Source organism: Brucella pseudogrignonensis (genome assembly GCF_002252525.1).
GTDB lineage: Bacteria > Pseudomonadota > Alphaproteobacteria > Rhizobiales > Rhizobiaceae > Brucella > Brucella pseudogrignonensis.
This window is the reverse complement of sequence record NZ_NNRM01000052.1, coordinates 1-57,240: the sequence shown is the minus strand read 5'-3', so window position 1 is coordinate 57,240 and position 57,240 is coordinate 1. Positions and strand designations below refer to the sequence as shown.

Here is a 57,240-nt window from a genome sequence, read left to right as displayed (position 1 = left end):
GTCTCGCTGACCGTTGCGTTCATGATACGATGAGGATCTTCAAGCACAACATCGGCGACCTTGCGGTCTGATTTGCGCAATTCAGGTCGCATGGTGCGAATGACTTCAATAATATTGCGGCTGTTGAGGCCACGTGTCTCGCTGCGCCCTTCAATATCCATTCAAAAATCCCTCTCGCGGCCGCGTGTTTCGGCCGCATTCTCAATATGTTACAGCATCAATTCGCAAACCGGAATCGGTTTTTGACAAATATTCAATAGGTTAGGGCGCGACTTACAAAAGCTAGGTTTGTGCGCGCTCTATGAATAGCGACGTCATTCGTTGCCTTAACTGCAGAGTCAATGTTTTCCGGTGCTTCGGTGTTGAAGTCAAACATACCGTAATGATGGGCGATCATGTCTGTGCATTGAAGTGTTCGTGCTAGCATAATCGCTTCTACAAGCGTGAAGTTGCCCGGAACGCCATTGTTCGAGAGTTCGGGTTTGCGGCCATTTACCGGTAACAATGCTACATCGGGATTGTAAGCGGCAACTTCGGCTTCCAAGCCTTCATAGGGAATACAGTCGCCAGAGTGCCAGATGCGTAAAGCACCGCAATCAAATACATAGCCTAGAAATTTGTGGTCGCCGTTTGTGTCGGTTTCTAGTGTTTCGTGGGCGGCGCGAGTTGCTGTGATTTTGATCGATCCGAGTTCGTATGCTTCTCCCGCATCAATCAAAGTCATACGGTCTTCTGATACGTCTGAGCGGATAAGGGCCTGTTCTTTCATCGCGCGAGGGCTAAGCAAAATTGCATTTGGATTTTGCTTGAGAAGTGTCGGCAAAGTGCCGGGGTCCATATGGTCCGTGTGCGCATGCGTACATGCCACCAGATGGACATAATGAATGCCATCGGGTGAAACCGGCGGCGGCATCATGCGTATATGTGGGCGCGGTGTGCCTTTGTATTTTTCGGCCAAACTATTAGACAGATAAGGGTCAATGACGATGCGCTTTTCGTGTGCTTCGAGCGCAAAACCCGCTTGCCCCAGCCAGAAAAGGCGAATGCCGGGTTGCGGCGGTTTACGCAGATATTCTTCCAGTGGAAGGGTCTCAGCGATTTCCTGCAAACATCCCGGCATATCGAAGTCCTTAATTCTTTAACGCAGCGACTAGATTGTCAGCAGCAATTTTGGTGGCTCTGTCAACGCTTTCCGCAGTGAACCCGCCAATATGGCTTGTTGCAATAACGGCTGGGTGCGAGGCAAGGTCCAGTGACAAAGGCGGCTCTTGCTCGAACACATCTGTTGCGTAATTTGACAGTTGCCCGCTGTTGAGAGCGTCGATAATCGCTTGATCATCTACCAGCTTCGCGCGGGCAGTGTTGACGAGGATAAGCCCTGGCTTTGCAGTCGCAAGTCGTTCACGCGAAATTAATGTCGAGCCATCACGCGGTGCCGGACAATGTAGCGTCACAATATCGGCCTGAGCGATGATGTCGTCAATTTCGGCAAAGCTGAACTTGTCAGCCGGAAGAGCAAGGTCAGGCTTGAGCGGGTCATAGCCCAGCACCTTCGCACCAACTGCCACCAACATACGCGCAACTTCGCGGCCGATCGCGCCGCAGCCGATAACGCCAACGGTGCGACCACGAATTTCGATGCCACGCTGACGGGGCCAGCCACCGGCCTTGATGCCCGTATCAGCTTGTGGAATGGAGCGTAGTGCGCTGAAGATTAGGCCTATGGCCAGTTCTGCAACGCCGAGCGAATTCGCACCTTCTGCAATCAGCACCTTGATACCGCGTTCGGTTAGAAGTTCGACCGGCAAATTATCGGTCCCAACTCCATTGCGGCTGATGGCTTTGAGCGAACGTGCCGCTTCGATGACGCGCGGCGAGACGGGCTCCACACCCGCCAGCCAACCCGAAACATCGCTTACAAGACGCACAAGTTCGTCCTCGTCGGGCGTTTTTCCCGGCGTGGAATAGACGATTTCGAAGCCTGAATTGCGCAGGCTTTCGATGTGTGGATGCGGCTCGGCAGTAAGCGAGCGCGGCGTAACGAGAATACGCTGTGCCATCATTACCGTCCTGCCGCCTCAATAGCGATTTCCGAAATGCGGTCGAAAGCAGGACCGCTTGTTGGAATGTCGATATGGAAGACTTCCGCGATCACCTGCGTCCAGCCGTGGATGAAGTAGGTCCAGCCATCCACAACTTGCAGCGACTTTTCCTGTTCTTGCGCGCGCGCCTGAGCAAGGAAAACGAGATTGCCACGATAGTTGAGATCCCAGACGACTGACTTTTCCGGGAAAATGGCCGCATCAGACAAAGGCGAGCCGGGCGCATCTTTGCCGAGGCCTGTCGCATTGATGATGAATGAACCGGGCTTGAGGCTGTTAAGCACAGCGTCATTGTCTTCCGGGCGTGGAGCCAGAATATATTCAACTGGAACGTCGCTGGCGACTTCTGAGTGAATACGCTTGATTTCATCAAGGCGATGCTGACTGCGGTTAGACACAATAATGCGACCCGGCACATTTTTACCACGCGACTGACGCATCAGGTGCCATGTGATTGCAATGGTTGAGCCACCTGCACCCATCGAGAAAAGATCGGCGTCGGTACGTTCGAAATAATCTGCACCAAGGAAACCGTCGATAGAAAGACCTGAAGAAATCGGGTCTTTAGCATGACAGATAAGCTTGCCGTCTTTTTTGGAAATGCAGCTTGTTTCGTCCATAAGTAGCGCGTGCGGATCGATCACATCGAACATATCGCGGCAAGCATGGAAGAGATCAATCTTGTGCGTGGTGACAAGCGCGCCCATCGAAAGCGGGTCGTTGCGAATGAATTCAACCGCTTCACGATAGGCTTCCGGGTCATCATGCAGCTTGAAATCGATGCCCTTGATCACAGCGTCTTTAAGGCCAAGATATTCAGCCCAAGCCGGAAAAACCTTCATGATCGAGCTTTTGCCGGTGGTGACGCCGATGAAATAGAGTGTCGGCTGGGTGGCTGGCTGATACTTGCTCATGCGCGCTTCTCCAGAGCTTCGCGCGCCACTTTCACGGCGCTGGCGGCATTCTTCTTGATTTCGTCAAAGCGGCCTTCGCGAATGTCTTCGGTCTTGGCGATCCATGTGCCGCCAACGGCCACGACTTGTTTGATCGCAAGCCAGTCGCCGATTGTGCCTTCTGTAACGCCACCGGTCGGGATGAAACGCACGCCAAGATGAGCGAATGGTGCTGCAATGCCGGAAAGTGCTTTCGGTCCGCCTGCAACACCCGCCGGGAAGAATTTTGCCAAACGCACACCCTGCGCGGTCGCAAGTGTCAGGTCGGTTGGTGTCATGATGCCGGGGCAGAATGGCAGATTGGCCTTGGATGCAGCATCAACGACGCGCGGGTCGTAGCCCGGTGCCAAACCAAAACGTGCGCCGCTTTCGATTGCTTTATCAAGATTGGCTGTGTCAAGAATCGTGCCCGCGCCAATGCAAAGTTCAGGACGTGCATCGCGGATTGCCGCCAGAACATCTGCCGCGGCTTCGGTACGGAACGTGATTTCAGCAACCGGCAAGCCGCCTTCGAGCAGTGCATCGGCCAGAGGAACGGCATCTTCGACGCGCTCAATCGCGATCACAGGGACGACGCCAAGGCTGGCGATTAGGTCAATAGGATTGCTCATGGCAATATCCTTCAAGTTGAATTTTCAGGCGTATTCGCGCATCAGCGCATCGACGGTCGCTGCATCGCGCGACTTGTAATTCGGGTTTTCGATCAGCTCCCAGCCGCCGTCTGCCTTGGCGATCACGCGATGGCGCATCCCGTTCGACTTCTCGATGATTCCATAGTCCTGCCCGCTGTCGGACGGATAGGCGAAGACCATAACGAGGTCGGTATCGCCTATATTGATCGAGCGATGGATCCAGAATGGCGGCACGTAGCAGATTGTCTGTGCCTTGATCTCAACGATGCGGGTTTCGCCTGCGGGCGATTCGAGCTGCATCAGTCCGTGTCCGCTCTGTCCGTAGTAAATTTCCGGACGATCAGCCTTGGCATGAATATGACCGCGGGTAAGAAAGAACTCGTTTCCAACGCGGCCCGGATTCATGCGGGTAACACCATAGATCAGGTCACCGCTATGGCTGCCGGGCTTGAAGTCCTCGACATCGTAAACAACCGTATTTCCATGCGTTTCGCGCAAGACTTTAAAAGCTTGTTCGTCACCATAGAGACCAACAAGGTCATTCAGGCGTTTTTCGTAGCGGCCAGTATTGCCGCTCATGCCGCCAGATTTCGGATCGACCACGCTCGCTACAGGTTCGCGTAACATTTATTCCTCCATTTAGTAGTGAAATTACATAAAATATGATATGAACACAATCAAGTGGGTAATTTCGGTTATATATTGGTAAAAACGTTACGAAATTGCTGTTAATTTTGTTGACGTAGAATTTTTGTGTAATTATGCTACCCAAATACGACATAAGATCGGTAGGAGCCGATCCATATCCAGGAGGAGAAGCCCGTATGCATTCTTTGAAGTCCGTCACGCTGAAATTATCGCTGGCCGTTGCCACGTCTTTTGTCGCGCTTGCCGCCGCGCAGGCTGCTGATTGCAAGATTGGTATCTCGATGAAGACGCTCGATGCGCCTTATTTTGCAGCGCAGGAAGTTTCGGCGAAGAAACGCGCGGAAGAGCTGGGTTGTGAAGTATTGACCGCCGACGGTCAGAATGATCTCAACAAGCAGGTTTCGGACGTTGAAGATATGGTTGCGCAGGGCATCAATGCGCTCATCATCAATCCACGCGACAGCAAGGGCCTTGTTCCAGCTGTTAACGCTGCGACTGCTGCTGGCGTAAAAGTTTTCGTGGTTGATTCCACGCTTGATCCATCGGCCAATTTCGTAACGCTGGTTCAGTCTTCTAATGCCAATAACGGTCAGCTCGTTGGTCAATGGCTTGCAAACCAGACCAAGGGCAAAGATCTCAAGATTGCTCTGATTTCCGGCGACAAGGGCAATGAAGTTGGTCAAGAGCGTCGTCTTGGTGTGCTTGCAGGTCTCGTTGAAGGCCAGTTGCGCAACGAAGGCCGCGTCCGTTTTGAAGTTGTCGGTCAGGGCTGGGGCATGTGGAACAACGAAGGTGGCCTGAAGGCTATGGAAGACCTTCTGACCGCAAATCCGGACATTAATGTTGTCTTGGGTGAAAACGATTCAATGGTACTTGGTGCACGCAAAGCATTGGAGCAGTCCAATCAGCTCGACGGCGTTGTTCTCGTTGCCGCAGCCGATGGCCAGAAAGAAGCCATGGCGATGATCAAAGAAGGCAATTACGGCGCGACCGGCCTTAATGATCCAGCACTTGTAGCTGCAACCGCAGTTGATCTAGCGAAGAAGGCAATCGATGGCGCGCTGCCAGCCGATACCTCAAAGATCACCTATACAACACCAGTCGCCATCACCAAGGATAATGTGGACAAGTATTACAAGCCAGACGCTGTATTCTAAGAATGCCCGCCTTCATAATGCAGCCGGTCTGGTACTTAAGCATCGGCTGCATTATGGGAATGCCTGAGGAGGCCGGCGAGACTGATGTTATGTGTCAGTTGTGTTCGTGAAAGCGGTCGTATTGAGATCATTTCTTCCGGGCTAAAATGAAATACGGGTGGAGCGTCCTGGATCTTGACGATCTGGAATGATTGAAATGGAAAATCTTGTAGAGCTGACGGGCATAGCGAAGTCGTTTGGCGGCGTTCATGCACTTCGTGGTGTCGATTTTTCGCTCCGCGCTGGTGAGGTTCATGCCTTGCTGGGTGAAAATGGTGCTGGTAAATCGACGCTGATGCGCGTTCTCGGCGGTGAATTTATCCCGACCCGGGGCACGGTCAAGGTTGGCGATGAAGAGCAGCATTTTCGCGGGCCGATGGATGCTATGTCCAAGGGCATTGCCGTTATCCATCAGGAAATGGCGCTGGCAACGGACCTGACCGTTGCTGAAAACATCTTCATGTGGATGTTGCCTTCGGTCATCTCATGGCCGGAACTCAACAAACGCGCAAAAGAGCTGATTACCAGTCTGGGTTTTTCCATTTCACCAAGTGCTATTGTTGGCGATCTCCCGATCGCACATCAACAGGTCGTTGAAATCGCCAAAGCTTTGTCGCGCAATGCGCAAGTGATGGTGTTTGACGAGCCGACCGCAGTCTTGTCTGCACGCGATGCAAATCGTCTGCTTGATATCATCCGTACACTGCGCGAACGCGGCGTTGGAATTATCTATATCTCGCATCGCCTTGATGAAGTGTTCAGCATTGCTGATCGTATCACGATCATGAAGGACGGCGCTTCTGTCACCACCACAGAATGTGCATCCGTGACCGTTGACGATGTAATTCGTCTTATGGTTGGGCGTCCGCTAAAGGCGCTTTTCGGCGAAGACGTTGAACGCAAGGTTGGTAATGAAGTTCTGCGCCTTGAAGAACTCTCCGATGGCTCACGCATCAAGGGCGTGTCGCTGACGGTCAAAGCTGGTGAGATCATCGGACTTGGCGGTCTGGTCGGGGCAGGGCGCACGGAATTGATGCGACTGGTCTTTGGTGCAGAACGCGCGAAATCCGGGCGTATTTTCATTCATGGCAAAGAAAAGACCATTCGCAATCCGCGTGATGGTGTGAAGGCTGGTATCGGTCTTGTGCCGGAAAGCCGCAAGGATCAGGGCTTGATCCTTGATTTCCCGATCCGCGTTAATTCCACCATGGCAAAGCTTTCGCCTTTGGTGAACTTGTTTGGTTTCGTGAAGGCGCGCGCCGAACGCTCTACGGTCGAAACGCTTTCAAAGCGTCTGCGTCTTAAAGCTGGCAGCATCGAAGATCCGGCATCAAGCTTGTCTGGTGGCAACCAGCAGAAAGTCGTTCTCGCAAAGTGGTTTCATGCCGATGGCGATGTGTTGATTTTCGACGAGCCGACCCGCGGCGTCGATGTTGGTGCAAAGACAGAAATCTACTCGCTGATCAAATCGCTCGCGGCTGAGGGCCGGGCGGTTGTGGTGATCTCCTCCGAGCATCTTGAGCTTTTCGGTCTGTGCGACCGGATTTTGGTCATGCGTGAAGGCGCGGTGACAGGCTCGTTGCACCCAGAGGAATATTCCGAAGAAAATTTGCTGAAGCTTGCCATGGTCAATACGGCCAGCACTGAGCCTTCTGCATTAGCTAATTGATTGGGTAAAACCGTGACCGAAGTTGTTGAAACGCCGAAGAAAACTTTCAATGCCGGAGCTCTTCTTAATCGTTATGGCACCGTGGCCATTCTGATTGCAGTTCTGATCGTGGCTACTTCCTTGTCTAATGTCTTCCTGACAGAACGCAACATCATGAACGTGTTGCGTCAGGTGGCAGGTCCAAGCCTCATGGCAGTTGGTATGTTGTTTGTTATTCTGACACGCGGTATTGATTTGTCGGTTGGTTCTGTGGCTGCACTTGGCAGCGTGTTGTCCGCAATCCTCATTCAGCAATATGGAACCGGAATGGCTATCGGCGGTGTGCTGTTGGCCGGTGCTGCCTGTGGTCTGGTTTCTGGTATTCTGGTTGCCTATCTCAAGCTGCCGCCTTTCGTGACGACGCTTGCCGTTATGACCATTGCACGCGGTCTTGCGTTCATCTTCTCGTCCGGTCAGCCGATCATGATGGGCGATGCTGGTTCTGCCGTAACCGCGTTTGGTTCGGGTACACTTGGCAGTGTGCCGTATCCGGTCATTCTTATGATCGTTGTGTTCCTGATTGCCGGTGCGGTTCTGACCTTCACCCGTTTTGGTCGTCTGGTTAAGGCAATTGGTTCTAACTCCGAAGCTGTTCGCCTGTCGGGCATTTCGGTCTCTTATTATACGCTTTCGGTTTACGTGATTTCGGGCGTGCTTGCCGCCGCTGCGGGTATCATTTCGACCAGTCGTACTGGTATTGGTTCGGCCAATATCAGCGTCGGTGCAGAGCTTGATGCAATCGCGGCGGTTGTTATTGGTGGCGCAAGCCTGATGGGTGGTCGCGGCGGTGCGTTCAACACTTTCATCGGCGTTATCATTCTTGGCATTATCGCCAATATGATGAACCTTGCCCGCGTCCCGGGTTATCATCAGCAGGTCTTCATGGGCTGCATTATTATCGGCGCGATGCTTCTGCAATATGCATCAACCTGGCTGCGTAAGAACTAAGCCGATTATATCCTCCTCCAAACCCGATGACGTGTTCCATGCCAAATGAACTCTCACTTGCAATCGACGTCGGAACGGGCAGCGTGCGCGCTGCCCTCATGGATGGTCGTGGCAATGTCGTTGCAGTAGCTGCCCGTGAACACGAGCAGATCGTGCCGCAATTTGGCTGGTCGGAACAGCGTCCGGCGGATTGGTGGCAGGGCGTGGCCGCTTCTATCCGCGATGTGTTGGATAAGGTTCCAGACGCTCGTGATCGGATCATAGCCGTTGCTGCATGTGGGCAGATGCATGGCACAGTTCTCGTTGGTGATAAGGGCGAATTGGTTCGAGATACCGCGCCTTTGTGGAATGACAAGCGCACCGTTGATTATGTAACGGCCTTTGAGGCAAAACACCGCCCGGCAGATTATCTTGCGCACAGCGCCAATCCAGCGGCACCTTCATGGCCGGGTTTCAAGCTGCAATGGCTGAGGGATCATGATGCGCAGGCCTTTGCTCGGACTGCGGCCGTTTTGATGCCGAAGGATTATATCAATCTGAAGTTCACTGGTGAAATTGCGATGGATCGCAATGATGGCGGCGCGAGCTTCCTCATGGACCCGCGTACCGGCGACTGGTCGCAGCATATGGTTGATCTGCTTGGGCTTGAGCGCAAGCAACTGGCACCATTGCGCAATCCCACGGAAATCCTTGGTACTATCACGGCAGAAGCCGCACGCGAGACAGGTCTTCGCGAGGGTACGCCAGTTTTGGTTGGCGGTGCGGATTATCCTGTTGCCTTGCTCGGCTCCGGTGTATGCCGTCCGGGTGTCGGCTCCGAAGTTATGGGGACTTCTGCAATCATCACCGCGATTACTGAAAAGCCTTTGCTTGATCCATCCGTTTGCAATGTCGGCACGGTGGAAGGCAATTGGGGCGCGTTCATGCTGCTGGAATCAGGCGGCGATGCTATGCGCTGGGCGCGCCGCGCTTTTCATGACAAGCAGGTTTCCTATGAGGAAATCGTCGCAAAAGCCGCAGAAGCGCCTGCCGGTTCCGAGCGTCTATTCTTCATGCCATATCTTGCCGGCGAACGCCTTGGCGAACATCGTAATGCGCGGGCACAGTATTTTGGTATCGGCGCTGCACATGGCATTGAGCATCTTCACCGTTCGGTGCTGGAAGGCGTAGCCTTCGCCGTCAAACGGCATATCAATATTCTCGACAGCATTTCCGGTTCCAAGCTTGAGCGCGTGATTGCCTCCGGCGGTGGTGCGAAGACGGAGTTGTGGCTGAAAATCAAAGCCAGCGTCTATGGCATTCCGATTCTTGTGCCGAAGGAAGCGGAATGCGGTCTAGTTGGTTGCGCGATCATGACGGCGGCAGCAACCGGACGTTATTCAAGCGTTGAAGATGCTGCCGATGCGCTTGTACAATATTCGACCGAGATCAAGCCCGCCCCGCAATGGTCAGAGATCTATGCGCCGATGCAGGCCTTCTTTGAGAAGCTCTATATGCATAGCCAGTCGCTCTATGACGATCTCGACAGGTTGCCGCAATGAGTGCACGCGCAGTTCTTTTCGATATGGATGGCACGCTCGTTGATAGCGAGCCATTTCATTATGAAACGCTTTTAGAAGCTATAGCGGCCTTTTCGGGTGTGGTTCCGGATAATTTCGAAAACCGCGTAACCGGCACAACCATTGCCGATTGCCACGCCCTGCTGCGGAACGAGACCGGCTTTACGGCTGATCTCGATGCGTTCGTCACAGCGAAATATGCAGCTTATGTCAGTGGGGCAATCCGGTTGAAACTGCGCCCCGGTGCGGCGGAAGTACTGGCCTATCTCGATAAGGCCGGCATTCCTTACGCCATTGTTTCCAATTCGGACCGTATGCTCATGGATGCAAATCTGCGTGCAGTCGGGTTGCAGCGTCCTGATTTCATAAGTGTATCACGCAATGATGTGCGCGAGGGCAAACCTTCGGCGGAACCCTATTTGCGTGGGGCCTATCTGCTTGGTGTCGAGTCTTCGCAATGCATCGTTGTTGAAGATAGCGTGCCGGGTGCTCATTCAGGTCTTGCGGCAGGCATGACCGTTATCGGATGGCCAGAGCCGCATCGCACCGATCTTATTTTTCCAAATGGTGTTCTAATCGCCGATCCTGAAAACCTTCTTTCCAGTTTACAGCCGCTTTTAAGCGCGGTTGTCCAATAGCAAGTCAGACAAGGATAGCATTTCCATGTTTCTCGAAAAGTTCAGAATTGACGGCAAGATTGCAGTCGTCACAGGTGCCGCGCGCGGCATCGGCCTTTCTGCCTCTGAGGCGCTGGCAGAAGCTGGCGCGAAGGTTGTGCTCACCGACATGAGCCAGGAACTGCTGGACAAGGCTCTGGCCGAGCTATCCGCCAAAGGTTACAGCGTTGAAGGCGAATTGCTGGATGTGACTGATGTTGAAGGCGTTCAGCGTGTGCATGATGCGGTTATTGCGCGTCATGGCCGCGTCGATATTCTCGTCAACAATGCCGGTATCGCGATCAGCAATCATCCAGCCGAGACAATGGCAGATCACGTCTGGAACAAGGTCATCGACGTTAATCTCAACGGCGTATTTTGGTGCTGCCGCGCGTTCGGTAAGACGATGCTCGAGAATGGTTCGGGCAACATTGTCAATGTTGGTTCCATGTCCGGTTTTATCGTCAACCGTCCGCAGGAACAGGCAAATTACAACGCTTCCAAGGCCGCTGTGCATCATTTGACGCGTTCGCTGGCTGCTGAATGGGGTGCGCGTGGCGTTCGTGTTAACTCGGTCGCGCCGACTTACATCGACACCGAAATGAACAAATACGTTTATGACGATCCTGAAATGTACCGCCATTGGGTTGGCGGTACGCCAATGAACCGCCTTGGCCGGACGGATGAAGTCGCGTCTGTCATTCTCTTCCTTGCAAGCGAAGCATCGAGCCTCATGACTGGCTCGATTGTTCTGGCCGATGGAGGCTATGTATGCTGGTAAATGCAGCTTCAACCGTGCGCGGTGCACGTTTTCCGGGTCGTTATATTCAGGGCGCTGGCGTTATCGCGCGTCTTGGCGAAGAAGCTGCAAGCTTTGGCGACAAGGCTGTTGTTCTTCTCGATAATGGCATTTTCGATATTCTAAAGCCAAAGGTCGATGCAGCTTTCGTATCTGGTCCAGAGGCGCGTATCGTTCGCCATGGCGGCGAATGCTCGGAAAGTCAGATTGCGGCACTTGTGGCGCAAGCCCGTGAAGCCGGTGCAAAGGTCGTTATCGGCGTTGGCGGCGGTAAGGCGCTTGATACGGCAAAGGCTGCTGCACGCGATCTTGGCCTTCCGTCGATCATCTTCCCGACAATTGCAGCATCTGATGCACCGTGCAGTGCGCTTGCCGTCGTTTATAATGACGATGGATCGGTGGCTTACGATACCTTCCTGCCAAGCAACCCTAATCTAGTTTTGGTTGATACGGCGCTGATTGCACAGGCACCTGCACGCTTCCTCGCTGCCGGTATAGGTGATGCGCTTGCAACCTTCTACGAAGCGGACTCTTGCCGTCAGTCGGGCGCTTTCAACTGCATGAAGATGCAGGGCGTGAGCCTGGCCTATGAAGTTGCGCGTTTCTGCCGCGATACAATCTTTGAGTTTGGTGCAGCATCGCTCAAGGAATGCGATGCCAAGCAGGCCGGTCCTGCGATGGAGCGTGTGATCGAAGCGAACATTCTGCTTTCCGGCGTTGGCTTTGAGTCCGGCGGCGTTGCAGCAGCCCATGCTATCCATCATGGTCTTTGCGAGTTGGATGATGTTCATCATCATCTGCATGGCGAAAAAGTTGCCATCGGTGTTCTCGCTGGCCTAAAGCTGCACGGCGCAGAAGAAGAATTTCAGAAGGTACGCGAGTTCTGCCTTTCCGTACGTCTTCCAACGCGTCTTGCCGATATTGGTATTGAAGACGCGACGGACGAGAAGCTTGAAATCGTTGCCAAGCGCGCCTGCCGTGCAGGTGAAATCATTCACAATGAGCCGATCAAGGTAACGCCGGACATGGTCGTCGCCGCACTAAAGCAGCTTATCTAGCATTTATCGGGAGGTTATCATGCAGGAAGTTATTTCGTCTTTCGCCAAAGACCTGTTTGCAGGCAAGCGCGTGCTGGTTTCGGGCGCAACGAGTGGTATCGGTCTTGAAATCGCACGCGGCTTTGCGGCGCTGGGCGCTTCGGTTGCCGCAAGCGGCAGCTCTGTCGCGAAGATTGAAAAGGCGGAGAAGGACGAAGCCAATAAGGGCATTGAGTTCTATGAACTCGACGTGCGCAGCAATGACAATGCTATTGCATTTATGTCAAAGCAGCCACGTATTGACGTGCTGGTCAATGCACAGGGCATCGCGCGTGACCAGACCGAATGGGAGAATGACGTTTTTAACGACGTCATGGACGTCAATCTGAACAGCGTCTTCCGCCTGTCTATGGCGGCATATCCAAAGCTGAAAGAAAGCAAAGGCTCGGTTATCGCGATTGCTTCGATGCTGAGCTACCTGGCCGACGCTGGTGTGCCATCTTATACCGCGAGTAAGACAGGCATTCTTGGCCTTACGCGCGTTCTGGCACATAAATTTGGTCCAGACGGTGTGCGCGTCAACGCAATCGGACCGGGCTATCATCGCACGGATATGACCCGCGCTCTTTGGGAAAATCCGGCAACAGAGCTGCCAATAGCACAGCGTTCAGCCTTAAAACGTTGGGGTGAGACCGACGATCTGGTTGGTGCGGCACTCTTTCTTGCTTCGCCTGCGGCAAACTTCATCACTGGCGTTACACTGCCGGTTGATGGCGGCTTCCATAGCGGCTAATTTTATTTATTGAATTCAAAACGCGACCGAGCTTTCAGCACGTTGAAGCTTGGTCGCATTTTAAGTTTGCGATCAATTTTGATTTTACACCTTTCGTCTCGCCACTGTCTGGCGCTCGATCAGTTTGAACCCAACATCAATTAGTGACGATGCGGCTGCCGATATTTCTTCGGTATCGCTTTTTTCAAAAAGATTAAGTAACAATTCACCTGTTTTCACACCAATCCCAACAGCATCGACACGTATCGTTGTCATTGCCGGAACGCACTGACGCGCAATATCGAAGTCGCCGAACCCCATCAATGATAGTTGATCGGGCACCTTAATACCGCGACGATGGCATTCCATAAGTGCACCAAAAGCCGAAATATCCGAAACTGCGAATACAGCTTCCACATCTGGTGCGCGCTCTAGCAGAGTTGATATGGTCCGCGCGCCGTGATCATGCGAAACAGGTGCTGTTCCTTCACGCACTATTAGTTCATCGCTCACTCCCGCCTCACGCAACACGGAGGCAAATCCCATCAATCGACTTTCGCCGCGAAGATCTATAGCGTCCGCGTCTGTACGAGAGCCAAGTGCCCCTATGCGACGATGGCCAAGTGATAAAAGATGGCGTGCGGCGGCGCGCCCAACTTCATAGTTAGAAAAGCCTACAGAATGATCGATTGGCTTGTCGGGTTTCCCCCATATTTCGACGATCGGAATATCGGCACGCAACAGCATTTCCGTGGCAGCTTTTGTATGGACCGTACCTGCAACTACAATTGCATCAGGACGTCGTTCAAGCATCGCTCGAATAATACGCTCTTCTTCCTCGAGCTTATACATCGTAAAGCCGATAAGCAGCTGATAACCTTTTGGACGCAACGACTCTGCAAGTCCCTGGGCGGTATCCGCAAAATTGGAGTTGGTCAGCGTCGGTAGAATGGCGGTGATGAAATTCGTACGCCGTGATGAGAGACTGCCGGCAACTCGGTCTGGTACATAACTTAGCTGCTCGATAGCTTCCATCACTCGCTTGCGGGTAGCTTCAGATACCAGTTCCGGATCTGCAAGAACGCGCGAGACAGTCATTTGCGATACGCCTGCAAGACGTGAGACATCTCGCATAGTTGCTTTTCTAGGGGGCGAGGCGATCATTCAAAGTCCTGTCCGGTCTGTTGTTTCATCAGGCGGTTTGCCTCAGGTCGCCCGTGGGGATGCGCTCATAGACAACGTGGTAGAAACGTCCGTCGAACATTTCCATCATTCGGTCTGTAATAACGCGCCCTTCTAGTCGTACCGGAGATGCCAAAGCTTCCTCAACCGCTTGCATGGACGGATAGTCTATTTCCTGAACCATGGCGATAGGTGGTGAACCGGGGTCGACATTCATCATACGCATAACACGCACTGCCTGTGCGTTTGGCATTCGTTTCCAAACGGGAAGTAGTTGCTCTTTCACAATGCGAAAGAATTCCTCTTCTCGGCCTGGGTGAATTGTACCTTCGAAAATTGCTGAACGTGTATGCATGGAAATTTCCCATTACCCATTTTATGTTGCAATGATATCGATAACATGCACTATTGCAAGCAGTAAGAATGAGGACTTGTTCATTCTCAGCAGATTTAAATACTGGGGGAGATGTATTAGAAATTGCCGTCTACAGGATGATATTTACCGGTTAGACGGTGCTTTTCTGGAGAGAAATTGAGAATCAAGTAGCATTCTACTAGCTGCCCTCTCTCGATTTCTCAGTGTTATCGAAAACATCAAACGATAAGTCAAAAAAGCGAATTTCACCATATAGCGATAATGTCTTGCTTTCACTCAAGGAGGATTGATTGAAAGCGAGAAACTGGAGGAGCGATCATGCATATTCTGAAAGCAATTCGTAACATTGCCATGGGTTTGACCATGGTGGGCATGGCAGGTGTGGTAGATGCTCACGCCGTGACGATCAGTGACATTACGGCACGAGGCACCGTCAAGATTGGTGTGTTGACCGGTGCTCCTCCGATGGGCATGGTTGATGAAAAGGGCAATCCAACCGGCTATGACGTGGACGTGGCCAATCTGCTTGGTACCTATCTCAATTTGCCTGTTGAAGTTGTTCCGCTGACCCCACCAGCACGTATCCCCGCACTACAAACAGGCAAGGTAGACTTTCTTGTAGCAACGCTATCTCCTACTGGTGAACGAGCAAAGACAGTGATGTTCACTCAGCCATATAATGCATTCAATATGGATATCATTTCCGGTCCTGATCAGAACTTTGCAAAGCTCGAAGATCTTGCTGGGAAGCGTGTATCTGTGAACCGTGGTTCCACGCAGGAAACAGCGCTTCGCAAAGCAGCAATTCAGGGCCTTGAAATCGTGGTTTACGAGGATGATTCCACAAGCGCGCAGGCATTGATCGCGGGGCAGGTGGATGCTGTAGCGCTACCTTCCACTGTGGGTGAGGCTATTATTAAGCAGCGCCCAGAAGCGGGTTTGAAGGTTGGCTTTACATTCTTCCAGCAGGGCAATTCCATGGCGACCAAGCTTGAAGATTTTGAGCTACGTCAATGGCTCAATACAGCAATCTATCTTATGAAGATTTCCGGAGATTTGGACAAGATTGCCGTCAAGTGGACAGGTCGCCCTATGCCTGATCTGCCATCTTTCTAATTGATGGCTCCGTCGGCGGTTAGAGTGCATCTCGAAAAATGCTCTAGCCGTTCTGACGGGATTTTTCACGCTCTTGCATAGAGATATCCGCACAAGCGCTGACATTCAGCGGGAGGCCGGACCATGTCCTATACATTTCAGTTTGGAGTCATCGCCCAATATCAGGATGCCCTTCTTGCTGGCATTTGGCTGACTATTAAACTGTCGATCATGTCGATCATTCTTGGCTGCGCGGGCGGTATTCTCTTTGCCTCTTTGCGCTCGATGAACAGCGGGATAATCCGCTTCTTGATTGATGCCTATGTCGAAATTATCCGCAATACACCATTTCTGGTGCAGTTGTTTATCATCTATTTCGGTTTACCGGCGGTGGGTTTTCGCGTGGGTGCGGAAGTTGCAGCGCTCATTGGTATGACCATTAATTTGACAGCCTATTCGACCGAAATCATTCGCTCCGGTATCGAGGCGGTACACAGATCACAGATCGAAGCTGGCGAAGCGCTCGGCTTTACACGGCTGCAGATTTATCGCCATGTCATTATTTTACCGGCCTTGGCAAAGGTCTATCCGGCTCTTTGCAGTCAGTTCGTTCTTATGATGCTCGCATCCAGTGTTTGCTCGGTTATTTCGACCCAAGAGCTTGCGGCATCTGCAGCGTTTGTTGAGTCGCAGACCTACCGCTCATTCGAGGTCTATATTGTCGTTACGCTGATCTATCTTCTGCTGGCTTTGTGCTTGCGCGCAGTACTTGCATTGGTAGGTCTCTGGCTCTTTGGCCGTCGTGTCGCTCGCCGCTCGGTGGTTGCCATTCCGGAGGCTTCAGCATGAATTTCAGAAGTTTCGGACCAGACGAATTTCTCTTTCTATTGACGGGCTTACAATGGACCGTTCTGCTGACAGCCATAGCCCTGATAGGTGGTGGCCTTGCTGGCTTTCTGATTGCGCTCGCGCGGGTCTCAACGTTCAAATGGCTGCGTGTGTTCGCTGGCACCTATATCCAGATCATTCAGGGTATTCCTGTGTTGATGATCCTGTTTCTATCCTATTATGGGTTGAGCCTTGCAGGATTTGATCTGCACCCGCTGCTGGCTGCAGGGGCATCGATGTCGATATATGCATCGGGTTATCTGGCAGAAATCTGGCGTGGTTGTATTCAGTCGGTTCCTAAGCAGCAGTGGGAAGCATCTGAGTCTCTCGCCATGACGAGGTCGCAGCAATATCGCTATGTGATCCTACCCCAAGCCGTGCGTATATCGCTGCCGTCGACAGTTGGTTTCGCCGTTCAGGTGGTCAAAAACACTTCGATCGCGTCGATTATCGGCTTTGTCGAACTTGCCCGTGCAGGCACGCTTATTAATAACGCAACATTCCAGCCGTTCCGCGTCTTTATCGTGGTTGCAGCGCTCTATTTTGCCGTTTGCTACCCGCTTTCATTGCTGTCGCGTTGGCTGGAAAGGAGACTCAATGTCTGAAGTCGTCATCAATAATGTTCATAAAAGCTTCGGTGATGTGGAAGTCCTCAAGGGTGTTTCACTGACAGTCGAGCGCGGTGAAGTCATTGCTCTCATCGGGCGTTCCGGCTCGGGGAAAAGTACACTGCTGCGCTGCATAAACGGGCTTGAGAAGATCAATTCAGGCGAGATCGAAATTGCTGGTCACAAGGTAACAAGTGATGCGGCACAGTTGCGAAAACTACGCAAGGATGTCGGCATTGTCTTCCAAAGCTACAATCTTTTTCCGCATCTTACGGTGGGTGAAAATATCATGCTCGCGCCAAAGATTGTGAAGGATGTTTCGAAGGCTGAAGCCCGCAAGAAGGCGGAAGAGGTCCTGAAGCTTGTTGGTCTGTCTGAAAAGTTTGATGCCTATCCAGATCAGTTGTCGGGTGGTCAGCAACAGCGTGTCGCCATTGCTCGTTCTTTGGCTATGCAGCCTAAGGTGATGCTGTTTGATGAAGTGACTTCTGCGCTTGATCCTGAGCTGACCGAGGAAGTGCTGAACGTAATGGAGGAGCTGGCGCGCGGTGGTATGACGATGATCCTCGTCACTCACGAAATGGCCTTTGCCCGGCGCGTGGCGACACAGACGATCTTCATGCATCAAGGTAAGATTTGGGAAGAAGGACCTTCAGCAGAGCTGTTCGCTAATCCCAAGACTGCTGAGCTGCGCCAGTTCGTGAAGTCAGACGTCAAGTAACTCCCCAACATGAAATAAAGAGCCACATTATGTCAGTCGAAATACTACAGCTTTGCCCTTTGATCCCTGCAATGGAGCAAAGTCTGAATGAACAATACGAAGTCCACCGCTGGTTTGAGATGGCGGATCAAAGCGAATTTTTGAATGCCAATGGTAATCGGATTAGAGGCGTCGTCACTGGCGGTCATATAGGTATTCCAAATGAGCTGGCAGATCGCTTGCCCGCACTTGAAATTGTGGCCATTAACGGTGTTGGTTTTGACAAGGTCGATCTGTCGAAAGCTCGACAACGTGGCTATCGCGTTTCTAACACACCAGATGTTCTCACGACCGATGTAGCTGACACTGCGATTGGTCTCATCATCGCACAGGCTCGCCATATAGCGGCGGCTGACGCGCATGTGCGCAAGGGAGGCTGGTCGAAGTCGGAAATCGGCCTGGGTACGCGCGTAAGTGGGCGGCGCTATGGCATATTTGGTCTCGGTCGCATCGGGAAAGCGATTGCCAAACGATTGGAAGGGTTTGAGGGTAAGATCAGCTATACGGGTCGCGCAAAACAGGATGTCGGCTATGACTATTATCCAAGCCTGACTGAGCTTGCTAAAAATTGTGATGTGCTGGTGATCGCGGCTGCGGCCAGTGCAGAAACGCGCCATTCGATCGACGCTGCAGTGCTTGCGGCGCTCGGTCCGGATGGTGTTCTGATCAATATTGCACGCGGTTCGCTCGTTGATGAAGGGGCGCTGGTCAAGGCTTTGCAACTAGGTCAGCTTGGCGGGGCGGGGTTGGATGTTTTTGAAGATGAGCCCAACGTACCTCTAGAGCTCTATGAGATGTCGAATGTTGTGCTGACACCACATATCGGCAGTGGTACGCACCAGACCCGTAAAGCAATGGCTGATCTGGTGCTGGCGAATTTAAGTGCACATTTTAGCGGTAAGGAACTGGTGACACCGGTTGTTTAACAAAACACTGACGGAAAAGCGGCCATTGGCCGCTTTTTTATGAAAGCTTACCGTCAAGCAGGCGCATCATTTCGGCTGAATCCTTGTCTCCTAATCCTGCTGCACACAGCAGTCGATGGATTTCCACGACTTGACCGGTCATTGGCAACGGAGTTTTGGTTTTCATAGCAAATGCCTGAAGAGAGTCCAGGTCTTTCAGCATGTTGTCTATGCGGCCTGTGGGGCTGTAATCGCGCGCGGCGAATTTGCCCATGAACTCTTGCATAATGTGGTTGTCGGCGCGTCCACCTGCGAGTGCTTGTGGAATAATGGTGGGGTTCACACCCCCAGCTTCTGCAAGCTTTACGGCCTCCGCGACGGCCTGAAATGCTACCGCGCAGAAGAGCTGGTTGATGAGCTTGGTTGTCTGTCCAGCGCCACTTGGTCCCATCAATGTGTAGTTTGCACTAAGATGTTGCATGACGGCAAAGGCGTTATCGAAATCCGCTTTCTCACCACCAGCCATAATAGTCAATTCACCGGTGAGTGCGCGTGGTGCACCACCTGAAAGTGGACAATCAACCCATTTCATGCCGGTTTCAGACGCGAGTTGGCTTGCCATTTTCGCAGTCTCAGCTGGATCGACAGAAGACATGTCAATGAGCGTTTTTCCAGCCGTCGCAGCGGTAGCTACTCCGTTCTGGCCGAAAACAACATTACGTACAATATCAGCATGGTTGAGGCTCAGGATAACGAAGTCGCTGTCTTTGGTGGCTTCACCCGGAGATTTCGAGGCCGCTGCTCCTCTTTCGGCAAGTTTCGTTATTTTGTCTTTATCAAGGTCAAAAACTCTCACCCGATTACCGGTTTCCAGCAGTCGCGTGGCGATGGCCGTACCCATAATACCCGCACCAATAACTGCGACATCTGATGTCTTATTCATCAATCTTCTCCCATGATTGACGTGAATTCTTTGCTCAAACGCTAGCGGTCATACCGCCATCGACATGAAGCACTTGACCATTGACAAAAGACGAGGCGTTGCTGCTCAGATAAACTGCCGCCCCAACCAACTCTTCAACATTGCCCCAACGACCTGCCGGTGTGCGCTTTTCCAACCAGCCGGTAAACTCGGGATTGTCTACGAGCGCTTGATTGAGTGGTGTCTTGAAGTAGCCTGGCGCAATGGCATTGATCTGTAGACCGTGCTTTGCCCAATCTGTCGCCATGCCGCGTGTCAGATTGCGAACGGCCCCCTTTGTTGCGGTATAAGGTGCGATGGACGGGCGAGCCAATTCGCTTTGTACTGACGCAATGTTTATTATCTTGCCGTGTTTGCGTCCGATCATATGACGCGCCACAGCCTGACCGACATAGAAGACACTGGAAATATTGGTTTGAAGCAGTTGCTGCCACTTATCTTCCGGGAAATCCTCGAGTGGTGCACGAAACTGCATTCCGGCATTGTTGATGAGAATTTCTATCGCACCTATCTCGCGCTCGATTGCGTTCACATCCGCTTTTACAGCCTCGATGTCGGTGACATCGAATTTGGATACATGTGCTTTATGACCTGCATCGCGAAGGTCTTTTACCGCTGCTTCAACTTTGGTCGGATCGCGGCCGTTTATAATCAACTCCGCGCCGTGTTCGGCCAATCCTTTTGCAAGGGCCAACCCAATGCCCTGGCTCGAACCGGTTATCAAAGCCAGTTTGCCCGACAAATCGAACAGCGGAAATGTCATGAGTTCCTCCCGGGTAATATGACGCACGAATGGTGTTTCATGTGATTAGCCTTGCATAAATGTTATCGATAACATATGCAAGTTTCAACAGGGAGGAGCGCATGAAAACTGTTGTCATTCACGCCGCCAAAGACCTTCGGCTTGAAGAGTGTGACGTCGAAGCCGTTGGGTCGGGCCAGGTTGAGGTTGCCATTCAAGCGGGTGGTATTTGTGGCTCCGATCTCCATTATTACAATCATGGCGGTATCGGTGCCATTCGGCTGCGCGAACCGATGATATTGGGGCATGAAGTAGCGGGAACAATTACCGCGCTGGGCAGTGGTGTGGTTGGTTTGACGGTTGGTGATCAGGTAGCTGTATCGCCAAGCAGGCCCTGCAATGCTTGCCAATATTGCCTGAAAGGTATGCAGAACCACTGCCTGAATATGCGCTTTTATGGTAGTGCTATGCCGACGCCCCACATTCAGGGGGCGTTTCGCCAGAAGCTGGTTGCTGAGAGCTGGCAGTGCCACAAGGTTGATAACGGCATCTCTATCCATGAGGCGGCATTTGCCGAACCATTAGCCGTTACACTTCATGCTGTGACACGCGCCGGTTCATTGCTGAACAAGCGTGTTCTTGTGACGGGATGTGGGCCAATTGGTGCATTAATCATCATTGCCGCTCGTGCTCACGGCGCTCGCGAAGTGATTGTAACAGATGTCATGGAGCCAGTTCTGAAAAAGGCACGCGAAATTGGGGTCGATCGCACCATCAATGTAGCGGAAGATCCAGAGCAGTTAGCAAACTATGCGGCAAATAAAGGCTATTTCGACATTATGTTTGAGGCATCGGGCAATGAACGTGCCATGCGGGCAGGACTTGAAGTGCTAAAACCTCTTGGCATTTTGGTGCAAGTCGGGCTTGGCGGGGATGTATCGATTCCGCAAAATATCGTCGTCTCTAAAGAAATTGATATGCGTGGTTCTTTCCGCTTTCACGAAGAGTTCGGCCTCGCGGTTGATATGATTAATCGGAAGGCTGTCGATGTGAAGCCGCTTTTGAGTTCAGTTTATCCGTTGGAAGATATTCTTGCGGCATTCGAAATTGCGGGTGACAGGAACCAGTCCATGAAAGTTCAACTGGCTTTTTAAAGCTATCTCGCGTCAGGCGTGCTAACATAACGGTTCATGCCAATGTTCTTTGATGTGGCGCGGCGATGTATTTCAGCCATCGTTGAATGAAACGCTGCGTTGCGCTGTTCAAGCTTTGCATGTTCTGCCAGATGAGCTGGTACGAGCTCGCGGATTTCAGCAAGGATTGCGGCTTCATCAATGGAACACATGCGCCCATGATTAACGACAATGTCGCCAGCCACCATGACGGTCTCGATTGATGAACCGTTTTCGGCATAAACAAGGTGCTTGGCTACATCATTGAGTGGCATAAAGCTTAACGTTGTCAGGTCGAGTATCAGTAAGTCGGCAGCTTTGCCGATTTCAAGCGATCCTGTGATGTCTTCAAGAAGAGCGCTGCGTGCACCATTAATCGTGGCCATTTTGAGAATCTCATCAGCATAGATCCACTGCTTGTAATCCGGGCCGGATACACTGTGTATCAATCCTGCAACTCGCATGACGTCAAAAATACGTGCGGTATCATTTGAAGAAACCCCATCTGTTCCCAGGGCAATGGTGACACCTGCGTCCATCAACTGGCGAATGGGAGCAATGCCGGCGCCAAGCTTTTGATTGGATATTGCGTTATGAGCGACAGAGCATTTTGCAGCGCCCATCAGTTCGATGTCGTGAGGGCTCACCCATACGGAATGTGCAACGGTTGTATTGCGTGAAAGAACGCCAAGGTCATCCATATAGGCGATTAGGCTCTTGCCATAGAGTTCATGGCCGGTGACGGCTTGAGTTTTGGTTTCAAGCACATGAGTATGCAAAGGCACGCGCATCTTGATCGCGAGCTCATGACAAGCCTGCAGCAAATCTGCTGTGCAGCGCTGTGGTGCCGACGGTGCCAGCATAAAATTGAGACGGCCCGCTTTGCCGTGCAGCGTTGAAAATGCGGATTGGCAATAATCAATATAGGCATCGGCGGACATGGGCGGCCCGAAATCGAGCTGTTCTTGCAGAGCAGGCGGCATAACCTCACGCGCATACGGCAGGGCGTCAAGCGTATGGATATTCATAGCGGCGCTCGAAACATTAGCACGAATGCCCGCATCTTCATATGCTTTGAAAACAGTCGTAAGCCGTGAGAGATCGTGAGTTGGAGGGTCGAAAAAGTCGTCGCAAATTGTCGTGACGCCGTTGCGTAATGACTCGATAGCTAGAAGCAGGCTGCGCAGATAAAGCAATCTTTCGCCAATTACGGGGCCCATCAGTAGTGGATATGCATAGAGCAACCAGATTTCCAGTGGCACGCCTTCATATCGTCCTCGGAAAAAGGTCTCGCTGGAATGCGTATGGGCATTAATCAGCCCTGGCATCACCAGACGGTTTTTGCCTTCGATGACGGAAGCATCCGGAGCAGAAGGCAAGTTCTGACCGATAGCTGAAATTTTGCTGCCTTCTATCAGAATGTCGCCCTCGAACGGGCGGCTTCCTTGGTTCGCGCACATTGTAAGAATGGTCGCGTTCCTGATTAGCGTCTGCTTCTGTTTAAAAGTCATGGGCTTATCCTGGTACTTTTACTGATCCCGCAGTTCACTGAAACCGCTGGCTGCTTTTGTGCCACCGCGCAATTGCGTGCTTAGCCAGACACCGACAACTGTGGCGATATAGGGTAGTGCAAGCAGCAGGTCGTGTGGAACACGATTACCAAAGGTAAGCTGCGCCCTGATGCCAAGTGCGCCGACAATTGCGAAGAAGGCCGCAGCCAGACTTGCACCGATTGGATGCCCCGCACCAAAAATGACTGCTGCGAAGCCCATGAAGCCACGTCCGGCAGTCATGTTCTGGGCAAAGATCTGAAGACTTCCGGCTGCAAGTTCCGCACCAGCTAACGCACACAATACGCCGCCAATCATCAGGGCTACCAGACGCATAATAGCTGGGTTTACACCGACGCTTCGTGCGGCGAAGGGATGTTCACCGGCGGCAGCCAAGCGCAATCCAAAGCGAGTACGCCGCAAAGTGACCCACATCGCGAATGCAACAAAAGGCATGAGAAGAACAAGGATTGAAAGGGAGCCAAAAGCACCGAAGGCCACACCGATACGCGGAAGCCCAAAGGGGGCACTGATTGCTGCCTGTGTCCCGAAAATCGATTGAACCGCGAGTGCAGTGCCGCCGAGCCCCAAGCCGGTGAGTCCTAGTCCGGCAATTATCTGGTTGGCTTTGAGCTTCTCGACAACAAACCAAAACAGGATTGAACCGATCACGCAGACGATTATAGCACTTAAAAGCGCAAGCCAGATTGATTGTGTGAGCACAATACCCAGAATAGTTGCACAGGCACCCACAATCATGAGTCCTTCAAGGCCGAGATGCCAGATGCCGGTACGCTGTGCAATAACACCTGCAAGCGTGACGTAAATGAGCGGCGTGCCTGAACGCAGGATAGCGATTAGGAAGTCTTCCATATCCGTCCTCCGAGTTTTGCGATCCGGTCGACGACACTGGATTTTGCGGTGATGAAGAGAGCAATGGATGCGTTGATGATGTCGATTGCCGACGAGGGTAAGCCAGCCATGATTGGCAGATAAAGCGCTGCGGATGCCAGTCCGCCAAAGAACAACGAGACAAAAGCTGTTCCTACGACTGAGAAATTCGCAACAAGCGCAATCAAAATGGCGGTAAATCCATGTCCGGGCAGGAAGCCGCCTGTCAGGCGGCCGTTGGGGCCCATGAACTCAATCGTTCCGGCGAGGCCAGCAAGCGCGCCGCTTAGCAGAAAGCTTGAAAGGCCGATGCGCCATGTTCGTGCTCCTTGCCATTGTACCATGGTAGGGTTGCGACCAGCCAGGCCCGAAAGCACGCCAAAGGCTGTACGGTTGACAAGTAACCACATGGCCAGACCAACGATTACAGCGATTGCGATGATTGTTGGTGATAGCCCCAAAGAGTCGCTGATACGATAGGCGCTTGCCAATGGGCGGCTTGACGATTGCTGACCAGTGCCAGATGGATCTTTGAGAGGTCCGGCTGTGACATAGAGTAGGAAAAGTCCGGCGATGAAGTTTCCCATCAGCGTGGTAATGACTTCATCCGTTCCTGATTTCAGACGTAGCAGCCCTGGCCACAGCGCCCAGAGTGCACCACCCGTCATACCCGCAAGAAAACACATGGCAATGAGGATAGGTGCTGGGGCACCGTTAAGCCTTTCGGCCATGAATGCGGCCGCGATGGCACCCATGTAAAACTGTCCCTGCGCGCCAATGTTGAAATAGCCGGCGCGGAATGACACCGCAACACCAACCGCAGTAATGAAGAGTGGTAAACCCCATCGCAAAGCCTGCTGCAACGCCCCGGGCCGAAGGAAGGCGCCCTCAGCAATCGACTGGAACATCAGGCTTGTCGAGTAGCCCGCAGTTTGAAAGATGATACCACACAATATGAGGCCGATCAGAATGAAGATCAGCGCGCGGAAAACGGAGACGAGCCGGTCAATCATTGATGGACTCCTGTCATAGCGGCTCCCACCGCAGCAAGGTCATAGGGCGGACGGAATTCGGCAACAATGCGTCCCGAAAGCATGACGATGACGCGGTCGGAGATATCGAAGATTTCATCTAAGTCAGATGAGATGAACAAAAGACCGCAACCGCGAATCCGTGCTTTGCGCATTGAATCCCAAACGAAGGAGGTAGCGCCGATATCAAGGCCGCGTGTTGGCTGCGCAGCAAGTATGAGCCGCGCATCCTGATCCATTTCACGAGAAAGGATTACTTTTTGCGCATTGCCGCCAGAGAGCGAACCTGCCCGCTGACCTACTTCGGAATAACGCACGTCCCATTCTTTGAGCGCCGTGTCGCATTGTTTGCGGATCGCTGACGGGCTGATCGTTGATAACAGTGAATTCTGGAGGAGGCTGCGTGCTGCCCAGTTTTCCCAGAGTGAACTGGTCAGGCTTAAGCCTTCGACATTGCGTTCAAAAGGAATGATACGCAGGCCCGCACTGCGCCTTGCAGCCAGTGGCGCGGTGGTCAAATTCTGGTTGTCGTTGATGATATTGCCGTCAACCACATCGGCCATCGCGGCAATTGCGCGAACAAGTGTGCGCTGTCCATTGCCTTCCACGCCTGCCACGCCGATAATTTCGCCAGAACGAATGTCGAGACTGACCTGATCGAGTGCGGGACCCTCTGAATCTGGTCGCGTCGAAACCTTGGTCATGCGCAGTATCGGCGCGCTGCCCTGATCCACAGCTGGTTCATGCATATGGGGCGTTATGCTTGTGCCTGTGAGGGCAGCCTTGTCGTCAGCATTAAGCTTTTTTGCAGCAGCCGATCCGATAATCAGTTCGGCCAGTTTATCCGCATCAATACCGTCGCATGGTAACGGCCCATCGACGAGCTTACCGCCGCGTAACACCGTGACCGTATCTGCAATTGCCAAAACTTCTCTGATTTTGTGCAAAATAAGGATAACGGTCACACCGCGTTCTTTCAGACGGCGTACACGCTCGAATAATTTGTCTGCGCCTTCAGGTGAAAGAACTGCTGTGGGTTCATCGAGGATGAGAAGTTTTGCGTCGGAAACAAGAGCGCGAGCGATTTCAACGCCTTGCTGCGTCTCGACCGGAAGATCACGGATCCGTTGTCGGGCTTTAACCTTTACATCGAGCGCGTCGAGATGTGGTTGCCAGCGTTTTTCCAGTTGGGCTTTGGAAAACAGGCTTCCACCTTCTGCACCGAACTGCATGGCTTCTGCCACAGTGAAAGAGGGTGGTAGTGCAAAGCTTTGATGAACCAGTTCGACACCGGAGCGTCGTGCATCTTTAACATTGCCTCCCAGGAGTGGGCGGCCGCCGATCTTAAGTTCTCCGGAAGTGGGGCGGACAAGGCCAGCCAGCACTCTGGCGAAGGTCGTCTTTCCGGCGCCGTTCTGGCCGACAACGGCGTGGATTTTTCCACGCTCGAAGACGATGCCGACATCGGAGAGCGCAATGATGGAACCATATCGAACGGTTACATCATTGCATTCAAATATTGGAGGGCTGGCCTTGTTCATAGCAGCATGTTCTCGTCACAGATCAGAGAGTTGTGTTGAACGGGACTTTGAGAGATCCATCGAGGATCGCTGCACGCGCTGCGGCGATTTCCGGTTCGATTTCCTTCGCGTTGGCGACGAGATCCGCGGGTCCCTGTTCTGCAAACAATGGTGAAGGTATAAAGTCGATCACGCCTGTTCCCAGCCCGGTGTGTTCATGTGTGCCACCAGCAAAGTTATCGCCAACAGCTTTGGTCACCTCGTTGTAAAGTGAGTTGCCGAAGTCCAGCCCGACGATGGAAACAACGTTCTTCGGGCCTTGCGGGAACTGCGCCGGATCAAGCACACTCACGAGGCGACCTTCGCCTTCCTTAGCGGCGGCAATAATACCGAAATCGGTTGCGGCTGCGTCGGTCTGGATGAAATCAATACCGCTTGAATACATTTGCGTTGCGATTTCCTGCCCCTTCGCGGGGTCCTGAAACGAGCCCGCAAAGGCAACCGCAACCGATGCATCAGGCCGGACCGACAGTGCACCTGCCTTGAACGCGTTATAGTCAGCATTGATCGGCGGAATGGATACGCCGCCAATAAAGCCAAGTTTGCCGGATTTGCTTATACGTGCTGCAAAAATGCCCGATAGATAGCAGCCGAGATAATAGTCGTAAGAGACGGTTACGACATTTGGAATTGCAGGTTCAAACGGATCGGCGAAGAGCTGAACCCATTTGGTGTTCGGATAAGATGGTGCGAGTGCTTTGAAAGGTTCCGCAACTTCATTGAATGTCGAAACAATCACTGAAGCGCCAGCATCACCAAGTGTGCGGAAAATGGTTTCATAGGTTGCGGGATCCTGCGCATAGACGGCGCGCGACTGAAAGCCATGTTCGTCCGCAAGTTGCTTGAGCTTAGCGATCATCGAATCTACGGCGCTTGCGTCACCTGCGGCTTGCGTGTGCACGAGTGCGACGAGGCCACCAGCGGCGTGTGCAGCTGCGGTTAAAAGGCCGCTGCTCATGCTGAAAGCTGCCAGGCCCGCAGTGGACTTGAGGAAATTTCTGCGGTCGATTGACCGACGCAGAAGGTTGAGTTCTGTTGAATTTCTGTTTGTCATGTTCCCATTTCCTTGCTCTGGAAGTTCGGTATTAGTTTTTTATTGGGGCGGCTTTTATGCCGCCCTTGGTTTTGCAGCTGCCCAATCGCAGCCGAATGATTTATGCGCCGGGCGAAAACGATGCCGGGTTCATAATCATCACATCCTGCGTCTGAATTGCATCGAGCGCCCAGACACCCGCAATGAAGCTCTGCCATTCCGGGTCCGCATACATGGCGGCACGTCTTGCTTCACGATCGGCGAGGCTGTCATAGCGCCACATTAAAACGGTGCGGTGCAGATGACCGATCTCGCTGACGTAAAGGCCTAGAAACGTGTTGAGGTGCCGCTTCTGAATCGGCAAGCCTTCGGTTTCATACTTTTTGAGCCAGCCATCGACAGTGCCTGGCTTGAATGTATATGTGCGATGTTCGACAATCACAGGGAGGCCTCCTTGAGAATGAATTCGGCAGCGCGCTCGCCGATCATGATCGCCGGAGCATTGGTGTTGCCGCTGGATATAATTGGCATGATTGATGCGTCTGCGACGCGCAGCCCTTCAATGCCGTGGACTTTTAATCGAGCATCGACCACAGACATCGGGTCGTTACCCATCTTGCAGGTGCCAACGGGATGGAAAGTTGTCATTGCATTGGCACGTAGCCATTTGATGAGTTCGGCATCGCTTTCGACGGCTGGCCCTGGTGCGAGTTCCTTGCCGCGATATTTGTCGAATGCTTTCTGCTGGATAATGTCGCGTGTCATACGTATCGCGTTGATCATCGTGAGAATGTCAAATTCGGTCTGAAGGTAGTTTGCGTTAATGCGTGGGCGATCTGCCGGATCGGCAGAACGCAAACGGATTTCGCCGCGGCTTTCCGGATTTACCGGACCGACACGCAAGGAGAAGCCGTGATTGGCTTCAACACGCTCTTTCTTGAACGGGTTGGGAAAGTGTAGATTTGCAGTCTTTTCCAGTGCGGGCATAAAGTGAAGCTGGATATCAGGTGCCGCTAGATCGGTACGCGACTTGACGAATGCGCCTGCTTCGTAAGGGAAGGTTGTGGTGATACCTTCCCCAAACAACATACCCTGAATGACGGACCATGTGAGCTTGTCGGCTCGCAGATCAGAATAAAGCGTGACCGGTTCGCGGCATTCATAGGCCATGACGCAATCGACATGATCCTGAAGGTTTTTGCCAACGCCTGGCAGATCCTGAACAACATGAATATTGTGTGGCGTTAGTTCGTCTGCGGCGCCAATGCCGGAAAGCATAAGGATTTGCGGTGAGTTGACGACGCCGGCCGAGAGGATCACCTCCCGGTTTGCATGAGCCTTGATGACATTGCCTTTGCGCGCGTATTCGACGCCGATCGCGCGGCCATTCTCAATGAGAATGCGCCTTGTATGCGCTCGCGTAACGATGGTGAGATTGGGCCGCGACTTCGCCGGGTGCAGGAAAGCATAGGCAGTTGAACAGCGCTTACCTTTGGTGATGGTGAAATCATAGCGACCAAAACCCTCCTGTTCTGCACCGTTGAAGTCATCATTGAGCGGGTAGCCTGCTTGCTCGCCTGCTTCGTTGAAAACATTCAGCAGTCCGTTCCAGCCCCGCGCGCGGCAGACAGTTAGCTCGCCTTCGGTGCTATGAAAGGCATCCTTGCGTTGCACATGGGTTTCGGAACGAAGAAATGCTGGTAACACTTCGTCATAAGACCAGCCGTTAGCCCCCATCTGCGCCCAGCGATCATAATCATGGCGATTACCGCGCACATAGATCATGCCATTGATGGTAGAGGTCCCACCAAGCACTTTGCCACGCGGCCAATAGAGCGAGCGCCCATTAAGATGAGGTTCGGGTTCGGTATGGTAATGCCAATTATAGATGCCTGAGTGAAAGAGCTTTCCCATCAGCATTGGAAGGCGAAACAAGGGGTTCAGGTCGCGACCGCCTGCTTCGAGCAATAATACTTTATTGGCAGGATCGGCCGAAAGACGGTTTGCAAGCACGCAGCCTGCCGAACCGGCACCAATGATGATGTAATCGAATGTCTTGGTTGCGGCCATATTACCAAGCAATGGGTTTGGAACCCATTTCCTCTAGAAAATTGTTGCAAAGAACGAATGGGTTGGGGAGCGCCAGAACTTCATCGGCCCGCGCTGGGTGTTCACGCAGAACACAGCGCACATTGCCGCCAATGGTTTCGTCAATGCCTGCCAGTTTAAGTGCCTGTGCCGCGGCATCACCAAAACCTAGAAACACCAATGGTTTTCCGCGCGCAGCAAGTAAACGGAGCGTTTTAACGATCAGCGGACGCCAAAGCACGAGATGTCCCTGAGACTGATGTGGGTCGATATCCACCTTGAAACGCGTAAGCGTTAGCGACGCGTTAAGAAGCAGCGCGCCTTCGTTAACCCACCGATCTGCAATCTCGGAAGGCTGTTCCAGCTCCACCGTACCATTTTCTATTGCGTCCAAAGTCTTTGGCCAATCGGCGAAGCTTCTTGCATAGGACAAGTCGCCTGTGCGAGCTGCGATTATCTGCTGGGTGTATGCGCGGATGCTTTTGGAAAACATCTTGTCGAGCTCGTTCCAGCCTGTGAGGTTACCCGCCTCAAATGCCCGTCCGGTGGCAAAGCCCGGTTCTGGATAAGGGTCCTGTCCCAGAACGACGCAACGAACATTGTCAGGCAAAATGCCATCAAATGCGCGAAGGCAATGTGTGCCTTGAGGCATTCCCGGAAAATGCTTTCCACGACGAACGGGAAAAATCGGCTCCCAGATTTCCAGTTCGAGCTCAGGCGAAATGCCATCGAAATCAAGGGTGACATTACCGAGGAACGAACGCCAGGGTTCGCTCAGATCGGCAGGCCATTCCGCCAGAAATTCCTCCATTGCAGCTTTTAATCGCACAGTCATTCGCACCCTCCCCAAGGTTGCGTGGTCAGGAAATTTCAAGAACCTGACCGTTTTGTCAGCTTTTTATGAAAAGAAGTTGACCATTTTGTCAACTTCTTTTTTATTGGTGCTTCGATTCCAAAGGTCCCGTAGAGTTGTTTAGTCAGACTTGCGTCGAGCTTTTGATTGAATGCACGTTAATGACCGGGGCGAATGAACCGGAAAAAGATATTTGGAAATAATGGGATAACCAATGGTAGACCAAAGCAGATCGGTTGAGATGGAGCCAGAAAACCAAGTGGCTTCGGATGAGCCGATCAGAGCACGAAACGTTCTTAAAATTCTCACTGCCGCTGTTGAGATTTTTTCTCGCAAGGGCCTTGATGGTGCACGTATCGTTGAGATTGCAAAGGCTTCGGGACTGCCAAAGGGAAATGTCTATTATTATTTCTCGTCCAAAGAAGAGATTTATAATGCTGCTATAGACCGGCTGATCCACAGCTGGGATGATGCTTTCAGACACATATCAGCCGAACGTGAACCGGCTGAGGCAATCGAAGCCTATGTTCGTGCCAAGCTTAATCATGCGTGGGAAAATGCAGCGGAAACGCGACTTTTTGCCAATGAGATTCTGCAGGGCGCAGAACATCTCTCTACAGATGCCCGAGAGCACATGCGTAGGGTCACCTCAGAAAAAGCGGGCGTGATCGATGCATGGGCTGCTGCGGGTAAAATTGTGCCTGTTGATGCGCGTCATCTTTTCATTTTGCTTTGGTCTGCGACGCAATTTTATGTCGAGTTTGAAGCTCTCGCCTGTGATGCACTCGATGTCAGTCAGCTGGGAGAAGATGATTATGCGAAAGCCGCCAAGACAATAACCGAGACGATTCTACGCGGACTCATAGTCAGATAAAGAGCATTTGGAGCTGATCACAACAGCGCCAAATGCTTTAATTATCGGGGCGGCTTAGTGCTTTTGCTGGCTGAGTGTGTCGCGCAATTTCAACATATCTGCACAAACTTCCTCCAGATCAGCGACTTCGAAGCCGTCTGCATAGCGGAAACCATGACGAGTAAGAGCGGTCTTTAAGTCGCCGGTATATTCAACGCGACCATTTCTAATGATAAGCCCTTTTTCTTCTTCAAAAGAGGCATTCCAAGCAATGGCTTCTTGTTCGGTAACACTGTGTGGCAGGTTCAAGTGTAAAACTCTGTCTTGGAGTTTTACCGGGTAGCCGCCCGGCAAGCCATTCGGACCAGGCACATGGCCAGTCCATGGTTTGTTTGCTGCATAGGCGGCAATGAGTGTGACACCGCTTGCGCCTGATATTTCAATTGCCGGTTCAGTTGTAAGCTTGACGCCTTCAAATTCTTTGAAGACGTCTGCTACTTCCTTACCATCGATGAAGACACGACAAGGGCGAGTGCCCACTCGCTCCGACGACGGCCTGCGCCATGCTGCGAGATTCTGATAATGCGCTATCACTTGAATGCGGGCTTGGTCTGTGATTCCTTTTGCGCCCGCAAAAACATTTGAGAGAATGGCGACATTGCCTGTGCCGCTCAAAACGTTGAAACCAAGTGCTGAGATGATGCCGTTCACGACGTCGGGAAAGCCACAATTAATCAACGCAGTTTCAGGTGAAAACTTACTGATAGAGCGTGCCATGCGGCTTGAAATGAGCGCCTGAAATACCGCTGTCGCTGAAAGTCCACCTTCCGCGACAAGCGCTGTCCATTGGTTGCCAGTATCGGAAATAACGCTGGAAGTCTGAATAGAGGCACCTTGCACAGCTATGGTCGGTCGCGTATCTGCGATCAGTTGCTCTGTTGCCCCTTCCTTCACCAGATCGATCTCATAAGTATCGAAAGTGATAGGTTTGCTGAACATGGAGGCGCGTGCATTGCACGCTGTCTTAAGCCATATGAGACGATCACGGTTGCGGCCGGCGATCACTACATGCAGGGGTTCCTGAGATGTAGTGGCAAGGTCTAACGCAATGCGGCCCGAAAAGGCACCCGTGCCGGAAATCAGAATGTCGGTCTTCGGTTTCTCAAGTGGTGAAGCCATGGTGGTGTTCCTCCCTTTTATTGATTGAGTCTATCCCAGACGTCGACGCCGTCGTTTGGCAACTTGTGTTTCATGATGCGTTGGCTGGGTGTTCGTTCGAACGAACTGACGAATGCGATGTAACGGGGCAGCTGATAATGTGCGAGACGGCTTTTCAGCCAGTCGTTTAACTCATGGGCATCAGGGATGCTTCCGCTCTTTAGCTGGACAAAAAGCTTGATATCCTGCTCACCGATCTCGGCTGCAACGCCGATCATCGCGCAGTCTTCTACATCTGGATGATCAGCGACCACATGCTCGACTTCCCAAGCGGAAACATTTTCGCCTTTGCAACGCACACTATCGGTCATGCGCCCGTGGAAGAAAAGGTTGCCATCTTCATCCCATGATCCCAGATCACCGGTAAAAAAGCCTTCGGCGCGCAATGCCTTGGCAGTTGCTCCGGGGTTGCGGTAATAGCCGGGAAAAATAGCGCCATCGATGGAAGTGTTGACGACGATTTCACCTTTCCCCTGTCTGACGATCGCACCATGCTTGTCAATGAGTTTGACTGTAAACCATGGAACTGTGCGCCCGACTGAACCAACAACACCCCTATCATTGAATGTGGTAAGGCTCGAGGCTTCGGTCATGCCGTAACACTCACGGATTTGCACACCGAAGCGTTCTTCGAATGCGCGCCATACTTCGATGGCACAACCACCACCCCATGCAATCCGCACGTTATGATCGCGATCTTTCTCCGATACTGGTTGTTTCAAAAGGATTTGAACTATGCCACCGAGATGGTGGATATGCGTCGATCCCGCCTGTCGCAGTTCATCCCAAAAGCGGCTTGCACTAAAACGATCGGAGATGGTGAGGGTGACATTGCGCACCAATGGCAGAAGTAAAACCTGAGCACCACCAATGTGGAAGAATGGCTCCCACATGTAAAAATTGTCTTGATCCTTAGCGTCTGAACAAACTGCTACAGCTTCTGCTGCTAACCGCAACATTCTGTGTGTCACCAACACGCCCTTTGCAGGGCCAGTTGTACCCGACGTGTACATAATTGCAGCGACATCGTCGGCAGTAGGCAGTTTTGCCACGAACTGTACTGCGGCATCTAAATCTGGCATTGCTTGATTATCAATTTCTACGACGCTCGGTAAATTCGAAGCACCGCACTCGGTGATAATTGGGCAATACTCGCTGTCGGCAATAATCAGTGCAGGCTGACTATGGCTAACAATGTATTCGAGCCCAGCCCCTTTAAGTGCCGTGTTGACCGGCACCCAGGATGCGCCCGAGCGGGTTATCGCATAGATCATCGCTAAAGCAGCTGGGCTGTTGCGCATCATCACTGCCACACGGTCCTTTGGCTTGATGCCGCTGTCACGCAGTTTTTGAGCGAAGATTGCTGAGGCGTTTTCGAGCTTTGCAAAGCTGATGTCGCCGGTCGGGTGTCGTGCAAAAAGTTGTTCAGGTGTTTTTGCCGCTTTTTCAAGCAGAAGGTCGACATAAGTATGGGAGGTCAGCATGGTCTCTAAACCTGTAAATCTGGATTATCTCGTCACAGGCTGTCGGCCTCATAAAGAAGGCCAACAGCCGAGAAAGAATTTGGGAGGATGTTTCGAAATTTAGAAAGCTCAGCTCCGCTTCAGTTTATCAGCGAGCAGCAGGATCACCGTGACAATAGTCAGAACCACAACTGATACTGCAGCCAATGTTGGGTTGAGCTGGAGGATCATGTCATCCCACATCTGTTTTGGCAGCGTTGATTTCAGCCCACCACTTACGAAGATCGCAATTGTGAGTTCGTCAAAGGACGTGACAAAAGCAAACAGAAACGCTGAAACAATGCCACCACTGATCAGTGGAACTGTGATGAGACGTAAGGTCTGGAAGCGACCGGCACCCAGCGACTGAGCTGCTTGGTCAAGTCGCCAGTCATAACTCTTTAAAACCGCTGCAATTGCGACAAAGGTGAAAGGAATAGAGAGGACAGTGTGGCCGATTACCAATCCTGCATTAGTCGCCACCAGCCCGATTTGGGCGAAAAGATAGAAGAGGCCGACTGCTATAACGATCCGCGGAACAATCATTGGTGCAAGCATGAAGGCGAAGATCAATCCACTCCAGCGTGACCGCGAGCGCGCAACAGCAAGTGCCGCAAATCCGCCAATGAGCGTCGCAAGGATAGCCGTAACGAAGGCAACGCCAAATGATCGTATAGTGGCGGAAGTCCAGATCGGAGAATTGAAGTAGGTCTCGAACCAGCGAAGACTATAGCCGGGTGGTGGGAACTCTAGAAAGTTAGAACTAGTAAAGGCAATCGGGATAACCAGCAGTGTCGGAGCAATCAAGAACACCAAAACAGCGGTCACATAAGTCGGCAGAACGCGCAGACGTGATGGTAGATGATCGCTGAAGATCGCCGTTACACTTGCAAGCTTTTCGAGAAAAACAAGTCCCCAGCGACGCAAAATTCCATCCGACGATGCATCACGGGTTCCTGCACCTGATGAAAGTGAAGACAAACCAAAGAGATGGTTATAAATCCAGCATGCAAGCATGGCTGTAACAAGCAACATGGTAGCAAGTACACCTGCACATGCCCAATTTACCAATTCCTGCACTTGTACGATGATCAACTGTGCCAACATTGTCTGTTGACGACCACCCAGGAATGCCGGAACGATAAAGAAGCCGAGTGATGTAATGAAGGTGAGCAAACCACCTGCGGCCATACCCGGAATAGACAAGGGGAAATAGACCATCCAAAAGCGATGTGAATTACCTGCTCCAAGAGTTCCTGCTGCTTGGCCAAGCCTGCGATCAATGCCCGCCATAACAGGCATCATTGTGAGAACGGCGAGCGGCATCATGGCATGAACCATGCCGACAATGACGCCAAACTCATTATACATCAGCGGTAGAGGTCCGCTTATGAGACCTGCACCACTGAGTAGACGGTTTAGAATGCCATCATTGCCAAGAAGTAGCATCCAAGAAAATGTCTTGACGAGGTAGCTGGTCCAGAATGGGACAAGGACCAGAAGGAGCATCTGATTGCGGCGGCTTTCTTTGAGGCCAGACAACCAATAAGCGAGAGGGTATCCCAAAAGGAGCGAGAAGAAAGCAGTCAGTGCTGCTATACGGAATGTGATACTCAGAATGCGCCAGTAAACTTCTCTATCGACCAGTTTGGCATAATGCAGGGTCGTCAGACTGCCGTCTGCATCTTGTACGCTCAATGCCAAGAGCCGAAACACCGGCACAAGAAAAAAAATGCAAAGAAAGGCAATCGCGGGTAGCGCGAGCCACAAAGGACCAAACCTGAACGGGCCTGATCTCAGGAACAGAGTGCGTGAAGTATTTGTTGCTATATTCATGCCACCAACGCCGCCTGTTGGTTTGACCAATGATAGGTAATCGGATCACCGACGGCAGGCATGGTACTTGTACCATCGTGGAGAACGATCAGAGTCGCCCCATCCCTCAGTGTCACGAGGAAACGCGTGTCCGAACCAACATAAACCACTTCGGAAACGGTGCCGTTGATATTGCTGACATAGGCACTTTCACTGCTTCCCTGTTTCATCTGTTCGGGGCGCAAAACAATATGCGCCACGCTACCGACCGGCAACTTGTTCCTGTTCAGAACTGGGAACCGTCCGTGTTGCGTTTCGACAAGCGCGGAATCACCAGACTGCTCAACGATTTTGCCGTCAAGGATATTGGACATGCCGATGAACTTTGCAGCAAACACACTTGTTGGTTCGCTATAGATCTCGCGTGGTGTTCCAAGCTGTTCGATTTTGGCGTGGTTCATAAGGCAGATGCGATCCGAGAGAACAAGTGCCTCTTCCTGATCATGCGTCACGTAAATGACTGTAGTACCGAATTCACGATGCAGGCGTTTGATTTCAAACTGCATATGCTCGCGCAGGTTTTTGTCCAGCGCGCCGAGCGGCTCATCCATCAAAATGATTTGCGGGCGATAAACAAAGCATCGGGCAAGCGCAACACGCTGTTGCTGCCCACCTGAAAGCTCGCGCGGAAAGCGTGATGCGAATTTTTCGAGCTGCACCTTGGCCAGTGTTTCGGTAACGCGCGCGCTTACTTCCGTGCTTGAGGTGCCGCGCATTTTTAATGGAAAGGCGATGTTTTCGCTGACTGTCATATGAGGAAACAGCGCGTAATGTTGGAAAACCAATCCCATGTCACGCTTGTTTACAGCGGTATGTGTGTAGTTTTTTCCGTCGACCCAAAGCTCACCATGAGTGGGGTCTACCAAACCAGAGATCATCTGTAAAAGCGTTGTTTTTCCAGAACCGGAGGGGCCGAGAAGGGTGACGAACTCACCAGTGTTAACAGTCAGATTGCTAGGTTCAAGCGCGGTAACGCTGCCATACTCTTTGCCCAACCCTTTTATCAGCATCTTTGGAGTTTGTTGTGATGTCACTGCATTCATGTTGAAGCCCTGATGCGCTGCAAACAGCGCAATTTAGTATATGGAAGTAGGGGAAGGGATCAGACAGGCACTGGCCGCTACTCTTACTTATGGTGCAAAAGCAAATCGATGTGCCTATCTGGCCGCATAAGCTGACGGGCTTTAAAACAGCAGCCAGCTGTTGAACCGCTCGGTCATCTCTGCACGATTTGCGCTCCACCAATCCTCATCGGCAAGACGCATCTTGCTAATGTTCTGTGGCGCAGTTGGCAGAATTTTAGCGCGCTCAGCTGGAATAAAGTCGTAGGCTTTCTTGTTCGTAGGGCCATAGGCGAGTTCTTCGGTGAACAAGGCCTGCTGTTCGGCGCGCGAGCAGAACTTAATGAATTCGCGTGCCTGATCCGCGCGCGGGTTACCTTTAGGAATGGCCCAACCTTCAATGGAGTAAAGTCCCTGGTCCCAGTGAATCTCTGCGGGCACATTGCCATCGATGGCTGATTGTAATCGAGCATTCCAGCCGCTGATCATCGAAACTTCACCGCTCTGGAGCAGTTGTGTTGATTGTGCGCCGCCAGTCCACCAGACCGAGATGTGGTCCTTAATCTTATCAAGGCTCGCAAAAGCGCGGTCTACGTCCAGCGGATAAAGCTCAGCGAGCGGCACACCATCGGCAAGGAGAGCCTGTTCCAATGTGTCGATTGGATTTTTGCGCAAGGAACGACGACCAGGGAATTTCTCGACATTCCAGTAGTCGGCCCAATTTTGCGGAATATTGTCTTTTAGCAGGTCAGTGCGGGTTGCAAAAATATGGCAATAGATTGTGATGCCGAGGAAGTCATCAAAAACTGCCTCCGGCATAATATCAGGTACTTGATCTTTGGTGATGCCGGTTGGTTCCAGAAGTCCGGATTCCGAAAGAATCTTACGTGCTGAAAGCGTTAGGGTACTCAAATCCCATATGTAGCTTTTTGTTTCAACAATCGACTTGAACTGCGCTGTCGGCTCCGCTTCACGGGCGACATTGACGATCTTGATGCCAGTTTCTTTTTCAAATGGATCGTAAAACGCTTTGCGAAACGCGCTATTGAAAGGGCCGCCTGGGTCAGCCAGGGTGAGTGTTGTCTGAGCCAGTGCGGGGCGCAGAATAGCGGGTGTTGCGAGTACCGCACTCGCACCTGCAAGCAGCGTGCGGCGGGTTAGCGTGAAAGACGATTTCGTAGTCATGGTGCTCCCTTTATTATTGTTTCAAAACCGTTCTGATGTTTTGAGTGGGTTCCCCTGCCTTGAGCAGTTTTGATTATGATCGGTTTGCCGATCTTATGGTGCGGGACAGGCGGTACCCATCCCGCAATGTTTGACGGCGTTAAGTTATGAAGCTTTTCGCGCCTTACGTGCAGCAAAGAAGGCTTCCATCATGCGAGCAGGTTCCCCTGTCGCATAGGCTTCGCGCTGAATGCGAACACCAGAAGAAAGTGCATCCTGTAGGCCCGCTTCGGTCATTTCATAGAAACGCTGGCGATTGAGGCGCATGGCCACTGGTGGCTTGGCAGCCAATTCTTCACCAAGTGATTGAGCTGCAGCGTGAACCTGATCCTGTGGAACAATGGTGTTGATGAGGCCGATGCGGTGCGCCTCGTCGGAATCAAGCAGACGTCCCGTTAAAACCAGATCGACAGTGCGGGCAAAGCCGATCATTTCCCGCATAATCCAAGAGCCGGTCGTGGTTGGAATGCCGGAATTGATTTCCGGCTGGCCGATACGGACATCAGCATGTGCGATACGAATATCGCAGAGAAGAGCCACCTGAAAAGCCGATCCCGCTGCGACACCGTTAAGTGCAGCAATGATAGGCTTGGATAGGGTTCTGATCCGTGTGTAGAGGCGTTCCCATTCCCCCATCCAGACTTCTGCACGATCTGCGTCGAATGTCTTGGTTTCATTTAGGTCCTGACCCGCTCCGAATGCGCGATTGCCAGCGCCGGTCAGAATGACGGCCTTAACTTCAGCGTTATCTTCCGCGGCCTGAAATGCCTTGATCAGCTGATCGCGCATCGCAGTGTTCCAGGCATTCATCACTTCCGGTCGGTTCAAAGTGATCGTTAGAACCGAATTTTTGAGAGAGGTGAGGATGAACTCAGACATCAATGTGTTCCCACTTACTATTGTAATGCAATAATTGTTATTGTATTTTGAATATTGCAATTGCAGTTTGTCAAGGCCGTTTTACTAATTTATGGAAAACCCGTGATGAGACGGGAGAATTGCTCGACCGTTTCAAGGCTGATCTGATGATGTATAAACAGGTAAAAATTTGGAGATGGGCCGCCTACGCGGGCAACGGTTCAGAGGGCAAAGCTCTCCTTAATGCAAGGCGCGATAATGAAAGAACCATTGAATTTGACAAAAGAAAAACAGTTGAGATCGTCGGAAGATTTGGCAGATATTGGCGGTGAAGCTTCAGGTCGCGGCGATGCGCTCATGGTGCGTTCGGTTGAAAAAGCATTCCGTGTATTGGGAGCTTTTAATTCTGACCAGTCCACACTGAGTCTTTCTCAGATTGTCAGCTTGACCGATCTAGATATGAGCGCTGCGCAGCGCTTTACGCATACGCTGATGAAGCTTGGTTTTCTCGCTAAAGACCCAATCACGCGTCAGTTCGAGTTGACTGCGAAGACGCTGGATTTGGGTTTTCATTACGTTCGAGCGAACAAGCTGATAGATCGTGCGATGCCTTATCTGCAGCATCTGAGTAAAGAAACTGAAGAGACGATTAATTTAACCGTGCCCGATGGCACCGAAATTGTGTTCGTTTCGCGTTTTCTGAGCCGCCATGTGCTGAATACAGACGTCATTATCGGGACGCGTATGCCTGCTTATTGCACAGCACCCGGTTTGGCTATTCTGTCGCGTTTGCCGGAAAGCGAAGCACAGGCGATTCTCGATCAGACACACTTTCGTAGTTATAATGCCAATACGATCACCGATCCAAAATCGATCATGAATGATATTCGTCGCTTCCGCGAAGATGGTTATGCGACGGCCTTCGAACAGGTCTATCACGGCGATGGATCAATTGCCTCGGCGATCACCGGACCGGATGGACGACCTATTGCGGCGATCAACATTGCAGCATCTTTGGCTCGATACTCGCGTAAAGATATCGTGTCGCGTTTCAGCCCTTATGTAATTGCAGCTTCAAGGACAATTTCCAAAGCCTGAGACAAGGCTACGACTTTTATCAAAAGTCTAAACACTATCCCACTCTGTCGCAGTCCCCAAAAACACTGTTGACAGAATTGACGCGGTACGGAATGTTTGCATTAAAATAGCAAATATTGCATTGCAATACTTAATGGGAAGCCCGATGAATGCCACTCTTGGAAAAGGGCAGCTTGTTGCCGCAGTCGCGTCACTAGGGAGCCCGCTGACGTTTACTTTTGACGGAGTTGAATTTCAGGGGTTTGAGGGGCAGTCAGTTCTCGCGGCACTTCTGCAAAGTGGCAAGGTTTTGCGATATTCTGAGTTCGACGGAATGCCGCGTGCAGGGTTCTGTTTAATGGCTGCTTGTCAGGATTGCTGGGTTTGGACAGTTGAAGGCAAGCGTTTGCGTTCGTGCTCAACCGTGCTGCGCCAAGGTATGGAGTTGCTGAGTGCTTTTGAAGCGTGGGGACAGCAATGATACGTCCTCTTATTATCGGATCGGGACCGGCGGGTATTAGTGCTGCACAAACACTGATTGAGAACGCTGCGCTTATCGGTCAACCAATCGAACCAACTTTATTGAGCGAGGCACCGTTTCCCGGCGGGCAAGGGTTACGCAGGCTCAATGCCCAAATGCAATTTGATCCGCAGAAACTCTTTCGCAATGAAGAGGAAAAATACCTGAATTTCCATATTCAGGCCAATAGGCTGATAGGACAAATAGACTATCGCCCGCTGACCACAGTGTGGTCTCTATATGAAGGCACAGCTTTTGTGGAGAGTGCTGGCCAAGTGGATGAACTGGCCTATTCGCACGTCATCATTGCCACCGGTGCAACAGACAAGATCATTCCGACAAAAGGTTGGACCTTACCCGGCGTTTACTCTCTCGGAGGCTCTCAGGTTGCGTTGAAAGATCAGGGCAGTTTTATTGGCCGAAAAGTAATTTTTGCAGGAAGTTCGCCTTTGCTACTTCTCGCGGCACTGCAATATCATCGTCTGGGTGCAAAGAATATTGTCGTGCTGGATACGACACCGCTCTGTAGCAAGCTTAAGGGGCTGGCTGGGCTTCGACACAGCTTCAAGACCGCATTTCAGGGCGCGCGCTATATGGCTGAGCTGAAACGTGCGTGTATTCCGGTTTACAGCGGCGTCTCTCTCGATGAGATTAAAGGTACCACAAGTGTTGAAGGTCTAAGTTTTCGTGATCGGAAAGGCAAACGCTTTAGTCTTTCCTGCGATGCAGTTGCTCTTGGTTATGGACTGCGTGCCGAAACACAGCTTGCAGAATTAGCAGGCTGCCAATTTGAGTTTGATCCGGATTTTCGTCAGTGGTTACCTGTGACAGATAACGATGGTCGCGGAGGCAAAGGTGTCTATCTGGCAGGTGATGGCGCTTCAATTGGGGGCGCCGACTGCGCCATTCAAAGTGGAAGGCTTGCTGCCTTTGCAATGCTCGAGGATATCGCGGCACAGGCAAACATAGAATTGCGGCATGAACAACGAATGGCTTTGCGCCAAAAGAAGCTTCAAGCAGCGTGTGCCGTGGCTCGATATCGTTCATTTCAGCGTAACCTTGCCAAAATTTTTCGCTGGCCGAGTGATAAGGTATCGGTAATTGGTGACGATACTGTTGTCTGCCGTTGCGAAGGTGTTTCAGCTGGTGAAATCCGCAAAAGCATCACCCAACAAGTTGGTCCCGTCGAGGTAAACCGCGTGAAGGCTATCACCCGTTGCGGGATGGGTCGCTGCCAAGGACGATTCTGTGGTTTGGCTCTTGCTGAAATTACGTCTCAGGCGACTGGTCTTAAGATCGAAGAAGTTGGTCGGTTACGTGCGCAAGCGCCCGTCAAACCATTGAATGTTGCTGCTGCCACTCTGGTTAGCTCAACATGACGTCACCCAAAGAAACGCAAACGCTTATCATTGGCGGCGGTTTAAACGGTGCATTTACTGCTTTCTTTTTAGCGCGTGCTGGCCATCGCGTTACGGTACTGGAAAAAGCATTTGTGGGCGCTCAGTCCAGCGGCGCAAACTTCGGCAACCTCCGCCTTCAGGGCCGCGATGTTCGGCAATACCCATTATCAATGCGTTCGCAGGAGCTGTGGGAGCAGCTTGATCACCTGACTGGTGATACATGTGAGTATGACCGCTCAGGCCACATCTACCTCGCATATAATGACGAGGACGTTAGTAAACTTGAAGCTTATGCGATAAATTCTCGCAATTTTGGGCTCGATATCGAGGATGTTGACGGGGCGGAGATACGCAAGCGTTTTCCCTATCTAAGCAAGAATATCGTTGCTGGTACTTATTCAGCTCGCGATGCAACGGCCAATCCACGTCTAGCAACGCCAGCAGTTATGCGTGCTGCAAAAGCTTATGGTGCCGAGCTGATTGAGAATTGCGAGGTGCTCGATACAAAGCCTGCACCTGGCGGCTTTGTAATAGAAACGCGTGAACACGGCATGTTTCGTTCAGAGCAGTTGGTGAATGCTGCTGGAGCGTGGGGAGGGGCCGTTGCACTGCAATTTGGCGAGGAAACGCCGCTCTTTTCTGCGGGGCCACCGCAATTCGTAACAGAGCCGCTTCCATACTTCATTCGGCCATCTGTGCAAGCTGTGGCTGGCAATGTGATTTTCCGACAAATATCGCGTGGCAATGTCATTGTTGCGGGGTATCCGCGCACGGCGAGTGATCTCAAAAATCAGCGTACAGTGGTGCCGCCACATAAAACTTTAGCTGGGATGCAGAACCTTGCCGAAGTAGCACCTATTCTGAGAAATGCGCAGATCATTCGGGTGTGGTCTGGCATGGAGGGTTACTTACCAGACATGATCCCTATAATTGGCCCAAGTGCTACAACACCAGGCCTATTTCACGCCTTCGGTTGTTGCGGCCACGGCTTTCAGATCGCACCGGGAGTTGGTGTCGTTTTGTCGGAGATGATTTTACAAGGCGGCTCAAATACCCCCGTAGGAGACTTCAGTATCGAACGATTCCGCAATGCTGTGACCGCACATGATAAAATTAAGAAAGAGTTTGATTGAAGCTGAAGTCCAGCCGACTTCATTTGTATTGTCTGAAAAGAGTATCGATTAATCTCTGTCCTGATGAATTAATCCCTTCAAATCGCATTGATAGAAGGGTAAATTGTCATGGGTGGAGTTCCTATAAATAGGACAATCAATGTCTTGTAATGATCCTGTGACCTTCGATGTATGGCAACCTGTTCTGGAATTGCGCAAAGGTTCGACCAAGCATCGCCTCCTAACAGACAAGATCGTGGAAGATATTGAAAAAGGTGTGCTTAAACCCGAGACGCAGATGCCAACGCATCGCGATTTGGCACATAGGCTCGGGTTGTCCGTTCAGACAGTGAGTATCAGCTATAAAGAGGCTGAGCGACGTGGTTACTTGCGCGGCGAAGTTGGACGCGGCACCTATGTTTGTAATCGTGTGACAGAACGGGCTGATCGCTTCATGCTTGATCGCGATCCAAGCGGTACAGCTGATCTTTCTATCATACGCGCTGTCTATATGGGCGCTCATGAGCGCGCTTCTCGAAAACTTTTTGAAGAGATGAGCCAGACAGATAATGCGAGCTTCATGCGGCCCTGTCGTCCAATTGCTGGTCTCGATCTCCATCGCAATGTGGCTTGTGAATGGCTGCGTGGCTTATCGGTCGACGTTGATCCCGGTCGAGTGATTATCACGAATGGCGCAGCACATGGGCTTTTCCTCGCCGTCGCTGCTGTGGTGCAGCCCGGCGAAGTAGTTCTGACAGAAAACCTAACTGATCACGGTATCATCGGTATGGCCAATGTGCTGGGTTTTACGCTGCGCGGTCTTCCAACTGATCGAGAGGGTATATTACCTGAAGCCCTAGAAACCGCATGTAAAGCGGGTGATGTGAAAGCGCTGGTAATCATTCCAACACTTGGGAATCCGACCAGTCATCTGATGAGCGCAGAAAGACGTATCACAGTGGCTGATATCGCTCGCCGATACGGTGTTTTTGTCATCGAGGACGAAGTCTATAAGCCTATCCTTGAGGAGCGATTGCCATCAATGCCAGAATTATTGCCAGAGCTTGGCTTTTTCGTCACCAGTTTCACCAAGACAGTGATGACGGGATTGCGTACAGGCTATCTGGTTGTTCCGGCAAATTACTCTATCCGAGTAACGTCGATCCTGCGTGTGACGAGTTGGAGCGGCGTTAATCTGGTTGCAGAAATGGCCAGTCGCTGGATTGAAGATGGCACCGCAACACAACTGCTAGAAATCCAGCGGAATGAACTGCGCCTGAGACAGTCTCTGGTAAGCGACATTCTCGGAACGCATGTCATTGGAAGCAATCCGCTGTCGCTATGTGCCTGGTTGCAGATTCCACGTAACTGGTCTGAGGATGGATTAGTCCGGGCCTTGGCCAGCAAAGGTGTCGCAGTGACACCGTCCGATCCATTTGTTGCCGGTGCAGAACGGGGCAATGGTGGTATCCGTATCTGCCTTGGCGGAAGGCTTTCACAGTCCGCCTTGCAGATGGCGCTTGAGACAATTCGCGAGACATTCGCACAGTTGCCGCCGGTTTATGACGTGAGTTCAATCGCCTGAGATCAGAGTACTGATTGCAAAAACTCTTTGGTTCGTGCTTCACTTGGCGCCTGGAAAATCTTTTCGGGCGTGCCTTCCTCGCAAATTCGCCCTTTATCGAAGAAACACACTCGATCTGATACTTCGCGTGCAAATCGCATCTCGTGGGTGACTAGAAGCATAGTCAGATCATGTTCTTTTGCGAGGCTGCGAATAACGGATAACACTTCGCCCACAAGCTGAGGATCAAGCGCGGAGGTCGGTTCATCGAAGAGAAGAACGCGTGGTCGCATTGCAAGTGAACGGGCAATTGCCACACGTTGCTGCTGACCGCCAGAGAGCTGAGACGGATAATGGTCCTTTTTATCGGTGAGGCCAACAAGCGATAAGAGTTCAAGGGCACGGGCCTCAGCTTCTCCACGTTTCATGCCCAGTACATGTATAGGGGCTTCTATGATGTTTCTGAGAACAGACATATGCGGGAAAAGATTGAAGCTTTGGAAGACCATCCCGACATGGGATCTGATCTTGCGCAAATGCGTTTCACTTGCCTTAAAATGTCCTTTACCGCTGGGTTCATGATAGGGCTCCCCAGAAAGCTCTAAGCTGCCTTCCTGAAATGGCTCGAGCGTCATCAAAATTCGAAGCACTGTCGACTTCCCGGAACCGGATGGCCCAATCAGCGTGACTTTCTCGCCCGTTTTGACCGAGAAATTGAAGCGATCAAGCACGGTCAGCGCACCAAAGCGTTTCGTTACGTCCTTAAAGCGGATAATTTCCTTGGTCATTTAAGAGCAATCCCGTTCTTTGGAAGTGTGCGTTCGAGCAGACGGATTAGAGCTGAACAGATGAGTGTCAGCACTAGGAAGATCAGGCCGACCATGGATAGTGGAACCAGATATTCGAAGGTTCGATCACCAATCAGATTGGCTAGGTTGAGCATATCCACAATGCTGACAACCGATAAAACCGGCGTCTCTTTGAGCATGGAGACGAGGTAATTTCCCATTGCAGGCATAATGCGCGGGATGGCCTGCGGAACAATAATATCCCGATAGGTGCGCCAGGGCGTGAGGTTTAACGCACGCGCTGCTTCCCACTGGCCACGCGGAATTGCTTCTATACCGCTGCGATAGACCTCAGATGTATAAGCTGAATACTGTAAACCGAGTGCTAAAGCACCGGTGAGGAATGCAGGTAACACGATACCGTACACGGGCAGCACGTAATAGAGAAAGAACAATTGAACTAGCAGCGGTGTGTCACGCAGAAATTCCACTACAACCACTGTTGGCCAGGAAATGATCTTGTATGGGCTGCGCCGCAAAAGCGCAAAAACAAGACCAAGCACTAGCGCGATGGCAAAACCAGTGGCAGCTGCCTTAAGCGTTACCGTCAGGCCAACCGCCAGAATGGGCAGAATGGAAATAGCAAAAGAGAGTGTAGACGAAGTGTCCCAGGCGTATCCGTAAATCATGCGAAACCTCCGGCCATCGTTTTGCGACGAAGGTGCCTTTCGAGCCAGCGAATGGCTGTGGCAAGAACGAGTGCCATAGCGAAGTAGCCAAGCAGCGTCAGAGAATAAATCGTGACATTATCAAGTGTCAGATTACGCAGACGTTGAGCTTGGAAGGTGAGATCGCTTATCGCAATGAGTGAAGCAAGAGCCGTGTCTTTGAGATTGTGAATAGCGAGATTGCCAAAAGCAGGCATCATTTCAACGATGGCCTGAGGTAAAACGATGTGAAACAGCGTGTGGGTTTTGCCGAAGTTTAATGCGCGCGCTGCTTCATGCTGCGCCTCCGGTACTGCCTGAAGTGCTCCACGCACCACTTCCGCGCCATAAGCTCCGATGTTCAGCCCAAGCCCCATGATACCAGTGGTGATAGGGTCGAAAGAAATGCCCACCAAAGGAAGCGCGTAATAGAGCCAGAACAATTGTACGAGCAGCGACGTACCGCGAAAAATCTCGATATATATGATGGCAACTGTAGAAAGGATCGGCCCACCGGCAAACCGGGCAATGCCAGCAGCAAATGCGAGTATAGTACCTATGGCCATCGAACTTAGCGCGAGGACAATTGTGATTTGAGCCCCTTTGAACAGGGCGGGAAGATATTCCGTCCAGTGCATATGGTCCTCTCCCGTCTAAGATGAGATGAAGTCTGCCAAGCCGTTCTCAAGCCTGGCAGACAGCAAAAACATTACTTTGCGTTGCAGAGGCTTGCTGTATCGACGGTGCGCGCGGCTTCAACGCTTTCTTCGCTAAGCCCATATGTCATCAGAATTTTCTCGTAGTCGTCAGTTTTTTTAAATTCGATCAGCGCCGTGTTGAACGCTTCATAGAATTCTTTGTCTTCCGGGCGGAAGCTGAATGCTCCAAAACTGCGCGCGGATTTTCCATCCACAACTGGATCGGTAAACGGGTGCGCCTGTTCAAGCTCCGGCGAGTTTTCCACGAGCTTTGCTACGGTCAATTCAGTGGCTGCATAGGCATCAGCACGGCCGGTTTGAACCGTTGATGGTGCGTCGGCATTGCCTTGGATCATAACGATCTGGGATTCATCAATGCCCATACCATGCAGAAAGTCGATCTGATCGGCACCCGAAACAATGGCAACCTTCAGCGATGGGTCTTTCTTGATGTCGTCATAGGAATGGATGTTTTTCGGGTTGCCTTTGGGAACCAGAAGGCCCTCGCCATAGCTTGAATTTGCGACAGTAAACTGGACCTGCTTGCAGCGATCCGGCAGGACGTTCTGCTCCGCTCCCACAAATTCAAAGCGTTTGGCCTTTAACCCCGGAATAAGCGAACCAAATGGGGTTACTGTCCAATCAATTTCCTCAATACCAAGTTTCTTAAAAACTGCTGCGGCAACATCCGGACCGATACCCTTAGCAGCGCCGCTGGCATCCATATATCCGTAAGGAACTTCGTTTGCGGTTGCCCCGCGAACAAAGCCCGCGCTTTTCAAGTCATCAATCGTGGTTGCCTGTGACGGGAGAGCCATTACAACGACAACTACAGTCGCAAGCAGGGTAGAGATTTCAGTGAGTTTAATACGCATTGTGTTCACTCCTCTTTATGAATGCCGGTTGATTTTTGTTCCGGCTTGTCAATTGGATGGTAATTATCTTCTTATCCGGAAGCGGGCTCTCCGCTTATGGTCGCGATAACTGAGAGGCAATCGCCCATCTTGATAAGACCTGGAAAGTGGCGGGCGGCAAGGATACCATCGAGGGCCGCACGATATTCCTGTGGTACTGCTCCCGTACGCGTCACCGAATGGACGCGGGCGATAACATCACCTTTACGAAGCTCAGCACCTAAATCAACTAAAGGCTCTAAAAGCCCATCCGTATCTGCAAAACCAAAACATTCCTGCGATGGCATATCAAGCCAGGTGGTCGGCGATAGCTCGACTTCGCCTTCCATAATTCCTGCATGGCGCAAAAGATTGCGAATACCACGTTTGGCGATTGTCGCCGTATAGGCTGAGATCGTGCCACCACCAGAAAGCTCAGTCGTAACAAAGACTTTGCCTGCTTCTTCAGCTGTAGTGTCGTACATTCCAACTGCATCGATCTCAATCATCTGCATAGAAAAGGGTGCTGAAAAAGCTTTGACGGCGGCAAAGCAGCGCGCTTCCTGAGCCTTATCTGGCAAGGCATGTGCTGCTGCATAGGGTAGAAAATCCAATGTCCGACCGCCCGAGTGAAAATCCATTACGATGTCTGCGGTGGGCAATAGATAGCGGGTAAAATAGTCAGCAATTTTTTCCGTAACCGAACCATCCGGACGCCCCGGAAAGCTGCGATTGAGATTACCCTTATCTATAGGCGATGTACGTGTACCAGCTATAAATGCCGGATAGTTCATCGCCGGTACAATGATAATGCGACCGGTAATCTGCTCAGGCTTTAGACTGGAAGCGAGATCAAAAAGTGCAACTGGACCTTCATACTCGTCACCATGATTGCCTCCTGTCAAAAGCGCGGTCGGGCCATCACCATTGCGGATCACACAGATGGGAAGCATTAATGATCCCCAGGCTGAATCATCTCTAGACCACGGCAGACGTAAGTGACCGTGCTGCACACCGTCGCGATTAAGATCAACACTCAGTGTAATAGGTGAGGGTCGGGACGGAGGGGATGCGTGCATCATCATGGCACCCTAATCCTTTACAACCAGCTTGCGTGGTACGTTAGAAAGACATTCGACACCTGTTTCTGTAATCACAATGCTTTCTGTTATTTCGAGACCCATTGTCTCAAGCCAAAGACCTGTCATGAAGTGGAATGTCATGCCGGGTTTGAGTTCCGTGCGGTCACCGGGACGCAGGCTCATTGTACGTTCGCCCCAATCGGGTGGATAAGAAAGCCCGATCGAATAGCCGGTACGGTTGTCTTTGATGATCCCATATTTTTTTAATACGGCAAAAAATCCGTTAGCGATGTCTTCGCATGTGTTGCCCGGGCGTGCCGCTAAAAGGCCCGCTTCCATGCCCTCCAATGTTGCTTTTTCCGCATCAAGAAATGCCTGGGTGGGCTTACCGAGAAAGACTGTTCGGGAGAGCGGGCAGTGATATCGCTTGAAGCAACCTGCGATCTCGAAGAATGTGCCTTCGCCCGATTTCATAGGTAGATCGTTCCAGGTAAGGTGGGGTGCAGAGGCGTCAGCGCCTGATGGCAAAAGGGGAACGATTGCGGGATAATCGCCGCCAAATCCATCAACGCCACGAGTTCCGGCGTCATAGATTTCTGCGACCAGATCACATTTGCGCATACCCGGTTCGATCTTTTCGACAATTCGCTGATGCATTACTTCAACTATACGACCGGCCTTACGCATATAGTCGATTTCGGTCGGGCTTTTGATTGCGCGTTGCCAGTTCACAAGACCCTGCGCGTCTTTGAAATGAGCGTTCGGCAAATGTTTTTGCAGTGCATGGTGGGCGGCAGCGGTGTACCAATAATTATCGAATTCGACTGCGATGGTTTTTTTACCCCAACCCCTGTCTTCAAGAATGGACGCAAGCAAATCCATTGGGTGTCGTTCCAGCGACTGCACATAATGATCGGGGTAGCCGATAATACTATCATGGCTGATCCAGGCAGTGCGCTTTGCGCCGTTGCCGTCCTGACCGCGCCCATACCAGAGTGGCTCACCGTCCATGGCAAGCACAACGCATTGGTGGACGTAGAACGACCAGCCATCATATCCGGTCAGCCAATGCATGTTGGACGGATCGGTGACGATAATGACGTCAAAGCCTGCCTTCTCCATAGCGCGCCGGGTTTTGGCAATTCGCTCGTCGTATTCCCCGCGGCTGAAATTGAGTTCCACACTCATTGGCTGGCTCCTGCGTTTTTGCTTGAATCAATCTTTGCACCGACATCGACAAGGATGGCGCGTTGTGTAGCGAGGCGGGCAATGGCGGTGTCCTGAACGCCAGTTCCAGTCAGGTCACAAACAGTAATGGCATTAGGCTCGCGTTTTGCTGTACCAGGATCAAGAATGATCTGGCCTAGTTCCAAGAGATTGGCTTCGGATTTGACAGTACCGGCACTTATGGCGTGATGGAGTTCCCCAAGTCTGCTGGTCTGGTTTGTGCTATCCGCGACATAGATTATTGGGAGCTTGAAAATCGCAGGGTCGAGCTCGTTTTTATGTTCAGCATCTGAGCCCATCGCCGTGACGTGCTGCCCTTCCTCCAGCCACTCAGCCAAAAGGATCGGTGTTTGAGACGGTGTGGTTGTTACGATGATATCTGCACCTTGACAGGCATCTTTGGCATCCGATTTAGCCGTAACGAAAAAGCCGAGCGTATCCATAAGCTCTTGCGCGGTACGTGCTGCTTTCTCTGGATCGCGCGCCCAGATGCGCGCTTCGGTGATGGGGCGCACCAGAGCAAGCGCCTGCAACTGGAGTTTCGCCTGCATCCCTGCACCAAAAATCGTTGCAATATGTGCATTCTCTCGGGCGAGATATTTTGCGGCAACTGCGCCTGCTGCAGCCGTGCGTATATCGGTCAGATATCCGTTGTCGAGCAAAAGCGCTTCAATCAATCCTGTCTTGGCGGAAAACTGGATCATCAGCCCGTTTGTGGATGGAAGGCCGATTGATGGATTATTAAAAAAGCCGGGGCTTATCTTAATGGCAAAGCTGTCTAAGCCCGGAATATAAGCGGTTTTGACGTCTACTTCCCCACGTTGAGCAGGAATGTCGAGACGTAGGATAGGCGGCATACTGACGTCGCCATCTGCAAGCGCACGAAACGCATCTTCCACGCAAGCAATGCTTTCAAGATCAAGAGATATGATCTCTCGAAGATCGGCTTCGGTCAGGATTCTCATTTCGGCCATCAGCCAGCCCTCAGATATTGGTTGTTCATGATTGCGCGGTGTTGCTCTGGATCGATGTTGCCTCCAGATATAATGATGGCTGTTTGTCCGGCAGGTCGAATTTTGCCGCTAACCAAGGCGCCTATACCAACCGCTGCGGCTCCCTCAATGATTTGCCCCTCTTGCAATGCGGAATGCCTTACACCTGCAGCGATTTCTTCTTCATCGAGAAGGATTACGTCGTCCAGCAACGCCCTGCACATCGTAAAGGTCCAGCGGTTGTTAATCCCGATGCCTCCGCCAAGAGAATCCGCCAGCGTATCCAGCTCTTCGACGTTAATTGGCTTGCCCGCTTTAAGGCTTGCATTCATCGCTGCCCCTCGCTTCATTGAGATGCCAATGATGCGGGTCCGTGGGCGCTTTGCTTTCATTGCTGCAGCGATGCCCGCCGCCAAGCCGCCGCCAGAAAGCGGTATAAGGACGGTGTCCACATCTGAAAGATCATCTATTATTTCAAGTCCGATGGTGCCCTGACCCGCGATCACGCGAGGGTCATCAAAAGGCGGAACAGCCTTCATGCCTTCTTCTAATACAAGGCGGGAGACTTCCTCCATAGCATCATCCTGCGATTTGCCAATAATGCGGATGTCAGCTCCCAGATCGCGTATCGCCTCGATCTTGTTGTGTGGAACAAGGGAGGACAGACATATTGTTGTGGTCAGGCCTTGAATAGATGCAGCATGTGCAAGTGCGCGCCCATGATTGCCGGTAGATGCTGTGACAACTCCATTCTGCCGTTCATTTGGTGCGATGGTGAGAATGGCGTTGGTTGCACCGCGTAGTTTGAAGCTGCCAGTCTGCTGATGATTTTCAAGCTTGAGAAACACAGGGGCTCCTGAATGCTCGGTCAGGCTTTCTGAGCGCACAAGCGGCGTTCGTGCGATATGGCCTCGCAGCCTTTCGCGCGCTTTTTCTATTTCAAAAAGGCCAACATTCTCAGACACGTCTTCCGCCTCTCACTCAATCGCAAAAAATGGAGAAACGTTGCGCCGCTTGAGTTTTGGCCGCGCAGTAAACGAGCTGAAATTAGGCGCAAAGATACACCTTCTGCGAAACCGTAAGGCCGCGTTCTCGTTCCCCATATGCTTGTTTTTATCGTTGAGACTAAGATTGGTAGACCAAATAGATCATGTCAATAATTATATTGGATCATTACAATTAAGCTCTGAAATGACTTTCGACGGCTTGCTCTTGAATGGTGGTGGCGACCATGCCAATGAGAATGGAGCATAGACGCACTCACATTGGACCGGTTGAATGAAATCCGCCCTCAAGCTAGACGCTGTTGATCTTCGTATTCTCGAAGCTGTGCAGGAAAATGCGCGGATCACTAAGATTGCTTTGGCCGAAAAGGTCGGACTGTCGCCAACCCCTTGCTGGCTGCGGCTGCGTAAGCTTGAAGAGGCGGGTGTTGTCACAGGCTATCATGCGCGTATCGCTTTTCGCAAAATTGCTCCCATCGCGCATATCATGGTGCAGATTACGCTCGGCAATCATCGTCAGAGTGATTTTGACCGGTTCGAGCGCGCGATCACGGTCATTCCTGAGATTGTTTCGTGCTGGTCTGTCGGGGGGGGCGTTGATTATTTCCTGATGATTATGGCGCGTGACGTTGATGCATATCAACGCCTCATCGATCGCCTTCTTGACCAGAATATAGGTATAGAGCGCTATTTCACTTACATTGTGACCAAGCTGGTAAAAGACGAGAGAACTGGAACGCCGTTGTCGATCCTCGCAGACGATATCGAATAGTCTAAACGATCTGTTTAACCAACAAAGTTTAGACCAATCCTACTGTTCCCGAATGCGCATTTGGTCCGAACATGGGCTCAAAATATGAGATGTTTCTTCCCGAATTGGGAGAAGCACAATGAATGCTGTTCTGGATCATCCGACACAACATGACGGGCTTAACAGGCTTCGGGACAAACATCTCTTTCGCGAATTGAGCTATGTCAACGGCCGTTGGGTTGCTGGCGATAAGGCCGAGACTTTTGCTTTGTCTGATCCAGCTACGGGAAAGCGACTGGCGCGAGTGGCTAGTTTAAACGAAGTTCAAACCCATCTTGCTATTGATGCAGCTCAAGCGATTTTCCCGCAGTGGCGCAACAAATTGCCTCAAGAGCGGGCTGCGATCTTACGTCGGTGGTATGAGCTCATTTTGGCAAATCGCGAAGATCTCGCTTTGCTGATGACACTGGAGCAAGGCAAACCGCTGAATGAATCCCGTGGTGAGATAGACTATGGTGCTGCGTTCATCGAATGGTTTGCCGAAGAAGGCAAACGGCTTAATGGTGAGGCCATAGCAAGCCACTTGCGCAATGCCGAAATGCTGGTGCGGCCAGAAGCACTGGGTGTTGTAGGGTTGGTGACCCCGTGGAATTTTCCAAATGCAATGATTACTCGCAAAGCGGCAGCAGCTATTGCTGCAGGTTGCCCGGTTGTAGTGCATCCTTCGTCAGAGACACCGTTATCGGCGCTTGCATTGGCTGAGCTCGCGGAACGTGCCGGAATGCCAGCAGGTCTTTTCAATGTCATTACAGGAAAAGCTGGGCCAATTGTTGACGCATTGTGTCGGGATGAACGCGTGCGTGCAATAAGCTTCACAGGCTCTACGGAAATTGGAAAACTCATCGCCGCAAAATGCGCAGCCACTCTCAAGCGTCTGGTGATGGAGCTTGGTGGCCATGCACCTCTGATTGTTTTTGATGATGCCGATATCGAGCGCGCGGTCGATGTTGCTATGGCTGCCAAATTTGCAACATCTGGCCAGGATTGTCTTGCGGCGAACCGAATTTTTGTCCAGCGAAGTATTCTTCCAGCGTTCACTAAAGCCTTTGGCGCGCGCATAAACTCTTTGAAGGTGGGCAACGGTCTTGATGCGGATGTCGAAATTGGCCCGATGATGCATAGTCGGGCCGTTGACAAAATTGAAGCGCATGTTCGCGACGCAGTCAAACGTGGTGCCAAAATTGAAATTGGTGGCAACCGTATTGAGAAACAATCTCTGTTCTTCGAACCAACACTGCTGACCAAGGTGCCCGATGATGCTGCAATTATGCATGAGGAAACTTTTGGCCCGGTCGCGGCAATGTCTGTTTTTGATGACGAAGACGAGGTGATCGCACGCGCTAATGCAACGCAATATGGTCTCGTCGCTTATGTCGTGACCACAAATGGTGCACGCCAGCTACGCATGGGCCGCGCACTGGAATACGGAATGATCGCAATAAATCGCGCGAAAATTACCGGCGCTCCGATCCCATTTGGTGGCTGGAAACAATCGGGTCTCGGTCGCGAAGGCTCTCATCAGGGTATCGAGGCTTTCACCGAACTCAAATATCTCTGCATTGATACCGCCGCGTGAAAACGTGGCGATTAGAAAGGAACATGACCATGTTGAACAATAGTAATGAACTCACTGCCTGGGATCGCGATCATTTTTTCCATCCTTCTACACACATGGGAATGCACGCTCGTGGTGAAACTCCAATACGCGTATTGGAAGGTGGTGAAGGCGTTTTCATCACTGATGTGAATGGTCGTAAAAGTCTTGATGCCTTTGCGGGGCTCTATTGCGTCAATGTTGGTTATGGTCGCACGGAAATCGCCGATGCGATTGCAGAACAGGCGCGTAAGCTTGCCTATTATCATGCTTATGTGGGGCATGGCACTGAAGTATCGATCACGCTCGCCAAAATGATTATAGATCGTGCGCCTGCGCATATGAGCCGTGTTTATTTTGGTCTCTCAGGTTCGGATGCCAACGAAACAAACATCAAACTGATCTGGTACTACAATAATATTCTTGGTCGTCCGGAAAAGAAGAAAATCATCTCGCGTTGGCGTGGCTATCATGGCTCAGGCGTGATGACAGGTAGCCTGACCGGCCTCGCAACCTTCCACAATGCCTTCGACTTGCCGCGTGCCCCGATCCTTCATACAGAGTCACCTTACTATTTCCGTCGCGCGGATCGCTCTATGAGCGAAGAGCAGTTTTCGCAACATTGTGCTGACAAGCTTGAAGAGATGATCCTGGCTGAAGGACCCGATACAATTGCAGCCTTCATCGGCGAACCAGTTCTGGGCACGGGCGGCATTGTGCCACCACCCGCTGGTTACTGGCAAAAGATACAAGCTGTTTTGGATCGATATGATATCCTGCTTGTTGCCGACGAAGTCGTCACAGGGTTCGGCCGGCTTGGTAGCGTGTTTGGTTCTGATCATTACGGAATGAAGCCGGATCTCATTACTATCGCGAAAGGATTGACCTCGGCCTATGCCCCGCTTTCGGGTTCGATTGTTTCCGATCGTATGTGGCAGGTTTTGGTGCAAGGATCGGATAAAATGGGGCCAATTGGTCATGGCTGGACATATTCAGCGCATCCGATCTGTGCGGCTGCAGGTATAGCCAATCTCAAGTTAATTGATGAGCTGAACCTTGTTGAAAACGCAGGCTCGACTGGTGTCTATTTCCGTAAGGCGCTTGAGGACGCAATTGGTGGTCACAAGCATGTAGGTGATGTGCGCGGGGAAGGTCTGATGACGGCGGTTGAGTTTGTCGAAGATCGTGATGATCGTAAATTCTTTGACGCTTCGCTGAAGATCGGTGCACAGGTTTCGACGGCACTTCTGGCCAACGGCGTCATTGCTCGCGCCATGCCGGAGGGCGATATCCTTGGCTTTGCACCTCCACTCTGCTTGACACGCGAAGAAGCCGATAAGGTCGTTGATGCAACGGCAAAAGCGATTACAACGGTATTTGCTTAATCGGAATTGCTGAAATGTAGTGGCTGAAGTCATGCTTCGGCCTTACTGCCGTCGAAAGTTTGACCCTCACCGTCTTATGCGATGGTGAGGATTTTCTTTTGACACTGCAGAATTGTCGATTCATAGAACCCGCATGTCGATTGGTCCTAAAGCTATTGCTGATTTAGGCAAACAGATCAGAACATAAATGCCGATTTGAATATATTTCGGGGCGGCGGAATGACTGTTTTTGTTTTTGGGAAGAATAATACTCATATTCAACACCATCTTGGACAGGCAAACTTCGTTGTTCCTTTAACACCCAATATTCAATTGAGAATGCAAGAACTCAAGGCGTCGACCGCTATGCCGTGCGTTCTTGCCATGATCGCTATTGTAGCGGCGTTTTCCGGTCTAATTTTGTCAACAAGCCCGACGTCAGCCCAGCAGGTTTCGGGGCAGGGAGGAGCTGGGGGACAGCACGCAATCAGCCCTCCTCGGGCAGGGGGCTCTGGAGCCGCTGCCACCTCTTATTCAGGTGGTGGAGGCGGTGGAGGCGGTGGAAAGAACGCAACCTCGGCATCCGGTGGTATCGGCGGGCATGGTGGAAGCGGGCCACATGCCCGGGGCGGAGGTGTGGGTGGGTCGTATAACAGCCCGGGTCACGATGGTACGAAGGGTGCGGATGGTGTCGGAAAAGGCTGGATCTGGGCACCGGGCAATTTCGGCCATGACGGGGGAAGTGGCGGCGGCGGTGGAGGTGGCGGCTCTCCATCGCCACTCCCATCGGGACTTATTCACAATATTTCCAACTCTATGGTTGGAGGCGTTGGTGGCACAGGTGGAAATGGTGCCGTTGGCGGGATAGGTTATTCAGCAGCATATTTCCCCTTTTCGTCATACTGGGATGGGACCGGCGGCGGTGGTGGTGCAGGCGGCGGCGGTGGTGGTGGTGGAGCCGGACTGTATTTTACATCGTCCACGCAAGGTTACCTGCCTGCCGATCAGGTTGCCGCAAATATTTCAGCCAATATTACTGGGGGCACCGGCGGCGATGGCGGATACGGCGG

At 51.8% G+C, this 57,240-nt stretch carries 56 protein-coding genes and 1 pseudogene (1 of these 57 only partly in view); 25 read left to right on the top strand and 32 right to left on the bottom strand.

The features are described from left to right. The 6 genes from CEV34_RS25040 to CEV34_RS25015 form a co-directional block, all read right to left on the bottom strand. Positions 1-161: the 5' end (the start) of an SIS domain-containing protein gene (locus tag CEV34_RS25040; RefSeq protein WP_007880084.1), read on the bottom strand. 730 nt of this gene lie to the left of the window's left edge; the window shows 161 of its 891 coding nt (coding positions 1-161); the start codon lies at positions 159-161; its stop codon lies off the left edge, out of view. 92 nt (positions 162-253) lie between these two features. After that, positions 254-1,108, bottom strand: a complete 855-nt coding sequence (locus CEV34_RS25035) for an MBL fold metallo-hydrolase (RefSeq protein ID WP_039860970.1) — start codon at positions 1,106-1,108, stop codon at positions 254-256. A 22-nt stretch (positions 1,109-1,130) separates the two neighbouring features. Continuing rightward, on the bottom strand, positions 1,131-2,063 hold the full coding sequence (locus tag CEV34_RS25030; protein ID WP_007880079.1) for a phosphoglycerate dehydrogenase: 933 nt from the start codon (positions 2,061-2,063) through the stop codon (positions 1,131-1,133). After that, a complete protein-coding gene (locus CEV34_RS25025) occupies positions 2,063-3,016 on the bottom strand; it encodes a shikimate dehydrogenase family protein (protein ID WP_007880077.1) in 954 nt (317 codons plus the stop codon). Before CEV34_RS25025 ends, CEV34_RS25030 begins: the two co-directional genes overlap by 1 nt. Then, entirely contained in the window at positions 3,013-3,666 is a 654-nt protein-coding gene (gene eda, locus CEV34_RS25020) for a bifunctional 4-hydroxy-2-oxoglutarate aldolase/2-dehydro-3-deoxy-phosphogluconate aldolase (protein WP_007880076.1), read from the bottom strand. Before eda ends, CEV34_RS25025 begins: the two co-directional genes overlap by 4 nt. A gap of 24 nt (positions 3,667-3,690) precedes the next feature. After that, the gene (locus CEV34_RS25015; protein WP_007880075.1) at positions 3,691-4,314 is read right to left on the bottom strand and encodes a glucose-6-phosphate isomerase; all 624 of its coding nucleotides are present in this window, start codon (positions 4,312-4,314) and stop codon (positions 3,691-3,693) included. A gap of 206 nt (positions 4,315-4,520) precedes the next feature. On the opposite strand from CEV34_RS25015, the gene CEV34_RS25010 reads away from it, so the two are divergent. The 8 genes from CEV34_RS25010 (at position 4,521) to CEV34_RS24975 (ending at position 13,031) form a co-directional block, all read left to right on the top strand. Further along, positions 4,521-5,492, top strand: a complete 972-nt coding sequence (locus tag CEV34_RS25010) for a sugar ABC transporter substrate-binding protein (protein WP_039860978.1) — start codon at positions 4,521-4,523, stop codon at positions 5,490-5,492. 196 nt (positions 5,493-5,688) lie between these two features. Continuing rightward, on the top strand, positions 5,689-7,200 hold the full coding sequence (locus CEV34_RS25005) for a sugar ABC transporter ATP-binding protein (protein ID WP_039860977.1): 1,512 nt from the start codon (positions 5,689-5,691) through the stop codon (positions 7,198-7,200). 12 nt (positions 7,201-7,212) lie between these two features. Further along, positions 7,213-8,187, top strand: a complete 975-nt coding sequence (locus CEV34_RS25000; RefSeq protein WP_039860975.1) for an ABC transporter permease — start codon at positions 7,213-7,215, stop codon at positions 8,185-8,187. Positions 8,188-8,225: 38 nt separating this feature from the next. After that, positions 8,226-9,728: a xylulokinase gene (locus tag CEV34_RS24995; protein ID WP_007880063.1), complete on the top strand. Its 1,503-nt coding sequence runs from the start codon at positions 8,226-8,228 to the stop codon at positions 9,726-9,728. After that, positions 9,725-10,384, top strand: a complete 660-nt coding sequence (locus tag CEV34_RS24990) for an HAD family hydrolase (protein ID WP_007880062.1) — start codon at positions 9,725-9,727, stop codon at positions 10,382-10,384. The genes CEV34_RS24995 and CEV34_RS24990 overlap by 4 nt, the downstream gene beginning before the upstream one ends. Positions 10,385-10,409: 25 nt before the next feature. Further along, positions 10,410-11,183: an SDR family NAD(P)-dependent oxidoreductase gene (locus tag CEV34_RS24985; protein ID WP_094544743.1), complete on the top strand. Its 774-nt coding sequence runs from the start codon at positions 10,410-10,412 to the stop codon at positions 11,181-11,183. Beyond that, positions 11,174-12,259 (top strand): glycerol dehydrogenase, encoded by a 1,086-nt coding sequence (locus CEV34_RS24980; protein WP_007880058.1) that lies wholly within the window; start codon positions 11,174-11,176, stop codon positions 12,257-12,259. The genes CEV34_RS24985 and CEV34_RS24980 overlap by 10 nt, the downstream gene beginning before the upstream one ends. Positions 12,260-12,278: 19 nt before the next feature. Further along, entirely contained in the window at positions 12,279-13,031 is a 753-nt protein-coding gene (locus CEV34_RS24975) for an SDR family NAD(P)-dependent oxidoreductase (protein ID WP_007880056.1), read from the top strand. 84 nt (positions 13,032-13,115) lie between these two features. On the opposite strand, the gene CEV34_RS24970 is transcribed toward CEV34_RS24975, so the two are convergent. Both CEV34_RS24970 and CEV34_RS24965 read right to left on the bottom strand, forming a co-directional pair. Next, the gene (locus tag CEV34_RS24970; protein WP_007880048.1) at positions 13,116-14,144 is read right to left on the bottom strand and encodes a LacI family DNA-binding transcriptional regulator; all 1,029 of its coding nucleotides are present in this window, start codon (positions 14,142-14,144) and stop codon (positions 13,116-13,118) included. Positions 14,145-14,202: 58 nt separating this feature from the next. Continuing rightward, the gene (locus tag CEV34_RS24965) at positions 14,203-14,547 is read right to left on the bottom strand and encodes an EthD domain-containing protein (RefSeq protein ID WP_007880047.1); all 345 of its coding nucleotides are present in this window, start codon (positions 14,545-14,547) and stop codon (positions 14,203-14,205) included. A gap of 372 nt (positions 14,548-14,919) precedes the next feature. Here CEV34_RS24965 and CEV34_RS24960 point away from each other — a divergent pair, with 372 nt between their 5' ends. The 5 genes from CEV34_RS24960 to CEV34_RS24940 all read left to right on the top strand — a co-directional run bounded on the left by CEV34_RS24960 (position 14,920) and on the right by CEV34_RS24940 (position 18,845). Further along, positions 14,920-15,684 carry a transporter substrate-binding domain-containing protein gene (locus tag CEV34_RS24960; protein ID WP_374891548.1) on the top strand — a complete coding sequence of 255 codons (765 nt, stop codon included), beginning with the start codon at positions 14,920-14,922 and terminating at the stop codon, positions 15,682-15,684. Between the two features lie 123 nt (positions 15,685-15,807). After that, entirely contained in the window at positions 15,808-16,512 is a 705-nt protein-coding gene (locus tag CEV34_RS24955) for an amino acid ABC transporter permease (RefSeq protein WP_007880043.1), read from the top strand. Continuing rightward, positions 16,509-17,156 (top strand): amino acid ABC transporter permease, encoded by a 648-nt coding sequence (locus tag CEV34_RS24950; protein ID WP_007880040.1) that lies wholly within the window; start codon positions 16,509-16,511, stop codon positions 17,154-17,156. The genes CEV34_RS24955 and CEV34_RS24950 overlap by 4 nt, the downstream gene beginning before the upstream one ends. Beyond that, positions 17,149-17,880 carry an amino acid ABC transporter ATP-binding protein gene (locus CEV34_RS24945; protein ID WP_007880038.1) on the top strand — a complete coding sequence of 244 codons (732 nt, stop codon included), beginning with the start codon at positions 17,149-17,151 and terminating at the stop codon, positions 17,878-17,880. Before CEV34_RS24950 ends, CEV34_RS24945 begins: the two co-directional genes overlap by 8 nt. A 29-nt stretch (positions 17,881-17,909) precedes the next feature. Further along, complete coding sequence (locus CEV34_RS24940) at positions 17,910-18,845, top strand: 2-hydroxyacid dehydrogenase (RefSeq protein ID WP_094544742.1); 936 nt, start codon at positions 17,910-17,912, stop codon at positions 18,843-18,845. Between the two features lie 37 nt (positions 18,846-18,882). On the opposite strand, the gene CEV34_RS24935 is transcribed toward CEV34_RS24940, so the two are convergent. Both CEV34_RS24935 and CEV34_RS24930 read right to left on the bottom strand, forming a co-directional pair. Then, complete coding sequence (locus CEV34_RS24935) at positions 18,883-19,767, bottom strand: NAD(P)-dependent oxidoreductase (protein WP_007880034.1); 885 nt, start codon at positions 19,765-19,767, stop codon at positions 18,883-18,885. Between the two features lie 34 nt (positions 19,768-19,801). Next, the gene (locus CEV34_RS24930; RefSeq protein WP_007880032.1) at positions 19,802-20,569 is read right to left on the bottom strand and encodes an SDR family oxidoreductase; all 768 of its coding nucleotides are present in this window, start codon (positions 20,567-20,569) and stop codon (positions 19,802-19,804) included. A gap of 101 nt (positions 20,570-20,670) precedes the next feature. Here CEV34_RS24930 and CEV34_RS24925 point away from each other — a divergent pair, with 101 nt between their 5' ends. Continuing rightward, on the top strand, positions 20,671-21,702 hold the full coding sequence (locus CEV34_RS24925; RefSeq protein ID WP_007880031.1) for an L-idonate 5-dehydrogenase: 1,032 nt from the start codon (positions 20,671-20,673) through the stop codon (positions 21,700-21,702). 2 nt (positions 21,703-21,704) lie between these two features. Here the strand turns inward: CEV34_RS24925 and CEV34_RS24920 are convergent, their stop codons facing one another. From CEV34_RS24920 to CEV34_RS24885, 8 genes are all read right to left on the bottom strand, one after another. Next, positions 21,705-23,231 carry an amidohydrolase family protein gene (locus CEV34_RS24920; RefSeq protein ID WP_094544741.1) on the bottom strand — a complete coding sequence of 509 codons (1,527 nt, stop codon included), beginning with the start codon at positions 23,229-23,231 and terminating at the stop codon, positions 21,705-21,707. Positions 23,232-23,249: 18 nt separating this feature from the next. After that, complete coding sequence (locus CEV34_RS24915; RefSeq protein ID WP_007880029.1) at positions 23,250-24,143, bottom strand: ABC transporter permease; 894 nt, start codon at positions 24,141-24,143, stop codon at positions 23,250-23,252. Beyond that, positions 24,128-25,174 (bottom strand): ABC transporter permease, encoded by a 1,047-nt coding sequence (locus tag CEV34_RS24910; RefSeq protein ID WP_007880028.1) that lies wholly within the window; start codon positions 25,172-25,174, stop codon positions 24,128-24,130. The genes CEV34_RS24915 and CEV34_RS24910 overlap by 16 nt, the downstream gene beginning before the upstream one ends. Continuing rightward, entirely contained in the window at positions 25,171-26,733 is a 1,563-nt protein-coding gene (locus tag CEV34_RS24905) for an ABC transporter ATP-binding protein (protein ID WP_007880027.1), read from the bottom strand. Before CEV34_RS24905 ends, CEV34_RS24910 begins: the two co-directional genes overlap by 4 nt. A 22-nt stretch (positions 26,734-26,755) precedes the next feature. Continuing rightward, positions 26,756-27,781 (bottom strand): BMP family ABC transporter substrate-binding protein, encoded by a 1,026-nt coding sequence (locus tag CEV34_RS24900; protein WP_039860967.1) that lies wholly within the window; start codon positions 27,779-27,781, stop codon positions 26,756-26,758. Between the two features lie 145 nt (positions 27,782-27,926). Beyond that, complete coding sequence (locus CEV34_RS24895; RefSeq protein ID WP_007880025.1) at positions 27,927-28,247, bottom strand: NIPSNAP family protein; 321 nt, start codon at positions 28,245-28,247, stop codon at positions 27,927-27,929. Continuing rightward, the gene (locus CEV34_RS24890) at positions 28,244-29,875 is read right to left on the bottom strand and encodes a GMC family oxidoreductase (protein ID WP_039860957.1); all 1,632 of its coding nucleotides are present in this window, start codon (positions 29,873-29,875) and stop codon (positions 28,244-28,246) included. Before CEV34_RS24890 ends, CEV34_RS24895 begins: the two co-directional genes overlap by 4 nt. A gap of 1 nt (position 29,876) precedes the next feature. After that, the gene (locus tag CEV34_RS24885; protein ID WP_007880023.1) at positions 29,877-30,728 is read right to left on the bottom strand and encodes a uracil-DNA glycosylase family protein; all 852 of its coding nucleotides are present in this window, start codon (positions 30,726-30,728) and stop codon (positions 29,877-29,879) included. A 232-nt stretch (positions 30,729-30,960) separates the two neighbouring features. Here CEV34_RS24885 and CEV34_RS24880 point away from each other — a divergent pair, with 232 nt between their 5' ends. Further along, complete coding sequence (locus tag CEV34_RS24880) at positions 30,961-31,620, top strand: TetR/AcrR family transcriptional regulator (RefSeq protein WP_231195571.1); 660 nt, start codon at positions 30,961-30,963, stop codon at positions 31,618-31,620. Between the two features lie 54 nt (positions 31,621-31,674). Here the strand turns inward: CEV34_RS24880 and CEV34_RS24875 are convergent, their stop codons facing one another. From CEV34_RS24875 to CEV34_RS24850, 6 genes are all read right to left on the bottom strand, one after another. Next, on the bottom strand, positions 31,675-32,553 hold the full coding sequence (locus CEV34_RS24875; RefSeq protein WP_235819182.1) for a hypothetical protein: 879 nt from the start codon (positions 32,551-32,553) through the stop codon (positions 31,675-31,677). Positions 32,554-32,795: 242 nt separating this feature from the next. Then, a complete protein-coding gene (locus CEV34_RS24870; protein WP_007880020.1) occupies positions 32,796-34,301 on the bottom strand; it encodes an AMP-binding protein in 1,506 nt (501 codons plus the stop codon). 108 nt (positions 34,302-34,409) lie between these two features. Continuing rightward, the gene (locus tag CEV34_RS24865) at positions 34,410-36,017 is read right to left on the bottom strand and encodes an ABC transporter permease subunit (RefSeq protein ID WP_235819180.1); all 1,608 of its coding nucleotides are present in this window, start codon (positions 36,015-36,017) and stop codon (positions 34,410-34,412) included. Positions 36,018-36,151: 134 nt separating this feature from the next. After that, on the bottom strand, positions 36,152-37,237 hold the full coding sequence (locus tag CEV34_RS24860) for an ABC transporter ATP-binding protein (protein WP_039860956.1): 1,086 nt from the start codon (positions 37,235-37,237) through the stop codon (positions 36,152-36,154). 141 nt (positions 37,238-37,378) lie between these two features. Next, a complete protein-coding gene (locus CEV34_RS24855) occupies positions 37,379-38,440 on the bottom strand; it encodes an ABC transporter substrate-binding protein (RefSeq protein ID WP_007880012.1) in 1,062 nt (353 codons plus the stop codon). 144 nt (positions 38,441-38,584) lie between these two features. Beyond that, positions 38,585-39,358: an enoyl-CoA hydratase/isomerase family protein gene (locus tag CEV34_RS24850; RefSeq protein ID WP_007880010.1), complete on the bottom strand. Its 774-nt coding sequence runs from the start codon at positions 39,356-39,358 to the stop codon at positions 38,585-38,587. Between the two features lie 47 nt (positions 39,359-39,405). On the opposite strand from CEV34_RS24850, the gene CEV34_RS27185 reads away from it, so the two are divergent. The 6 genes from CEV34_RS27185 to ehuR all read left to right on the top strand — a co-directional run bounded on the left by CEV34_RS27185 (position 39,406) and on the right by ehuR (position 45,031). Continuing rightward, positions 39,406-39,669: a hypothetical protein gene (locus CEV34_RS27185; protein ID WP_171379739.1), complete on the top strand. Its 264-nt coding sequence runs from the start codon at positions 39,406-39,408 to the stop codon at positions 39,667-39,669. Continuing rightward, complete coding sequence (locus CEV34_RS24845) at positions 39,650-40,435, top strand: IclR family transcriptional regulator (RefSeq protein WP_039860964.1); 786 nt, start codon at positions 39,650-39,652, stop codon at positions 40,433-40,435. Before CEV34_RS27185 ends, CEV34_RS24845 begins: the two co-directional genes overlap by 20 nt. Before the next feature lie 145 nt (positions 40,436-40,580). Further along, positions 40,581-40,895, top strand: a complete 315-nt coding sequence (locus CEV34_RS24840; protein ID WP_007879998.1) for a (2Fe-2S)-binding protein — start codon at positions 40,581-40,583, stop codon at positions 40,893-40,895. Further along, positions 40,892-42,313 (top strand): FAD/NAD(P)-dependent oxidoreductase, encoded by a 1,422-nt coding sequence (locus CEV34_RS24835; RefSeq protein ID WP_007879996.1) that lies wholly within the window; start codon positions 40,892-40,894, stop codon positions 42,311-42,313. Before CEV34_RS24840 ends, CEV34_RS24835 begins: the two co-directional genes overlap by 4 nt. Then, positions 42,310-43,467 carry an NAD(P)/FAD-dependent oxidoreductase gene (locus tag CEV34_RS24830; RefSeq protein WP_007879995.1) on the top strand — a complete coding sequence of 386 codons (1,158 nt, stop codon included), beginning with the start codon at positions 42,310-42,312 and terminating at the stop codon, positions 43,465-43,467. The genes CEV34_RS24835 and CEV34_RS24830 overlap by 4 nt, the downstream gene beginning before the upstream one ends. A gap of 139 nt (positions 43,468-43,606) precedes the next feature. Further along, positions 43,607-45,031 (top strand): MocR-like ectoine utilization transcription factor EhuR, encoded by a 1,425-nt coding sequence (gene ehuR, locus CEV34_RS24825; RefSeq protein WP_007879994.1) that lies wholly within the window; start codon positions 43,607-43,609, stop codon positions 45,029-45,031. Between the two features lie 2 nt (positions 45,032-45,033). Here ehuR and ehuA read toward each other — a convergent pair whose 3' ends face one another. From ehuA to eutB, 8 genes are all read right to left on the bottom strand, one after another. After that, a complete protein-coding gene (ehuA, locus tag CEV34_RS24820) occupies positions 45,034-45,798 on the bottom strand; it encodes an ectoine/hydroxyectoine ABC transporter ATP-binding protein EhuA (RefSeq protein WP_007879993.1) in 765 nt (254 codons plus the stop codon). Continuing rightward, positions 45,795-46,487 (bottom strand): ectoine/hydroxyectoine ABC transporter permease subunit EhuD, encoded by a 693-nt coding sequence (ehuD, locus tag CEV34_RS24815; protein WP_007879992.1) that lies wholly within the window; start codon positions 46,485-46,487, stop codon positions 45,795-45,797. The genes ehuA and ehuD overlap by 4 nt, the downstream gene beginning before the upstream one ends. Beyond that, on the bottom strand, positions 46,484-47,143 hold the full coding sequence (gene ehuC / locus CEV34_RS24810; RefSeq protein WP_007879990.1) for an ectoine/hydroxyectoine ABC transporter permease subunit EhuC: 660 nt from the start codon (positions 47,141-47,143) through the stop codon (positions 46,484-46,486). The genes ehuD and ehuC overlap by 4 nt, the downstream gene beginning before the upstream one ends. A 71-nt stretch (positions 47,144-47,214) precedes the next feature. Beyond that, positions 47,215-48,078, bottom strand: a complete 864-nt coding sequence (ehuB, locus tag CEV34_RS24805; RefSeq protein ID WP_007879986.1) for an ectoine/hydroxyectoine ABC transporter substrate-binding protein EhuB — start codon at positions 48,076-48,078, stop codon at positions 47,215-47,217. A gap of 71 nt (positions 48,079-48,149) precedes the next feature. Beyond that, positions 48,150-49,178: a N(2)-acetyl-L-2,4-diaminobutanoate deacetylase DoeB gene (gene doeB / locus CEV34_RS24800; RefSeq protein WP_039860961.1), complete on the bottom strand. Its 1,029-nt coding sequence runs from the start codon at positions 49,176-49,178 to the stop codon at positions 48,150-48,152. 9 nt (positions 49,179-49,187) lie between these two features. Next, on the bottom strand, positions 49,188-50,366 hold the full coding sequence (gene doeA, locus CEV34_RS24795) for an ectoine hydrolase DoeA (RefSeq protein WP_007879982.1): 1,179 nt from the start codon (positions 50,364-50,366) through the stop codon (positions 49,188-49,190). Beyond that, positions 50,363-51,379 (bottom strand): cyclodeaminase, encoded by a 1,017-nt coding sequence (locus CEV34_RS24790; RefSeq protein WP_007879980.1) that lies wholly within the window; start codon positions 51,377-51,379, stop codon positions 50,363-50,365. Before CEV34_RS24790 ends, doeA begins: the two co-directional genes overlap by 4 nt. Continuing rightward, positions 51,379-52,362, bottom strand: coding sequence for a hydroxyectoine utilization dehydratase EutB (gene eutB, locus CEV34_RS24785; RefSeq protein ID WP_007879979.1), 984 nt, complete (start codon positions 52,360-52,362; stop codon positions 51,379-51,381). Before eutB ends, CEV34_RS24790 begins: the two co-directional genes overlap by 1 nt. Before the next feature lie 313 nt (positions 52,363-52,675). Here eutB and CEV34_RS24780 point away from each other — a divergent pair, with 313 nt between their 5' ends. The 4 genes and pseudogenes from CEV34_RS24780 to CEV34_RS27250 form a co-directional block, all read left to right on the top strand. Further along, positions 52,676-53,173 (top strand): Lrp/AsnC family transcriptional regulator, encoded by a 498-nt coding sequence (locus CEV34_RS24780; protein WP_094544740.1) that lies wholly within the window; start codon positions 52,676-52,678, stop codon positions 53,171-53,173. A gap of 118 nt (positions 53,174-53,291) precedes the next feature. Next, on the top strand, positions 53,292-54,788 hold the full coding sequence (locus CEV34_RS24775) for an NAD-dependent succinate-semialdehyde dehydrogenase (protein WP_007879974.1): 1,497 nt from the start codon (positions 53,292-53,294) through the stop codon (positions 54,786-54,788). Positions 54,789-54,817: 29 nt separating this feature from the next. Beyond that, positions 54,818-56,191 (top strand): aspartate aminotransferase family protein, encoded by a 1,374-nt coding sequence (locus CEV34_RS24770; protein ID WP_007879972.1) that lies wholly within the window; start codon positions 54,818-54,820, stop codon positions 56,189-56,191. Positions 56,192-56,536: 345 nt separating this feature from the next. Then, positions 56,537-57,240: pseudogene (locus CEV34_RS27250) on the top strand (hypothetical protein); the annotation flags it as partial.

Bases quoted from the DNA above. Each gene is read 5' to 3' on its own strand.
- CEV34_RS25030 (WP_007880079.1), bottom strand. From the start codon at position 2,063: ATGATGGCACAGCGTATTCTCGTTACGCCGCGCTCGCTTACTGCCGAG.
- CEV34_RS25025 (WP_007880077.1), bottom strand. From the start codon at position 3,016: ATGAGCAAGTATCAGCCAGCCACCCAGCCGACACTCTATTTCATCGGC.
- eda (WP_007880076.1), bottom strand. From the start codon at position 3,666: ATGAGCAATCCTATTGACCTAATCGCCAGCCTTGGCGTCGTCCCTGTG.
- CEV34_RS25015 (WP_007880075.1), bottom strand. From the start codon at position 4,314: ATGTTACGCGAACCTGTAGCGAGCGTGGTCGATCCGAAATCTGGCGGC.
- CEV34_RS25005 (WP_039860977.1), top strand. From the start codon at position 5,689: ATGGAAAATCTTGTAGAGCTGACGGGCATAGCGAAGTCGTTTGGCGGC.
- CEV34_RS24995 (WP_007880063.1), top strand. From the start codon at position 8,226: ATGCCAAATGAACTCTCACTTGCAATCGACGTCGGAACGGGCAGCGTG.
- CEV34_RS24990 (WP_007880062.1), top strand. From the start codon at position 9,725: ATGAGTGCACGCGCAGTTCTTTTCGATATGGATGGCACGCTCGTTGAT.
- CEV34_RS24985 (WP_094544743.1), top strand. From the start codon at position 10,410: ATGTTTCTCGAAAAGTTCAGAATTGACGGCAAGATTGCAGTCGTCACA.
- CEV34_RS24980 (WP_007880058.1), top strand. From the start codon at position 11,174: ATGCTGGTAAATGCAGCTTCAACCGTGCGCGGTGCACGTTTTCCGGGT.
- CEV34_RS24975 (WP_007880056.1), top strand. From the start codon at position 12,279: ATGCAGGAAGTTATTTCGTCTTTCGCCAAAGACCTGTTTGCAGGCAAG.
- CEV34_RS24970 (WP_007880048.1), bottom strand. From the start codon at position 14,144: ATGCGAGATGTCTCACGTCTTGCAGGCGTATCGCAAATGACTGTCTCG.
- CEV34_RS24965 (WP_007880047.1), bottom strand. From the start codon at position 14,547: ATGCATACACGTTCAGCAATTTTCGAAGGTACAATTCACCCAGGCCGA.
- CEV34_RS24960 (WP_374891548.1), top strand. From the start codon at position 14,920: ATGGGTTTGACCATGGTGGGCATGGCAGGTGTGGTAGATGCTCACGCC.
- CEV34_RS24955 (WP_007880043.1), top strand. From the start codon at position 15,808: ATGTCCTATACATTTCAGTTTGGAGTCATCGCCCAATATCAGGATGCC.
- CEV34_RS24950 (WP_007880040.1), top strand. From the start codon at position 16,509: ATGAATTTCAGAAGTTTCGGACCAGACGAATTTCTCTTTCTATTGACG.
- CEV34_RS24945 (WP_007880038.1), top strand. From the start codon at position 17,149: ATGTCTGAAGTCGTCATCAATAATGTTCATAAAAGCTTCGGTGATGTG.
- CEV34_RS24940 (WP_094544742.1), top strand. From the start codon at position 17,910: ATGTCAGTCGAAATACTACAGCTTTGCCCTTTGATCCCTGCAATGGAG.
- CEV34_RS24935 (WP_007880034.1), bottom strand. From the start codon at position 19,767: ATGAATAAGACATCAGATGTCGCAGTTATTGGTGCGGGTATTATGGGT.
- CEV34_RS24930 (WP_007880032.1), bottom strand. From the start codon at position 20,569: ATGACATTTCCGCTGTTCGATTTGTCGGGCAAACTGGCTTTGATAACC.
- CEV34_RS24925 (WP_007880031.1), top strand. From the start codon at position 20,671: ATGAAAACTGTTGTCATTCACGCCGCCAAAGACCTTCGGCTTGAAGAG.
- CEV34_RS24920 (WP_094544741.1), bottom strand. From the start codon at position 23,231: ATGACTTTTAAACAGAAGCAGACGCTAATCAGGAACGCGACCATTCTT.
- CEV34_RS24915 (WP_007880029.1), bottom strand. From the start codon at position 24,143: ATGGAAGACTTCCTAATCGCTATCCTGCGTTCAGGCACGCCGCTCATT.
- CEV34_RS24910 (WP_007880028.1), bottom strand. From the start codon at position 25,174: ATGATTGACCGGCTCGTCTCCGTTTTCCGCGCGCTGATCTTCATTCTG.
- CEV34_RS24905 (WP_007880027.1), bottom strand. From the start codon at position 26,733: ATGAACAAGGCCAGCCCTCCAATATTTGAATGCAATGATGTAACCGTT.
- CEV34_RS24890 (WP_039860957.1), bottom strand. From the start codon at position 29,875: ATGGCCGCAACCAAGACATTCGATTACATCATCATTGGTGCCGGTTCG.
- CEV34_RS24885 (WP_007880023.1), bottom strand. From the start codon at position 30,728: ATGACTGTGCGATTAAAAGCTGCAATGGAGGAATTTCTGGCGGAATGG.
- CEV34_RS24880 (WP_231195571.1), top strand. From the start codon at position 30,961: ATGGTAGACCAAAGCAGATCGGTTGAGATGGAGCCAGAAAACCAAGTG.
- CEV34_RS24870 (WP_007880020.1), bottom strand. From the start codon at position 34,301: ATGCTGACCTCCCATACTTATGTCGACCTTCTGCTTGAAAAAGCGGCA.
- CEV34_RS24860 (WP_039860956.1), bottom strand. From the start codon at position 37,237: ATGAATGCAGTGACATCACAACAAACTCCAAAGATGCTGATAAAAGGG.
- CEV34_RS24855 (WP_007880012.1), bottom strand. From the start codon at position 38,440: ATGACTACGAAATCGTCTTTCACGCTAACCCGCCGCACGCTGCTTGCA.
- CEV34_RS24850 (WP_007880010.1), bottom strand. From the start codon at position 39,358: ATGTCTGAGTTCATCCTCACCTCTCTCAAAAATTCGGTTCTAACGATC.
- CEV34_RS24840 (WP_007879998.1), top strand. From the start codon at position 40,581: ATGAATGCCACTCTTGGAAAAGGGCAGCTTGTTGCCGCAGTCGCGTCA.
- CEV34_RS24835 (WP_007879996.1), top strand. From the start codon at position 40,892: ATGATACGTCCTCTTATTATCGGATCGGGACCGGCGGGTATTAGTGCT.
- CEV34_RS24830 (WP_007879995.1), top strand. From the start codon at position 42,310: ATGACGTCACCCAAAGAAACGCAAACGCTTATCATTGGCGGCGGTTTA.
- ehuR (WP_007879994.1), top strand. From the start codon at position 43,607: ATGTCTTGTAATGATCCTGTGACCTTCGATGTATGGCAACCTGTTCTG.
- ehuA (WP_007879993.1), bottom strand. From the start codon at position 45,798: ATGACCAAGGAAATTATCCGCTTTAAGGACGTAACGAAACGCTTTGGT.
- ehuD (WP_007879992.1), bottom strand. From the start codon at position 46,487: ATGATTTACGGATACGCCTGGGACACTTCGTCTACACTCTCTTTTGCT.
- ehuC (WP_007879990.1), bottom strand. From the start codon at position 47,143: ATGCACTGGACGGAATATCTTCCCGCCCTGTTCAAAGGGGCTCAAATC.
- ehuB (WP_007879986.1), bottom strand. From the start codon at position 48,078: ATGCGTATTAAACTCACTGAAATCTCTACCCTGCTTGCGACTGTAGTT.
- doeB (WP_039860961.1), bottom strand. From the start codon at position 49,178: ATGATGCACGCATCCCCTCCGTCCCGACCCTCACCTATTACACTGAGT.
- doeA (WP_007879982.1), bottom strand. From the start codon at position 50,366: ATGAGTGTGGAACTCAATTTCAGCCGCGGGGAATACGACGAGCGAATT.
- CEV34_RS24790 (WP_007879980.1), bottom strand. From the start codon at position 51,379: ATGGCCGAAATGAGAATCCTGACCGAAGCCGATCTTCGAGAGATCATA.
- CEV34_RS24780 (WP_094544740.1), top strand. From the start codon at position 52,676: ATGAAATCCGCCCTCAAGCTAGACGCTGTTGATCTTCGTATTCTCGAA.
- CEV34_RS24775 (WP_007879974.1), top strand. From the start codon at position 53,292: ATGAATGCTGTTCTGGATCATCCGACACAACATGACGGGCTTAACAGG.
- CEV34_RS24770 (WP_007879972.1), top strand. From the start codon at position 54,818: ATGTTGAACAATAGTAATGAACTCACTGCCTGGGATCGCGATCATTTT.